The 57671-nt window shown below is 55.1% G+C and carries 46 protein-coding genes, 6 tRNA genes and 1 pseudogene (1 of these 53 cut by a window edge); 27 read left to right on the forward strand and 26 right to left on the reverse strand.

Annotation, left to right across the window (positions count from 1 at the left end):
• Positions 1-47: 47 nt before the first annotated feature.
• The 11 genes from L384_RS09340 to nagB form a co-directional block, all read right to left on the reverse strand.
• Positions 48-122: transfer RNA gene (locus L384_RS09340), tRNA-Gln, on the reverse strand.
• A gap of 34 nt (positions 123-156) precedes the next feature.
• Positions 157-231: transfer RNA gene (locus tag L384_RS09335), tRNA-Gln, on the reverse strand.
• A 41-nt stretch (positions 232-272) separates the two neighbouring features.
• Positions 273-349 (reverse strand) — tRNA-Met (locus L384_RS09330).
• Positions 350-366: 17 nt separating this feature from the next.
• Positions 367-441, reverse strand: a tRNA-Gln gene (locus tag L384_RS09325).
• 23 nt (positions 442-464) lie between these two features.
• Positions 465-549, reverse strand: a tRNA-Leu gene (locus tag L384_RS09320).
• 8 nt (positions 550-557) lie between these two features.
• Positions 558-634 (reverse strand) — tRNA-Met (locus tag L384_RS09315).
• 225 nt (positions 635-859) lie between these two features.
• On the reverse strand, positions 860-2524 hold the full coding sequence (asnB, locus tag L384_RS09310) for an asparagine synthase B (protein ID WP_003858669.1): 1665 nt from the start codon (positions 2522-2524) through the stop codon (positions 860-862).
• Between the two features lie 250 nt (positions 2525-2774).
• On the reverse strand, positions 2775-3527 hold the full coding sequence (gene nagD, locus L384_RS09305; protein WP_003858667.1) for a ribonucleotide monophosphatase NagD: 753 nt from the start codon (positions 3525-3527) through the stop codon (positions 2775-2777).
• Positions 3528-3572: 45 nt separating this feature from the next.
• Entirely contained in the window at positions 3573-4793 is a 1221-nt protein-coding gene (locus tag L384_RS09300) for a DNA-binding transcriptional regulator NagC (RefSeq protein WP_017694286.1), read from the reverse strand.
• A gap of 8 nt (positions 4794-4801) precedes the next feature.
• On the reverse strand, positions 4802-5950 hold the full coding sequence (nagA, locus tag L384_RS09295) for an N-acetylglucosamine-6-phosphate deacetylase (protein ID WP_023324319.1): 1149 nt from the start codon (positions 5948-5950) through the stop codon (positions 4802-4804).
• A gap of 55 nt (positions 5951-6005) precedes the next feature.
• Complete coding sequence (nagB, locus tag L384_RS09290) at positions 6006-6806, reverse strand: glucosamine-6-phosphate deaminase (RefSeq protein ID WP_003858663.1); 801 nt, start codon at positions 6804-6806, stop codon at positions 6006-6008.
• A 325-nt stretch (positions 6807-7131) separates the two neighbouring features.
• Between nagB and nagE the strand changes: the two genes are divergently transcribed.
• From nagE to chiQ, 4 genes are all read left to right on the forward strand, one after another.
• Positions 7132-9081: a PTS N-acetyl glucosamine transporter subunit IIABC gene (gene nagE / locus L384_RS09285; RefSeq protein WP_023324320.1), complete on the forward strand. Its 1950-nt coding sequence runs from the start codon at positions 7132-7134 to the stop codon at positions 9079-9081.
• Between the two features lie 169 nt (positions 9082-9250).
• Positions 9251-10918: a glutamine--tRNA ligase gene (gene glnS / locus L384_RS09280; protein WP_023324321.1), complete on the forward strand. Its 1668-nt coding sequence runs from the start codon at positions 9251-9253 to the stop codon at positions 10916-10918.
• Between the two features lie 447 nt (positions 10919-11365).
• Positions 11366-12763 carry a chitoporin ChiP gene (gene chiP / locus L384_RS09275; protein ID WP_003858660.1) on the forward strand — a complete coding sequence of 466 codons (1398 nt, stop codon included), beginning with the start codon at positions 11366-11368 and terminating at the stop codon, positions 12761-12763.
• A 47-nt stretch (positions 12764-12810) separates the two neighbouring features.
• On the forward strand, positions 12811-13137 hold the full coding sequence (gene chiQ / locus L384_RS09270; RefSeq protein ID WP_032628368.1) for a ChiQ/YbfN family lipoprotein: 327 nt from the start codon (positions 12811-12813) through the stop codon (positions 13135-13137).
• Positions 13138-13228: 91 nt separating this feature from the next.
• Here chiQ and fur read toward each other — a convergent pair whose 3' ends face one another.
• From fur to ybfF, 4 genes are all read right to left on the reverse strand, one after another.
• Positions 13229-13675 carry a ferric iron uptake transcriptional regulator gene (gene fur / locus L384_RS09265; RefSeq protein WP_003858655.1) on the reverse strand — a complete coding sequence of 149 codons (447 nt, stop codon included), beginning with the start codon at positions 13673-13675 and terminating at the stop codon, positions 13229-13231.
• A 291-nt stretch (positions 13676-13966) separates the two neighbouring features.
• Complete coding sequence (gene fldA / locus L384_RS09260) at positions 13967-14497, reverse strand: flavodoxin FldA (RefSeq protein WP_003858653.1); 531 nt, start codon at positions 14495-14497, stop codon at positions 13967-13969.
• Between the two features lie 155 nt (positions 14498-14652).
• Positions 14653-14940, reverse strand: coding sequence for a LexA regulated protein (gene ybfE, locus L384_RS09255; protein WP_003858652.1), 288 nt, complete (start codon positions 14938-14940; stop codon positions 14653-14655).
• Positions 14941-15068: 128 nt separating this feature from the next.
• Positions 15069-15842 carry an esterase gene (gene ybfF, locus L384_RS09250; RefSeq protein ID WP_023324323.1) on the reverse strand — a complete coding sequence of 258 codons (774 nt, stop codon included), beginning with the start codon at positions 15840-15842 and terminating at the stop codon, positions 15069-15071.
• A 183-nt stretch (positions 15843-16025) separates the two neighbouring features.
• Between ybfF and seqA the strand changes: the two genes are divergently transcribed.
• Together seqA and pgm are read left to right on the forward strand one after the other, a co-directional pair.
• Positions 16026-16571, forward strand: a complete 546-nt coding sequence (seqA, locus tag L384_RS09245) for a replication initiation negative regulator SeqA (RefSeq protein WP_003858650.1) — start codon at positions 16026-16028, stop codon at positions 16569-16571.
• 24 nt (positions 16572-16595) lie between these two features.
• Positions 16596-18236: a phosphoglucomutase (alpha-D-glucose-1,6-bisphosphate-dependent) gene (gene pgm / locus L384_RS09240; RefSeq protein ID WP_003858649.1), complete on the forward strand. Its 1641-nt coding sequence runs from the start codon at positions 16596-16598 to the stop codon at positions 18234-18236.
• A gap of 103 nt (positions 18237-18339) precedes the next feature.
• Here the strand turns inward: pgm and potE are convergent, their stop codons facing one another.
• From potE to kdpF, 9 genes are all read right to left on the reverse strand, one after another.
• The gene (gene potE / locus L384_RS09235; RefSeq protein ID WP_003858648.1) at positions 18340-19653 is read right to left on the reverse strand and encodes a putrescine-ornithine antiporter; all 1314 of its coding nucleotides are present in this window, start codon (positions 19651-19653) and stop codon (positions 18340-18342) included.
• Positions 19650-21848 (reverse strand): ornithine decarboxylase SpeF, encoded by a 2199-nt coding sequence (speF, locus tag L384_RS09230; protein WP_022650609.1) that lies wholly within the window; start codon positions 21846-21848, stop codon positions 19650-19652. The genes potE and speF overlap by 4 nt, the downstream gene beginning before the upstream one ends.
• A gap of 255 nt (positions 21849-22103) precedes the next feature.
• Entirely contained in the window at positions 22104-22208 is a 105-nt protein-coding gene (gene speFL / locus L384_RS22335) for a leader peptide SpeFL (protein ID WP_003858645.1), read from the reverse strand.
• A gap of 277 nt (positions 22209-22485) precedes the next feature.
• Positions 22486-23163 carry a two-component system response regulator KdpE gene (gene kdpE, locus L384_RS09225; RefSeq protein ID WP_003858643.1) on the reverse strand — a complete coding sequence of 226 codons (678 nt, stop codon included), beginning with the start codon at positions 23161-23163 and terminating at the stop codon, positions 22486-22488.
• A complete protein-coding gene (gene kdpD / locus L384_RS09220; RefSeq protein WP_023324324.1) occupies positions 23160-25847 on the reverse strand; it encodes a two-component system sensor histidine kinase KdpD in 2688 nt (895 codons plus the stop codon). The genes kdpE and kdpD overlap by 4 nt, the downstream gene beginning before the upstream one ends.
• Entirely contained in the window at positions 25848-26423 is a 576-nt protein-coding gene (gene kdpC, locus L384_RS09215; RefSeq protein WP_003858641.1) for a potassium-transporting ATPase subunit KdpC, read from the reverse strand. It lies immediately after the preceding gene.
• Positions 26424-26435: 12 nt separating this feature from the next.
• Positions 26436-28484 (reverse strand): potassium-transporting ATPase subunit KdpB, encoded by a 2049-nt coding sequence (gene kdpB / locus L384_RS09210; RefSeq protein ID WP_023324325.1) that lies wholly within the window; start codon positions 28482-28484, stop codon positions 26436-26438.
• A gap of 18 nt (positions 28485-28502) precedes the next feature.
• On the reverse strand, positions 28503-30182 hold the full coding sequence (kdpA, locus tag L384_RS09205) for a potassium-transporting ATPase subunit KdpA (RefSeq protein WP_023324326.1): 1680 nt from the start codon (positions 30180-30182) through the stop codon (positions 28503-28505).
• Positions 30182-30271, reverse strand: coding sequence for a K(+)-transporting ATPase subunit F (gene kdpF / locus L384_RS21960; RefSeq protein ID WP_003858638.1), 90 nt, complete (start codon positions 30269-30271; stop codon positions 30182-30184). The genes kdpA and kdpF overlap by 1 nt, the downstream gene beginning before the upstream one ends.
• Positions 30272-30581: 310 nt before the next feature.
• Between kdpF and L384_RS09200 the strand changes: the two genes are divergently transcribed.
• The 7 genes from L384_RS09200 (at position 30582) to nei (ending at position 36687) form a co-directional block, all read left to right on the forward strand.
• On the forward strand, positions 30582-30788 hold the full coding sequence (locus tag L384_RS09200) for a YbfA family protein (RefSeq protein ID WP_003858637.1): 207 nt from the start codon (positions 30582-30584) through the stop codon (positions 30786-30788).
• Between the two features lie 598 nt (positions 30789-31386).
• Positions 31387-32799, forward strand: a complete 1413-nt coding sequence (gene phrB / locus L384_RS09195) for a deoxyribodipyrimidine photo-lyase (protein ID WP_023324327.1) — start codon at positions 31387-31389, stop codon at positions 32797-32799.
• A 10-nt stretch (positions 32800-32809) separates the two neighbouring features.
• Entirely contained in the window at positions 32810-33553 is a 744-nt protein-coding gene (locus tag L384_RS09190) for a type 2 GTP cyclohydrolase I (protein ID WP_003858635.1), read from the forward strand.
• 14 nt (positions 33554-33567) lie between these two features.
• The gene (pxpB, locus tag L384_RS09185; protein WP_003858633.1) at positions 33568-34224 is read left to right on the forward strand and encodes a 5-oxoprolinase subunit PxpB; all 657 of its coding nucleotides are present in this window, start codon (positions 33568-33570) and stop codon (positions 34222-34224) included.
• Positions 34218-35150 (forward strand): 5-oxoprolinase subunit PxpC, encoded by a 933-nt coding sequence (gene pxpC / locus L384_RS09180; protein ID WP_023315643.1) that lies wholly within the window; start codon positions 34218-34220, stop codon positions 35148-35150. Before pxpB ends, pxpC begins: the two co-directional genes overlap by 7 nt.
• On the forward strand, positions 35137-35877 hold the full coding sequence (gene pxpA / locus L384_RS09175) for a 5-oxoprolinase subunit PxpA (protein ID WP_023324328.1): 741 nt from the start codon (positions 35137-35139) through the stop codon (positions 35875-35877). The genes pxpC and pxpA overlap by 14 nt, the downstream gene beginning before the upstream one ends.
• Positions 35878-35895: 18 nt before the next feature.
• Positions 35896-36687 (forward strand): endonuclease VIII, encoded by a 792-nt coding sequence (gene nei / locus L384_RS09170; protein WP_023324329.1) that lies wholly within the window; start codon positions 35896-35898, stop codon positions 36685-36687.
• Between the two features lie 85 nt (positions 36688-36772).
• Here nei and L384_RS09165 read toward each other — a convergent pair whose 3' ends face one another.
• Positions 36773-38056, reverse strand: a complete 1284-nt coding sequence (locus tag L384_RS09165) for a citrate synthase (protein WP_003858624.1) — start codon at positions 38054-38056, stop codon at positions 36773-36775.
• 639 nt (positions 38057-38695) lie between these two features.
• Between L384_RS09165 and sdhC the strand changes: the two genes are divergently transcribed.
• From sdhC to sucD, 8 genes are all read left to right on the forward strand, one after another.
• On the forward strand, positions 38696-39100 hold the full coding sequence (gene sdhC / locus L384_RS09160; RefSeq protein ID WP_026080740.1) for a succinate dehydrogenase cytochrome b556 subunit: 405 nt from the start codon (positions 38696-38698) through the stop codon (positions 39098-39100).
• Entirely contained in the window at positions 39094-39441 is a 348-nt protein-coding gene (sdhD, locus tag L384_RS09155; RefSeq protein WP_003858621.1) for a succinate dehydrogenase membrane anchor subunit, read from the forward strand. The genes sdhC and sdhD overlap by 7 nt, the downstream gene beginning before the upstream one ends.
• A complete protein-coding gene (gene sdhA / locus L384_RS09150; protein ID WP_003858619.1) occupies positions 39441-41207 on the forward strand; it encodes a succinate dehydrogenase flavoprotein subunit in 1767 nt (588 codons plus the stop codon). The genes sdhD and sdhA overlap by 1 nt, the downstream gene beginning before the upstream one ends.
• Positions 41208-41222: 15 nt before the next feature.
• Positions 41223-41939 (forward strand): succinate dehydrogenase iron-sulfur subunit SdhB, encoded by a 717-nt coding sequence (gene sdhB, locus L384_RS09145; protein WP_003858617.1) that lies wholly within the window; start codon positions 41223-41225, stop codon positions 41937-41939.
• A gap of 223 nt (positions 41940-42162) precedes the next feature.
• Positions 42163-44970 (forward strand): 2-oxoglutarate dehydrogenase E1 component, encoded by a 2808-nt coding sequence (gene sucA, locus L384_RS09140; protein WP_003858615.1) that lies wholly within the window; start codon positions 42163-42165, stop codon positions 44968-44970.
• 14 nt (positions 44971-44984) lie between these two features.
• The gene (gene odhB, locus L384_RS09135) at positions 44985-46211 is read left to right on the forward strand and encodes a 2-oxoglutarate dehydrogenase complex dihydrolipoyllysine-residue succinyltransferase (RefSeq protein ID WP_003858613.1); all 1227 of its coding nucleotides are present in this window, start codon (positions 44985-44987) and stop codon (positions 46209-46211) included.
• A gap of 85 nt (positions 46212-46296) precedes the next feature.
• On the forward strand, positions 46297-47463 hold the full coding sequence (sucC, locus tag L384_RS09130; RefSeq protein ID WP_003858611.1) for an ADP-forming succinate--CoA ligase subunit beta: 1167 nt from the start codon (positions 46297-46299) through the stop codon (positions 47461-47463).
• Positions 47463-48332, forward strand: a complete 870-nt coding sequence (sucD, locus tag L384_RS09125; RefSeq protein ID WP_003858609.1) for a succinate--CoA ligase subunit alpha — start codon at positions 47463-47465, stop codon at positions 48330-48332. The genes sucC and sucD overlap by 1 nt, the downstream gene beginning before the upstream one ends.
• An 86-nt stretch (positions 48333-48418) precedes the next feature.
• On the opposite strand, the gene L384_RS09120 is transcribed toward sucD, so the two are convergent.
• Positions 48419-49135: a GntR family transcriptional regulator gene (locus L384_RS09120; protein WP_003858607.1), complete on the reverse strand. Its 717-nt coding sequence runs from the start codon at positions 49133-49135 to the stop codon at positions 48419-48421.
• A 171-nt stretch (positions 49136-49306) separates the two neighbouring features.
• Between L384_RS09120 and mngA the strand changes: the two are divergent.
• The 6 genes and pseudogenes from mngA to ybgE all read left to right on the forward strand — a co-directional run.
• A pseudogene (gene mngA / locus L384_RS09115) lies at positions 49307-51223 on the forward strand (PTS 2-O-a-mannosyl-D-glycerate transporter subunit IIABC).
• Between the two features lie 23 nt (positions 51224-51246).
• Positions 51247-53883, forward strand: a complete 2637-nt coding sequence (mngB, locus tag L384_RS09110) for a mannosylglycerate hydrolase (RefSeq protein WP_023324331.1) — start codon at positions 51247-51249, stop codon at positions 53881-53883.
• 679 nt (positions 53884-54562) lie between these two features.
• Positions 54563-56131 (forward strand): cytochrome ubiquinol oxidase subunit I, encoded by a 1569-nt coding sequence (gene cydA / locus L384_RS09105; RefSeq protein WP_003858601.1) that lies wholly within the window; start codon positions 54563-54565, stop codon positions 56129-56131.
• Between the two features lie 15 nt (positions 56132-56146).
• Entirely contained in the window at positions 56147-57286 is a 1140-nt protein-coding gene (gene cydB, locus L384_RS09100; RefSeq protein WP_003858599.1) for a cytochrome d ubiquinol oxidase subunit II, read from the forward strand.
• Between the two features lie 14 nt (positions 57287-57300).
• The gene (gene cydX / locus L384_RS09095) at positions 57301-57414 is read left to right on the forward strand and encodes a cytochrome bd-I oxidase subunit CydX (RefSeq protein ID WP_003858598.1); all 114 of its coding nucleotides are present in this window, start codon (positions 57301-57303) and stop codon (positions 57412-57414) included.
• On the forward strand, positions 57414-57671 hold the 5' portion of the coding sequence (gene ybgE / locus L384_RS09090) for a cyd operon protein YbgE (RefSeq protein WP_003858596.1). Its footprint extends 33 nt past the window's final position; the window shows 258 of its 291 coding nt (coding positions 1-258); the start codon lies at positions 57414-57416; its stop codon lies beyond the right edge, outside the window. The genes cydX and ybgE overlap by 1 nt, the downstream gene beginning before the upstream one ends.

A 57671-nucleotide genomic window follows, 5' to 3' on the forward strand; every position in this document is an offset into this window, starting at 1 on the left:
AACAACAAAAACAAAAAAGCCCGCAGAGCGGGCTTGTTTGTTTAAAGTGGCTGGGGTGCAGGGATTCGAACCCCGGAATGCTGGTATCAGAAACCAGAGCCTTACCGCTTGGCGACACCCCAATTGCGTTAAACAAACTGCTTAACGACTTTAAAGTGGCTGGGGTACGAGGATTCGAACCTCGGAATGCCGGAATCAGAATCCGGTGCCTTACCGCTTGGCGATACCCCAACAATGTTCAGTTTACCGAATCGTATTCGATAACGTAAATATGGTGGCTACGACGGGATTCGAACCTGTGACCCCATCATTATGAGTGATGTGCTCTAACCAACTGAGCTACGTAGCCAGTACTGCAATCTTCGATGGCTGGGGTACCTGGATTCGAACCAGGGAATGCCGGTATCAAAAACCGGTGCCTTACCGCTTGGCGATACCCCATCCGTGCAACGCTTACCTGGGAATGGTGCGGGAGGCGAGACTTGAACTCGCACACCTTGCGGCGCCAGAACCTAAATCTGGTGCGTCTACCAATTTCGCCACTCCCGCAAAAAAGATGGTGGCTACGACGGGATTCGAACCTGTGACCCCATCATTATGAGTGATGTGCTCTAACCAACTGAGCTACGTAGCCATCTTTTTTTCGCGTTACCTTATCGGCGTTGCGGGGCGCATTATGCGTATAGACCCTTGCAGCGTCAACACCTTTTTCAATGAAAATAGCCGGAATGTGACTGTTTGGTTAGGTTGCGAACAGCGAGGCCGAATATTCGACAATTATTGGTTATTAATCGATTTTATGCAGGGAAAAGAGAGGCAAAAAAATCAGGCCCCGGAGGGCCTGATTATAGTCTGGACATTATTTATAAGCAGACTGGTGAACGCCCACCGCGCGTCCTGACGGATCGTTCATCGCTTTGAAGGATTCATCCCATTCAATGGCTTTAGCAGAAGAGCAGGCGACCGAAGGACCACCCGGTACGCACTCGGCTGCGCTTGGAACCGGGAACAGCTCCTCAAAGATCTCACGGTACAAATACGCCTCTTTCGAGGCTGGCGTGTTGTACGGGAAACGGAAGCTCGCAGTTTCCAGTTGTTGATCAGAAACCTGTTTCGCCGCCACCTCTTTCAGGGTGTCGATCCAGCTGTAGCCTACGCCATCGGAGAACTGCTCTTTCTGACGCCACGCCACGCTCGCCGGCAGGTAGGATTCAAAACATTCACGCAGGATATGTTTCTCCATTTTGCCGTTGCCGCACATTTTGTCCTGTGGGTTGATGCGCATCGCCACATCGAGGAATTTCTTATCGAGGAACGGCACGCGGGCTTCCACACCCCAGGCGGACATCGCTTTGTTGGCGCGCGCGCAGTCAAACATGTGCAGCGCCTGTAGCTTACGCACCGTTTCTTCATGCAGCTCTTTGGCGTTTGGCGCTTTGTGGAAATAGAGGTAACCGCCAAACACTTCGTCAGAACCCTCGCCGGAGAGCACCATCTTGATGCCCATCGCTTTGATCTTCCGCGACATCAAATACATCGGCGTGGAGGCGCGAATGGTGGTCACATCATAGGTTTCAATGTGATAGATCACATCGCGGATCGCATCCAGACCTTCCTGTACGGTGAAGTGAATTTCATGGTGCACCGTGCCAAGATGGTTCGCCACTTCCTGGGCGGCTTTCAGGTCAGGTGCCCCTTCCAGACCCACGGCAAAGGAGTGCAGTTGTGGCCACCAGGCTTCAGAGCGCTCCTGATCTTCCACGCGACGTGCGGCGAATTTCTTGGTGATCGCGGAGATCACGGAGGAGTCCAGACCGCCGGAGAGCAGTACACCGTAGGGGACATCTGACATCAGGTGGCTTTTCACTGACTCTTCCAGCGCCTGACGCAGTTCCGCTTTGTCCGTCACGTTGTCTTTCACCGCTTCATAATCAAACCAGTCGCGCTGGTAGTACGGGCGGATCTCGCCGTCCTGGCTCCACAGGTAGCTACCTGCCGGGAACTCTTTGATGGTGCGGCATACCGGTACCAGGGCTTTCATCTCTGAGGCAACGTAGAAGTTACCGTGTTCATCGTGTCCCATGTACAGCGGGATAATACCAATATGGTCGCGGCCAATCAGGTAAGCGTCTTTTTCGCTGTCGTACAGGGCGAAGGCGAACATACCTTGCAGGTCGTCGAGGAACTCCGGGCCTTTCTCCTGATACAGCGCCAGGATCACTTCGCAGTCTGAGCCGGTCTGAAACGCGTAGCGATCGCCGTACTCAGCGCGCAGCGCCTGATGGTTGTAAATTTCACCGTTAACAGCCAGCGCGTGCGTTTTTTTCTCGTTATACAGCGGCTGTGCGCCAGCGTTGACATCAACAATGGAGAGACGTTCGTGAGCCAGAATCGCTTTATCGCTGGCGTAAACGCCTGACCAGTCCGGACCGCGATGGCGCATCAGGCGGGACAATTCGAGTGCTTTTTTACGCAGTTCGCCCGCGTCAGTTTTAATATCCAGTACGCCAAAAATAGAACACATAACCTTCTCCGTTAACCCTGTTGCGTTGTGATGTTGCTTGCTTATGAAAATGCCGCAAAAAGGGGAGGGGGCGCAAGCGTTTTACCGATGAAAACGTAAAAAGTGCAATGGCAATTGCCGAATCTTAAAAAAAGTGTATGCCTTAAGCAATTATATTGATGATTTCTCAATGAAGAGCTGATTTCGTTAGATGAAGTGATGTTTTAAGACAGCAGAAATGAAAAACCACGCCCTGAGGCGTGGTTCTGAATCAAATAACGTCGATTTCGTCGACAGAGGGGTAAATCCAGCTTGGCCGGAACGGCATCGTATCAATGTCATCAAGCTGTGAAACGCCAGAAAGCACCAGGATGGTTTCAAGCCCCGCCTGGAAGCCAGCAAGAATATCGGTACGCAGGTTGTCGCCCACAATGACGGTTTCTTCTGAGTGTGCCTGCATCGTATTCAGTGCGGCGCGGATAATCCACGGGCTCGGTTTACCGACAACAAACGGCTTACGGCCCGAGATTTTTTCGATACCGGCACACAGCGCACCGCAGGCGGGATAAAAACCGCGACCGTGCGTGTCCGGGTTGGTGGCGATAAAACGCGCACCGTTGGCGACAAAGTAGGCTGCCTTATGCATCATCTCCCAGTTAAAGGAGCGCGTTTCGCCCACGATGACAAAGTCCGGGTTCACGTCGGTGATGGTGAAGCCCGCTTTATACAGCTCGTGGATCAGCGCACCTTCACCAACCACATAGGCTTTTTTGCCTTCCTGACGCTTCAGGAAATCCGCGGTCGCCATCGCAGAGGTATAGAACACGCTGTCCGGGACGTTGACGCCCGCAGTAGCAAAGCGATTTGCCAGATCCTGACCAGTCTGTGAAGGGTAGTTCGTGAGAAGAACCAGTGGCATTCCTTTGTCGATGATGCGGTGAAGAAACTCCGCAGCACCTGGCACGGCAACGTTGTCGTGCATCAGCACGCCGTCGATATCACAAATTACATTCTTAATGGTCATGGACAATCCGACATCAAAAAAAGAAGGCGTTACTATAAGATCCGATCAGGATTCCAGCAAATGTTGCAGCAGGATCCCGTTCAGCATGGCACGTTTTACCAGGGCGAATGCGCCAATTGCCGAGCGGTGATCGAGCGTAGATCGCACCACCGGCAAATTCTGGCGAAATGCCTTCAGCGCCTGGGTATTGATGCAGCCTTCAATGGCGGGCAGTAACACTTTTTCGGCTTCAACGATCTCGCCGGCAATCACCACCTTTTGCGGATTAAACAGGTTGATGGCAATGGCGATGGTCTTACCCAGGTGGCGTCCTACCTGTTCGATCACTTCGCAGGCCAGCGCATCGCCTTTGTTTGCCGCTTTGCAGATGGCGCCGATCTTACAATCGTCCAGCGTGACGCGGCTCTGGTAACCCTGCTCCAGCAGATGGCGAACGCGATGTTCAATGGCGGCGTTGGCGGCAACGGTTTCAAGACAGCCAAAATTACCGCAGTGGCAGCGCTCGCCAAGCGGTTCCACCTGGATATGACCAATCTCGCCTACGTTACCGTTACGACCAATAAAAATGCGGCCATTCGAGATGATGCCCGCACCTGTACCACGGTGAACGCGCACCAGAATAGAGTCTTCGCAGTCCTGGCTCGCACCAAAGTAGTGCTCCGCCAGCGCCAGCGAGCGAATATCGTGACCAACAAAGCAGGTCAGCTTGAAGCGCTTTTCCAGCGCCTCAACCAGCCCCCAGTTCTCTACCTTAATATGCGGCATGTAGCGAATAACGCCGCTTTCCGGGTCAACCAGGCCGGGCAAAATCACCGAGATGGCGATGAGTTCACGGATCTTGCGCTGACAGCTTTCGATAAACTGCGCAATGGTATTCAGTAACGCATGTTCAAGCGTCTCCTGCGTGCGCTCAGGAAGGGGGTAATGCTCTTCGGCAATGGCCTTGCTGCTCAGGTCGTAGAGCGTAAGCGTGGTGTCATGACGTCCTAAGCGAACGCCAATGGCCTGAAAATTGCGGGTTTCCGTGACGATGGAAATCGCGCGGCGGCCCCCGGTGGAGGCCTGCTGATCGACTTCTTTGATCAGGCCGCGCTCAATAAGCTGACGTGTAATTTTTGTCACGCTGGCGGGAGCAAGCTGGCTTTGTTCGGCTATCTGAATGCGTGAGATTGGCCCGTGCTGGTCAATCAGGCGATAAACTGCCGCGCTGTTAAGTTGTTTAACGAGATCGACATTACCGATTTGAGCTTGTCCGCCTGGTGTCATACTTTTACTTACTCAGTGACGACCTCGTTACCATTAACGATGGTCTTAATAATTTTATAATCGTGTGTGAACGCCGTCAGGTTTGCAACCATACCTGGCGCAATACCACCGAGCTGTTTATCGACGCCAATGGCGCGCGCCGGATAAAGCGTGGCCATGCGCAGCACTTCCTCAAGTGCGATGCCGCAATGTTCAACGAGGTTACGTACCCCTTCGATCATCGTCAGAGAAGAACCGCTCAGCGTGCCGTTCTCATCCACACACAGTCCATTCCGGTAGTATATTGTTTTACCAGCAAAAATGAACTGGTCAATATTCGCTCCTGCCGGAGCGGTAGCATCCGTCACCAGGCAGAGCCTGTCGCCTTTCAGGCGTTTGGCGTTGCGGATGTTGGTGTAATCGACATGCAAGCCGTCGGCGATAATGCCGCAGTAGACGTCTGGTTCATCCAGAATTGCGCCAACCAGTCCCGGTTCGCGGCCAGTAATATAGGGCATCGCGTTATAAAGGTGTGTGGCAAATGTAATGCCTGCGCGGAAACCGGCCTTCGCCTCTTTCAGCGTCGCGTTCGAATGGCCCGCAGATACTACAATCCCGGCGGCGGCCAGTTTGCTGATAACGTCCGTGCCGGTCATTTCCGGGGCCAGCGTCACTTTGGTGATCACATCGGCATTGGCGCACATGTAATCCACCAGCTCGGCATCCGGTTTGCGCACGTAGTTTGGGTTATGGGTGCCTTTCTTGACCATATTCAGCCAGGGCCCTTCCAGGTGCAGGCCCAGCGCCTGATTCGGATGTTTTGCCAGGTATTCGCGCATGACGCGGATACCCTGTTTCATCAGGTCATCGCTGCTGGTGATCAGCGTTGGCAGATAGCTGGTGCAGCCCGATTTCTCGTTGGCTTTCTGCATAATTTCCAGCGTTTCAACCGTCACCGCTTCTGCGGTATCGTTAAACTGGACACCGCCGCAGCCGTTAAGCTGTACGTCGATGAAACCGGGGGAGATTACAGCTCCATTGAGTGAACGCTGTTCGATCTCCGGCGGCAGTTCCGCCAGCGGGCAAACACGTTCAATCAGGCCATTGGCGATTACAATCGCATGGTCATCCAGAATTTCATGGCCGGTATAAATCCGACCGTGGGTTAAAGCGTACATATCGACCCCCGGTTAAAAAAAGCGACCGCCCCGGATAAAAGAGGCGGTTATTCAATTACAGACCTTTGATGTTCTCAGCTTCCAGCTCGTTGAAGTATTTCAGCGTTTTCACTTTCAGCTCCATGGTGGACGGTTCGTCACACACGACAACCGCTTTTGGATGCAGCTGTAAGCAGCTGATCGTCCACATATGGTTCACGTTGCCTTCAACGGCAGCCTGAAGCGCTTGCGCTTTCACCGCGCCCAGCACCAGAATCATCACTTCTTCGGCATCCAGCAGCGTGCCCACGCCCACGGTCAGCGCGTATTTAGGCACCTGATTGACGTCGCCGTCAAAGAAGCGGGAGTTAGCCACGCGCGTATCATGGGTCAGCGTTTTAATACGGGTACGGGAAGCCAGTGAAGATGCCGGTTCGTTGAACGCGATATGACCATCGTTGCCTACGCCGCCCATAAACAGGTGGATTTTACCGTAGGAACGGATTTTTTCTTCATACTGACGGCATTCTGCGTCAATATCAGGCGCGTTTCCATTCAGCAGGTTAATGTTTTCAGCCGGAATATCAACGTGATCGAAGAAATTACGGTGCATAAAGCTGTGGTAACTTTCCGGATGTTCCTTTGGCAGGCCGACATATTCGTCCATGTTGAAGGTCACAACGTGTTTAAAGCTAACCTGGCCCGCTTTGTGCATTTCAACCAGAGCTTTATAAGCGGTCAGGGGCGTGCCGCCGGTTGGAAGACCGAGAACGAAAGGACGATCGGCTGTTGGTTTGAACGCGTTGATGCGGTTAACGATATGACGAGCAGCCCATTTTCCGACTTGTTCAGCTGTTGCCAGGGGAATCAGTCTCATTATTCACCTCTAAAGTTTAAGTAAAAGTGGGCGGATGATTAGTGCAACCTGAACTAAGCGTAACCTGGAACCTTTCAGGCCGGATCAATCCGTCTTGATTTTTTGAATGATAAAATAAGTTTTCGTCGTTAGCCAGTGACAGGGAGGGTTTAATACGATATTTGGTGACAATAATCACAAAAAATAGGTGTTTAATTTGCGATACGAATTAATTTTTCACACACTCACACTGCCAGTGAATCATCAACTGTATCTATCGTTCGTGACACAATAAAAACATAGTTTATGCGCGAGTCTTAACAAAGGGTCTCGTAGGGGGAATAGGATGAATATTTTAGGTTTTTTCCAGCGCCTCGGTAGGGCTTTGCAGCTCCCTATCGCCGTGCTACCGGTTGCAGCATTGCTGCTGCGATTCGGGCAACCCGATCTTCTTAACGTGCCGTTTATTGCCCAGGCAGGCGGCGCAATTTTTGACAACCTGGCGCTGATTTTCGCCATCGGTGTGGCGTCAAGCTGGTCAAAAGACAGCGCGGGTGCCGCGGCACTGGCAGGGGCTGTCGGTTACTTCATCCTCACGAAAGCGATGGTAACCATCAATCCTGAAATCAACATGGGTGTGCTGGCAGGTATCATTACTGGCCTGGTGGGTGGCGCCGTGTACAACCGTTGGGCAGGTATCAAACTTCCTGACTTCCTGAGCTTCTTCGGCGGTAAACGTTTTGTGCCGATTGCGACGGGCTTTTTCTGTCTGATCCTCGCCGCCATCTTTGGCTACGTTTGGCCACCGGTGCAGCATGCTATCCATGCGGGTGGCGAGTGGATCGTGTCTGCGGGCGCAATGGGCGCGGGCATCTTCGGTTTCATTAACCGTCTGCTGATCCCAACCGGTCTGCATCAGGTACTGAACACCATCGCCTGGTTCCAGATTGGTGAGTTCACCAACGCGGCCGGCGCGGTATTCCACGGTGATATCAACCGCTTCTACGCAGGCGACGGCACCGCGGGCATGTTCATGTCTGGCTTCTTCCCAATCATGATGTTTGGTCTGCCTGGCGCGGCGCTGGCAATGTACCTGGCTGCGCCGAAAGCGCGTCGCCCAATGGTTGGCGGGATGCTGCTGTCCGTTGCGATCACCGCCTTCCTGACCGGCGTGACCGAGCCACTGGAATTCCTGTTCATGTTCCTGGCTCCGCTGCTGTATCTGATGCATGCGTTCCTGACCGGTATCAGCCTGTTCGTCGCCACCCTTCTGGGTATCCATGCTGGCTTCTCCTTCTCCGCAGGCGCCATCGACTATGTGTTGATGTACAACCTGCCGGCGGCAAGCAGCAACGTCTGGATCCTGATGGTGATGGGCCTGATCTTCTTCGTTATCTACTTCGTTCTGTTCAGCGCGGTTATTCGTATGTTTAACCTGAAGACGCCTGGTCGCGAAGATACGAAAGATGATGTTGTGACCAGTGAAGCCAACAGCAATACCGAAGAGGGTTTAACCCAACTGGCAACCAGCTACATTGCCGCTGTGGGTGGCACCGACAACCTGAAAGCGATCGATGCCTGTATTACCCGTCTGCGTCTGACCGTAGGCGACTCCGCGCGCGTGAGCGATGCAATGTGCAAACGCCTGGGTGCGTCTGGTGTGGTGAAACTGAACAAACAAACCATCCAGGTTATCGTGGGTGCGAAGGCCGAATCTATCGGCGATGAAATGAAAAAAGTGGTTGCCCGTGGGCCGGTCGCTGCCGCCTCAACGGATAACGCGCCAGTGGCTGACGCGCCGGTTGCAAAACCGCAGGCTGTGCCAAACGCGGTGACCATCGCTGCGCTGGTTTCTCCGGTGACAGGTGACGTTGTTGCGCTTGAACAGGTGCCTGACGAAGCGTTCGCCAGCAAAGCGGTCGGTGACGGCGTGGCGGTGAAACCAACGGACAAAACCGTGGTCTCTCCGGCTGCCGGTACTATCGTGAAAATCTTTAACACCAACCATGCGTTCTGCCTGGAAACGGAAAAAGGCGCGGAGATCGTTGTCCATATGGGTATCGATACCGTTGCGCTGAACGGCCAGGGCTTTACTCGCCTGGTGGAAGAGGGTGCTGAAGTGGCGGCAGGCCAGCCGATTCTGGAAATGGATCTGGACTTCCTGAATGCTAACGCGCGCTCCATGATAAGCCCGGTCGTGTGCAGCAACATCGACGACTTCAGCGGTCTGGTGATCCAGGCGCAGGGGCAGGTAGTTGCAGGCCAGACGCCACTGTATGAGATTAAAGGCAAGTAATCGCTCCTGAGTAGAGTTATGCCTTTAGCGGCGGGGGATATCCTCCGCCGCTTTTTTTTGCAGCAATTGCCCCCATTATTTTCTTCCGGGACGTTTTAAGGGTTGTCACTACGTCCGGCTTATAAGATCATATGCCGTTATACGTTGTTTACGCTTTGAGGAATCCACGATGAGTGAGGCAGAAGCCCGCCCGAGTAACTTTATTCGTCAGATCATCGATGAAGATCTGGCCAGTGGTAAGCACACCACAGTCCACACGCGTTTCCCGCCGGAGCCAAATGGCTACCTGCACATTGGTCACGCCAAATCGATCTGCCTGAACTTTGGTATTGCGCAAGATTACCAGGGGCAGTGCAACCTGCGTTTCGATGACACCAACCCAGTAAAAGAAGACATCGAATACGTTGAGTCGATAAAAAACGACGTGCAATGGCTGGGCTTCAACTGGTCTGGCGATATCTGCTACTCCTCAGACTATTTCGATCAGCTGTATACCTACGCGGTTGAACTGATTAACAAAGGTCTGGCATACGTCGACGAATTGTCAGCTGACGAAATCCGTGAATACCGCGGTACGCTGACTCAGCCTGGTAAAAACAGCCCGTTCCGCGATCGTAGCGTGGAAGAGAACCTGGCGCTGTTTGAAAAAATGCGTGCCGGTGGCTTCGAAGAAGGTAAAGCGTGTCTGCGTGCCAAAATCGATATGGCGTCTCCGTTCATCGTGATGCGCGATCCGGTGCTGTACCGCATTAAGTTCGCTGAACACCACCAGACCGGTAACAAGTGGTGCATCTACCCGATGTACGACTTCACCCACTGCATCAGCGATGCGCTGGAAGGCATTACGCACTCTCTGTGCACGCTGGAATTCCAGGACAACCGTCGTCTGTACGACTGGGTGCTGGATAACATCACCATTCCTGTGCATCCGCGTCAGTACGAGTTCTCTCGTCTGAACCTGGAATACACCGTGATGTCCAAGCGTAAGCTGAACCTGCTGGTCACCGACAAGCACGTTGAAGGCTGGGACGACCCGCGTATGCCGACCATCTCTGGCCTGCGTCGTCGTGGCTACACCTCGGCGTCCATTCGTGAGTTCTGCAAACGTATTGGCGTCACCAAGCAGGACAACACCATCGAAATGGCGTCTCTGGAATCCTGCATTCGTGAAGACCTGAACGAAAACGCGCCGCGCGCGATGGCAGTGATCGATCCAGTGAAACTGGTTATCGAAAACTATCCGCAGGGCGGAAGCGAACAGGTCTCGATGCCTAACCATCCGAACAAACCGGAAATGGGCACCCGCGACGTGCCGTTTAGCGGTGAAATCTGGATCGATCGTGCCGACTTCCGCGAAGAAGCGAACAAGCAGTACAAGCGTCTGGTGCTGGGCAAAGAAGTACGTCTGCGTAACGCCTATGTAATCAAAGCCGAGCGCGTAGAGAAAGATGCGGAAGGTAACATCACGACCATCTTCTGTACGTATGACGCAGAGACGCTGAGTAAAGATCCGGCGGATGGCCGTAAAGTAAAAGGTGTAATCCACTGGGTGAGCGCGCAGCATGCGCTGCCGGTTGAGATCCGTCTCTACGATCGTCTGTTCAGTGTGCCTAATCCAGGCGCTGCGGAGGACTTCCTGGCGGTCATTAACCCTGAGTCTCTGATTATCAAGCAGGGGTATGCCGAGCCGTCTCTGAAAGCCGCTGAAGCCGGTAAAGCGTTCCAGTTTGAACGTGAGGGTTACTTCTGCCTGGACAGCCGTTACAGCACGGCAGAAAAACCGGTATTTAACCGTACCGTCGGTCTGCGTGATACCTGGACTAAGATCGGCGAATAATAACGCTGCTCTGGTCAATGAGAAACAAACGCCGCGTAATGCGGCGTTTTTTTATTTAACGATCATGTCGTTAAGCATCGGGATAATCATTTAAACCCAACATTCCAGGTCAATGTGGTGCTACTTATTTTATTTAAAAAAAGTTTGTTGTTTTCCAAAAACAGAAACACTGAAAAATATATTCACAATATCAATGTTACTTACTGAAAATTAGCGCATTCCCCCGCCAGTACTCGCTTTCCGGTAAATGTTACAAAGCACTACGAAATATGTGCTCTTCGTCATAATCCTGACTTTTGCCTGATTAAAACCATTGATAATTCGCGTCGCGAAAAATAACCTAAAGACGGTAGTTAATTCGAGGGTATTTCTGACTACCCCTGACCATTTGGTCTTTTCTGTTTTTCGCCGTTTAGGGCGTTTTAATTCGTCAAAGAGGAATAATCTATGCGTACGTTTAGTGGCAAACGTAGTGCGCTGGCGCTAGCTATTGCCAGTGTGACAGCAATGTCGGGCCTGGTGATTGCGCCAGAGGCAAAAGCAGCAGGTTTCATTGAAGATTCCACCCTCACGGGCGGTATTTATTACTGGCAGCGTGAGCGTGACCGTAAAGACGTCACTGAAGATAAATACAAAACCAACCTTTCTCACTCGACATGGAACGCCAACCTGGATTTCCAGTCGGGATATGCCGCCGATATGTTCGGGATCGATATTGCCGCATTCACCGCAATTGAAATGGCCGAAAATGGCGACAGCGGCCATCCGAACGAAATTGCGTTCTCCTCCAGTAATAAAGCCTACGACGAAGACTGGTCCGGCGATAAAAGCGGTATCAGCCTGTATAAAGCGGCTGCAAAATTCAAATATGGCCCGGTCTGGGCGCGGGGTGGTTATATCCAGCCAACCGGCCAGACGTTGTTAGCGCCGCACTGGAGCTTTATGCCAGGCACCTATCAGGGGGCGGAAGCCGGTGCTAATTTTGACTACGGCGATGCGGGGGCGTTGAGCTTCTCCTATATGTGGACCAACGAGTACAAAGCGCCGTGGCACATTGAGATGGACAAGTTCTATCAGAACGATAAAAAAACCAAAGTTGATTATCTCCACTCGCTGGGAGCGAAGTACGACTTTAAAAACGATCTGGTGCTGGAAGCTGCATTTGGTCAGGCTGAAGGCTATATCGATCAGTACTTTGCTAAAGCCAGCTACAAATTTGATATCGCGGGTAGCCCGCTGAGCACCAGCTATCAGTTCTACGGTACGCGCGACAAGGTCAGTGATGGCAGCGTAAATGATATCTATGACGGCACCGCGTGGTTACAGGCGCTGACCTTCGGCTACAAGGTAGGTCAGGTTGATTTGCGTCTGGAGGGAACATGGGTCAAGGCAGAAGGGCAGCAGGGCTACTTCCTGCAACGTATGACCCCAACCTACGCCTCCTCTAACGGTCGTCTGGATATCTGGTGGGATAACCGCTCTGACTTTAACGCCGACGGCGAAAAGGCGGTCTTCTTCGGGGCAATGTATGACCTGAAAAACTGGAACCTGCCCGGCTGGGCAGTGGGCGCGTCCTACGCGTACGCCTGGGATGCGAAGCCAGCGGATATGGCTACGCCAGACGCGTACTACGATCCAAACTACCGTCTGAAAGAGTCTTCATACAGCCTGGATGCGATTTACACCCTTCAGGAGGGCCGTGCGAAAGGCACGATGTTCAAACTGCACTTCACCCAGTATGACAACCACTCCGATATCCCGAGCTACGCGGGCGGCTACGGCAACATCTTCCAGGATGAACGTGACGTGAAATTCATGGTCATTGCGCCATTTACCATCTTCTGATGAATGCTGCGGCGGGCGGTGTCCCGCCGTTATGGAGACTGAACATGATGAATAAAAGGGTAATCGTTGCGTTGCTGACCTTCGGGCTGGTGGCATGCGCGCAGGATCAGGCGCCGAAAGAGGACTCCCGTCTGAAAGAGGCCTACAGCGCGTGCATCAATACCGCACAGGGTTCACCTGAGAAGATTGAGGCCTGTCAAAGCGTGCTGAACGTGCTGAAAAAAGACAAAACCCATGAGCAATTCGCCACGCAGGAAAACGTTCGCGTAATGGATTACCAGGCCTGTATTCAGGCGCGTAAAACCGGTAACGATCAGGAAGTGGCGAAGCGTTGCGATAAGATCTGGAACGAGATACGCAATAACAATAAATAAGTTGCTTTACGCCCGGTGGCGCAGCGTCACCGGGCTTTTTTCAGGCAAAAAAAAGCCAACCTCACGGCTGGCTCAGAGTATGAACACTCACTTATTTTGCGTCGTGCGCATGTTCATTTTCGCGGCAATCACCTTCAGCACAGTGACCGTACAGGTACAGGCTGTGGTTGGTCAGGCGGATGCCATGACGGGCGGCGATTTCACGCTGGCGCGATTCAATGGAATCATCGCTAAATTCAATGACCTTGCCACAGTCGAGGCAGATCAGGTGATCGTGGTGGTGCTGCTGAGTCAGCTCGAACACGGATTTACCGCCTTCGAAATTATGACGAGTAACAATGCCCGCGTCATCAAACTGGTTCAGCACACGATAGACGGTTGCCAGCCCAATCTCTTCACCCATATCGATAAGACGCTTATAAAGGTCTTCCGCACTGACATGGTGATTGTCTGGCCCCTGAAGCACTTCAAGGATTTTTAACCGAGGAAGCGTTACTTTCAGGCCAGCTTTCTTTAATGCGGTATTGTTGTCAGTCATGCGGAATCTGTCCTGTTGCTAAACGATTCACTTCAAAAGAAGAAGTGACAGAAAATGCACTTGGGATAATGCGTCTCATTATAGAACTGCCATGGCTAAATGAAAACTGCAAGTCTCAAGCAAAGTATGCTTATAAAAACGTGGTATCACCAACAAACTTGTTCGATGGCACCCACTTTTTACCAGGGGGATATTGTACAGGTCTGGGCGAAAAAGTTAAAAGTTTGTAGCAATTAATTTAATCGGTTTTACCTGGAAAACGGGCGCAACCGGAGTTGCGCCGCAGGGATATCAGGCGTTAAGGATATCGTCCAGGTTCAACTCTTCCCGAACCTGCTTAACCCATTTTTCTACACGCTCAGCGGTCAGCTCTGGCTGACGGTCTTCATCAATGGCCAGGCCAACGAAGTGATCGTCATCTGCCAGACCTTTGGAAGCTTCGAAATGGTAACCCGCCGTTGGCCAGTGACCGACGATCGCCGCACCGCGTGGCTCAATGATGTCGCGAATAGTGCCCAGCGCATCACAGAAATACTCAGCATAGTCTTCCTGATCGCCACAGCCAAACAGGGCAACCAGCTTGCCGTTGAAGTCTACTTCTTCCAGCGTCGGGAAGAAATCGTCCCAGTCACACTGTGCTTCACCGTAGTACCAGGTGGGGATGCCCAGCAGCAGGATGTCATAGCCCTCGAGATCTTCTTTGCTGCTCTTGGCGATGTCATGCACATCAGCAACGTCTTTACCGAGCTGTTTTTGAATGTTTTTTGCGATATTTTCAGTATTGCCGGTATCACTGCCAAAGAAAATGCCGATGATTGCCATGAGTAAAATAACCTCTTGAAACTTAATGGTATGGTGGCGCAAATTGTCCACGGATAAGGGCAATAATAGCAGAACAGGCAACCCTGCGGAAACAGCTATCACGCAGGACTGCACTCTGTGCTACATGAAAAAGGTAATATTGGGGATTTTCTGACTCACGCCTTGCCGCGTAACGTCTCAAGCTGGGCGATCAGCATCTCTTCGATCAATTCGCTGCGGCTGATGTTGCGCGCGTCAGCTAATTCGTTAAGCGCATCGACGGCATCGGCATTCAGCTTCAGTTCGACACGCTTAAGCCCACGATTTTTATCGCGTTTAAGCTGGTTGCGTTTATTGATACGCAGCTGTTCATCGCGCGAAAGCGGATTCGTTTTCGGTCGTCCCGGTCGACGCTCATTCGCGAACAGATCTAGTGTCGTACGGTCCGTTTGTTCTTTGGCCATGATTCTGAGACTTCGGGGGAAACACGCCGCCCTGCTAATGCCCGGGCGATAAGCGCGCCATCATACATCACCCAAATCCACACGCCAACGACTGGAAGCCCGTCGTCTTCCGGTCGCTGGCTTTTTAATCAATTCGCTGTATCAGTAAGATAGCGGCGAATGGCGCGCAGGACGGCATCCGGTTTTTCCGCGTGTACCCAGTGCCCGGCACCCGCACTGACGTGAGCGCGAGCCTGCGGGAATTGCGCCAGCAGCGCGTCACGGTACGCGTCAGTGACGTAAGGGGAGTTGCCGCCGCGAATAAAAAGGGTAGGGTGCGGCCAGGCGGGGACGGCTTCCCAGCCCACAATATGCGAATACTGATCCCACAGCACCGGGACGTTAAAGCGCCATTGCCCGTCAACAAACGATTTCAGCAGGAACTGGACCACGCCTTCTTCATCAAGATGCTCGCGCATAACGGCAGCCGCCTGTTGGCGGGTTGCGACACCCGCTTCGGTGACCGCATTGATGGCGGCAAAAATCTCATCGTGACGGCGAACGTCGTAATTGACGGGCGCAACGTCGATGACCACCAGCCCGGAAATTCGCTCAGGTGCCAGCGCAGTGAGCGCCATCACCGCTTTACCGCCCATTGAATGCCCGATAAGCGTCGCTTTCTGAATATTATTCGCATCGAGGGTGTCCCGCAGATCCTGCGCCATGGCTGCGTACGTCATCTCCTCCGAGCGCCCTGAAAGACCGTGATTGCGCATATCAACCTGGAGGATCTCGTGATCGGTCACTAAATCGCGCGCCAGCACACCCAGATTATCCAGGCTACCAAACAGGCCGTGAACCAGTACGATGGGAGAATTATTGTTCGGCGATTGTGCAGTTTGCGCTCGGGTATTCAATTTCATGGCAAAGTTCTTTTTTTAGGTTTGTCAGGTTAGGGTATCATGTTGACCATTCTGCCGCCCGGGGGCAAGGATCCAGTTTAATCTGACTTTTGCCGCCAACCTGGTTTGACGCTATCCGCTGTTGGGATTTGACCTTATAATCTCAACGACTTGTATTCAGATAAGATATCGCACTGGATTAAGATGAAAACAATCGAAGTTGATGACGAACTCTATCAGTATATTGCCAGCCAGACGCGGCATATTGGGGAGAGCGCGTCCGACATTTTACGGCGCATGCTTAAAATTTCCGCCGCCTCACAGCCCACTCCTGTCACTAAAGATGTCGTGTCTCAGCCGAGCGTTGTTGCACAAGTAAAACCTGCCGTCATGCCGGCAAAGGACAAAGTGCGCGCGATGCGCGAGCTGCTGCTGTCCGATGAATATGCCGAGCAGAAAAAGGCCGTTAACCGCTTTATGCTGGTGCTGTCTACACTTTACTCACTGGATAACAACGCATTTGCAGAAGCGACAGAGTCGCTGCACGGTCGCACGCGCGTTTATTTCGCAGGCGACGAGCAGACCTTGCTGCAAAATGGCAACCAAACCAAACCCAAACACGTTCCCGGTACGCCATACTGGGTGATCACCAATACCAATACGGGCCGCAAGTGCAGCATGATCGAACATATCATGCAGTCCATGCAGTTCCCGGCGGAATTGATCGAAAAGGTTTGCGGTACAATTTAACCCTTGCATCAGAAGGACCAGGCAATGGCAAATCACAGCCGTGCAGGACAACCTGCGCAACAACGCGATTTGATTAACGTCGCTCAACTGACCGCGCAGTACTACGTGCTGAAACCGGTGGTGGGCAACGCAGAACACGCAGTGAAGTTTGGTACATCTGGCCACCGCGGCAGCGCGGCGCGCCACAGCTTTAACGAACCGCACATTCTGGCCATTGCTCAGGCCATCGCGGAAGAGCGCGCCAAAAATGGCGTCACCGGTCCGTGCTATGTAGGGAAAGATACCCACGCCCTGTCTGAACCTGCTTTTATCTCCGTGCTGGAAGTGCTGGCGGCGAACGGCGTAGACGTGATTGTTCAGGAGAACAACGGTTTCACGCCAACGCCTGCGGTGTCTAACGCTATTCTGGTACACAACAAAAAAGGTGGCGCGCAGGCTGACGGCATTGTGATCACCCCGTCCCACAACCCACCGGAAGATGGCGGCATCAAGTACAACCCACCAAACGGTGGCCCGGCGGATACCAACGTCACGAAAGTGGTGGAAGATCGCGCCAACGCGTTACTGGCTAACGGTCTGAACGGCGTGAAGCGTATCTCACTGGATGAAGCCATGGCCTCCGGCCACGTGAAAGAGCAGGATCTGGTTCAGCCGTTCGTGGAAGGGCTGGCGGATATCGTCGATATGGCCGCTATCCAGAAAGCCGGGCTGAAGCTGGGCGTGGATCCACTGGGCGGCTCCGGTATTGAATACTGGAAACGCATTGCCGAGCACTACAAGCTGGATCTGACCATCGTGAACGATCACGTCGATCAGACCTTCCGCTTTATGCACCTGGACAAAGACGGCGCGATCCGTATGGACTGCTCCTCCGAATGCGCAATGGCTGGCCTGCTGGCGCTGCGCGACAAGTTCGATCTGGCGTTTGCTAACGACCCGGACTACGACCGTCACGGTATCGTCACCCCGGCTGGGCTGATGAACCCGAACCACTACCTGGCTGTGGCCATTAATTATCTCTTCCAGCACCGTCCGCAGTGGGGCAAAGAGGTCGCGGTGGGTAAAACGCTGGTCTCTTCCGCCATGATTGACCGTGTGGTCGATGCGCTGGGCCGCAAGCTGGTGGAAGTGCCGGTGGGCTTCAAGTGGTTTGTTGACGGTCTGCACGACGGCAGCTTCGGCTTTGGCGGTGAAGAGAGCGCGGGGGCATCCTTCCTGCGCTTCGACGGCACCCCATGGTCAACCGATAAAGACGGCATCATCATGTGCCTGCTGGCGGCGGAAATCACCGCGGTCACCGGTAAGAACCCGCAGGAACATTACAACGAGCTGGCGGAACGTTTTGGTGCGCCAAGCTATAACCGTATCCAGGCTGGCGCCACGTCTGCGCAAAAAGCAGCTCTGTCAAAACTCTCTCCGGAGATGGTCAGCGCCAGCACCCTGGCAGGTGACCCGATCACCGCGCGTCTGACGGCGGCACCGGGTAACGGCGCATCGATCGGCGGCCTGAAAGTGATGACCGAAAACGGCTGGTTCGCCGCGCGTCCATCCGGTACGGAAGATGCGTACAAAATCTATTGCGAAAGCTTCCTCGGCGCTGAGCATCGTCAGCAGATTGAGAAAGAAGCGGTAGAGATTGTCAGCGAAGTGCTGAAAAACGCGTAAGTGGTGTTTGGTGCGGGCTGATGCCCTCACCCCGGCCCTCTCGCACGGGGAGAGAGAGAAAACACTAAAAACGGCAACCTCAGGGTTGCCGTTTTGCTTTTACCTAACTGTGCTTGTTCTTCAATTCAAATCTCGGCGACACCAGACCGTACAGCGTCCAGCCCATAAAGGTCACCATCGCACCATACAGCATCGCTTCCTGGCCGGAGGAATAGAGCGCATAGAAGCTGTAAATTGCGCCAATCAGCGCCACAATATTGGCCGCACGGGCTTTGCGCGGATCAACCTTCGCCACCTTCTGAATAATCACCAGCGCCGCCATCGACAAAATGTACGGAATGATGTTCGTCACCACCGCCAGGTTGACCAGCACGTTAAACTGGCTGTTCAGTGACGGGCTGATGGTCATCAGCGACAAACCACTCTGGAAGATGACAATCGCCAGCATCCCTTGCACTGGCGCATCCGCTTTGGTCACGCGGGAGAAGATTTTCGGGAAATAGCCTTCGTCAGCCGAGGATTTAAACACCTGAGCGATGGTGAACTGCCAGCCCAGCAGCGAGCCGCAGCAGGACATCACCATCAGTCCCATGATCACTTTCCCTACCTCCGGCGTAAACATCTGCGCAAACGCCAGCCCGAACGGCGCCGTGGAGTTGGCCAGATCCATGTTGGGCACAATTCCCGCAATCACGTTGGTCGAGACGATATAGATCACCGCCGCCCCCAGCGTCCCGCCGAGTACCGCGATCGGCACATTTTTCTCCGGGTTTTCCACCACTTCCGCATTCGCACAGGCTGACTCCAGCCCGAGGAAGGCCCATAGCGTCATGGCGATGGACGATCCCACGGCAGTGAAGAACGGTACGTGATGCGGATTCCAGGAGTTGGCGTACAGGGTCGGGCTGAACCAGAACCAGCCGATGATGCACAGGCCGACAACCGGGATGATCACGCCCCAGACGGTAATGCTGCTAAGTTGTCCGGTGATGCGCGCGCCGCCAAAGTTGGCGACGGTACAGATCCACAGCACGCCGATGGTTGCCAGCCCAATCTGCACCGGGGTCAGCGTCGCCCCAAACAGCTCCGTGCCGTAACCGACAGCGGAAATGGCAATCGCCACGTTGGCGATCAGCAGCGACACGCCGTAGGTATAGTTCGCCATAAAGTTACCGGACTTACCGAACGCATATTCGGCATAGCCACCCATCCCGCCGGACTTGCGGCTGAACATTCCGCACTTGGCAAAGGCCCATGCCAGCGCCATCGAACCCACGGCGGTAACAAGCCAGGAGATAATCGAAATCGTCCCCACTTCAGCGAGCTTGGTGGGCAGCATGATGATCCCCGAACCCATCATATTCACCATGGTGAGAATAGTGAGTTGCACCACGCCCATCTTGTTGGCCTTACTCATAATTTTTCTCCTTTCAGCAGCGATGGCTGAGCGGCAGGTTGTTTGATGACGTAGCAGCGCACCTGTTTGCGACCGTCACACTCCTCGACGTAAACCCCCTGTAACTCCGGCGCAAAGCCCGGCAGCAGATTGATCCCGTCTTCCAGCGCGGCGAAGTAGCGCAGCACGGAACCGCCCCAGACTTCCCCCGGAACCACGCACAACACCCCCGGTGGGTAAGGCAGCGCGCCTTCCGCGGCGATACGGCCTTCCGCGTCGCGCAGGGACACCAGCTCGACCTCACCGCGCAGATAGGCATAGTTCGCCTCCTGCGGGTTCATCATGACGCGCGGGAAGTGAGACCTGCGGAACATCTCTTTTTGCAGCTGCTTCACGTTATGGCGGGCATAGAGGTCGTGCATCTCCTGACAAATCTGACGCAGGGTATAATCCGCATAACGTTCCGGATGTTGCTTATAAAGAGAGGGCAGAACCTCTTTCAGCGGCACATCGCTCTGGAGCAGTTTTTCGAAGCGCACCAGCTGGGCGACGAGCTGCTGCAATTTGCCCATGTCCTCCGCCGGGGTGAGCAGGAAGAGAATGGAGTTGAGGTCGCATTTTTCAGGCACGATGCCGTTTTCACGCAGGAAGTTGGCGAGGATGGTGGCGGGCACGCCGAAATCATCGTACTCGCCGGTGCGGGCGTTGATGCCTGGCGTGGTCAGCAGCAGTTTGCAGGGATCGATAAAATACTGATGCTCGGCATATCCCTCAAAGGCGTGCCAGCGTTCGCCCGGAACAAAATGGAAGAAGCGCAGATCGGTTGCAATCTCTGCCGTATCCCAGCTTTCCCATGGACGGCCATCCACCGTCTCTGGCACGAACGGACGAATAAACTGACAGTTCTGAAGGATCAGTTTCCGTGCTTCGATACCGGTCACCACGCAGTCCATCCACATGTTGCGCCCACTTTGCCCCTCGTGCATGCGGGCGTTGATATCCAGGGCGGCAAACAGCGGATAGAACGGGCTGGTGGAGGCGTGCATCATAAAGGCGTTGTTGAGGCGCTTATGCGGGACATAGCGCGCCTGGCCTTTTATATGGCTGTCCTTCTTATGGATTTGCGAGGTTTGCGAGAAGCCCGCCTGCTGCTTATGCACCGACTGGGTAACCAGAATGCCCGGATCGTTTTCGTTCAGCTCCAGCAGCAGCGGCGAGCAGTCGGCCATCATCGGGATAAACTGCTCGTAACCCACCCAGGCGGAGTCAAACAGGATGTAATCGCACAGGTGACCAATCTTATCCACCACCTGACGGGCGTTATAAATGGTACCGTCGTAGGTGCCCAGCTGGATCACCGCCAGACGGAACGGACGTTCATCCCGCGCGCGACCAGGCGCGACCTCTGACACCAGCTCCCGCAGGTAGCTCTCGTCGAAACAGTGTGCGTCGATACCGCCGATAAACCCGTACGGGTTGCGCGCCGTTTCCAGATACACCGGCGTCGCGCCCGCCTGTAACAGTGCTCCGTGGTGATTAGATTTATGGTTATTGCGATCGAACAGCACCAGATCGCCTGGCGTGAGGAGGGCATTGAGCACCACCTTGTTGGAAGAGGAGGTGCCGTTCAGCACGAAGTAGGTTTTATCCGCATTAAAGACTTTTGCCGCATGCTGTTGGGCGATGCATGGCGCGCCTTCATGGATCAGCAGATCGCCCATTGCCACGTCGGCATTGCACAGATCGGCGCGGAAAAGCGTTTCGCCAAAGAAATCGACAAACTGGTTTCCGGCCGGATGGCGGCGGAAGAACTGGCCTCCCTGATGTCCGGGGCAGTCAAACGCACTGTTCCCCTGCTGGACGTAATCGACCAGCGCGCGGAAGAACGGCGGGCGGAGCTGGGTTTCGTACTTCTGCGCAGCCGCTTCAAGCTGGCGTCCGTAGTACGCATTGCTGGTGTCGGAGTACTCAAAAACGCCGTGAATACGCGACAGAAATTCAGCCGGAACCCTTTCTTCTTTATGCGTGGCAATAAACACCGGAATACCGAATCCCGTGGCTTCTATTTCTTCTATGGCGCCATTGAAAATATCGCTCACGGCCAGAACCACGGCTGCCACATCAATATAATCCGATGCGGTGATATCCACAATGTCGCGCGAAGTGGTAAAGCATTCAGGGCAGGCACGGCTGACGGCAATTTTTAACGTTTTCATCTTTATCTCTTTATTTCAGGCAATATGGGGCCCTCGACTTCTTGCGGTAAAGAAATCGATTATTTCCGGAAAAAAAAGCAAAGCGTGTCCGCTGATACGAAATCAGTTAATTGCTTTTTTGCTGAGTAGAATTCAGTCCGCCCGGTTGCGGAGAATCTGAATCACAAGGAATGAGCGCAGGTGTTCACAGGCAACAGCCTGTAAAATAGCGTGTTTCAGGATAACCTGTAAGCAGATTCGCCAGAAGTCGAAGGACTACCGGGCGTTAAAGAGATGAAAGTCAAAACAGTTTCGGTGGGCAAACATCATGATATGTGTTGTCCGCCTTATATGGGGCATTAAACGATTATTGTTTTCCATGTTCAGTTTCCTTTCAGTAATTGAAAGCATGGTCATTTTATCCAGGAAAAAGGGATTAACTGTGAAACAGATCACCAATAACCGATCATTTCAGAAATAATTAGTCGTTTTGAGTGAATAACACAGATCAAAATGCTGTTTTGTTGGTTCGGTGTTAAATTGATGTTTTAATTGTGTTTAAAGAGGGCGAATATAGCCATGTAAATAATCTCATCGTTATTTTCATGGCTATATTCAGGCTGGTAAGTTTTTATTTAAAATGAAGGTGAATACTTATTCAGATCATAAACCGATATCCGATACCGGTTTCTGTTAATAAATGACGAGGACGCGCGGGATCGGCTTCAAGCTTCTGGCGAAGGTGTCCCATATAAATGCGTAAATAGTGACTATGCTCGACAGCATTCGGCCCCCAGACCTGGCTTAACAGCTGTCGCTGCGTTAACACTTTACCATGGTTATTGAGCAGCACGGCCAGCAGACGAAACTCAATAGGCGTAAGGTGGATCTCTTCTTCTCCTCTTACAATGCGGCGTGCAGCAAGATCGACGCGGATATCGCCAAAGGCGTACACCGGGTCGGAAGGGGAGGTGGCACTGTGTCGACGCAGCGCCACACGAAGCCGGGCCTGTAACTCGCCAATGCCAAACGGTTTGATCAGATAATCATCCGCTCCGGCATCCAGCGCGGCGATTTTATCCGTCTCTTCGGTGCGGGCAGAGAGCACCAGAATAGGCATCTGGCTCCACTGACGCACCTCACGAATAAAATCGATGCCGTCGCCATCCGGAAGTCCCAGATCCAGGATCACCAGATCTGGCTTGCGGGTCGCGGCTTCAATCAACCCTCGTTGAAGCGTTCCGGCTTCATGAACGCGCAAACCGTCGCCTTCCAGCGCGGTACGCAGAAATCGGCTGATAGCGAGCTCATCTTCAACAATCAGAACGTTAATCACAAATCCTCTGGTAATTCATCAAGTTCTGGTGGGCTTTCCAGAGGAAGTGTAACACAAAAGCGTGCCCCACCTTCCGGGCGGTTCTCTGCGGAAATGGTGCCGCCATGCACGTCGACAATCGCCTGGCAGATCGCCAGCCCCAGCCCAACGCCAGGAATGGCGGATTCCTTATTACCGCGCGCAAATTTTTCGAATATGGCGCGCTCCTGACCGGCCGGAATACCCGGCCCGTTATCCCAGACGTCGAGCCGCAGCACACGTTTATCCACCCTGGCAGCAATCCCCAGCCGGGCCTTTGCCCCGGCGTATTTAGCGGCATTTTCCAGAAGATTAATCAGCACGCGCTCAAACAGCGGGCCATCCACATGGATTAACGTCAGGGGTTCCGGCATGTCCAGCTCAATATGGCGCCCGCCGAGACCCGGCTCCAGCATCTTCAGCGCACTGCCGACAACCTCCTCAAGGGTGAGCCACTCTTTTTTGAGGTTAAACCCGCCGGACTGAATGCGCGCCATGTCCAGCAGGTTGTTCACCAGGCGCGTGGTATTCAGCACGTGCTGGCGAATTTCGCTGGCCTGCATCGCGTGCTTTGATCCTTCCGCCGCCAGATCCAGCGTCAGAATTTCGGACTGGCCAAACAGCACGGTAAGCGGCGTGCGCAAATCGTGAGACAGCGCTGCCAGCAGCGAGTTGCGAATACTTTCGCGCTCGCTTGCCAGCCGCGCCTGCTCTTCGCTGGCGGTGAGCGCCAGCCGTTCAAGGGCGCTGGCGACCAGCAGGGTGAAGGTTTCAAGCAGGCGCTGCTGCTCGGGGATCATCAGCTGACGCAGGTTAGACGGCTCGACGATGACCAGCCCGTGATTTTTATCCGCGCTGCGCAGCGGCAGGATCTGGTAAGGCACGCCGGGCAGCGTGTCGGTGCCGGCGCCGGCAGGTAAACCCTTATCGAAACTCCAGCGGGCAATCGCTTCATCCCAGGGCGTCATCCCCGAAGGGGAGGTCAGCGGGCGAAGGCGCCCTTGTTCGTCGGGGAGCAAAATCAGGTTACTGGCATGAAAGGTCGAACGGATAAACTGCTCGCTGGTCTGCACGATATCTCGCTGCGTGCGGCCAACCGCCAGCGATTTTGACATTTCATACAGATGGCGCGTGCGCTGCTCGCGATAGCGGGCAATGCGTGCCTGGTAGCGCACGCCTGCCGTCAGATTCCCGATCACCAGCCCGACGGTAAGCATCACGGCAAAGGTCAGAATGTACTGCACGTCCGAGACAGCAAGCGTCCCGCGCGGAGCAATAAAGAAGAGATCGAAGCTGATGACGTTGATCACCGTCGCCAGCACCGACGGCCAGCGGCCATAAAAGAGCGCGACCACAACGACGCCGAGCAGATAAATCATGACCAGATTGGCGGCGTCGAAGGCGATGAGCCACTGGCTGGCAATCACCGTAATCAGGGCGCAGAGGACCACGGCCACCATGCAGCCCCGGATCTGAATGCGCCATTTATCGCCAAAGGTGCGAGCGTCCGGCGTACGGTTGGGCAGGGGGGCGGGCTTGTCATCCAGCGCGACGATGACTAAATCAAGATCCGGCGCGCGGCGGGCCAGCCTGTCGGCAAAAGATTCGCGGCTAAACCAGCGGCGGTGCTGGCGACGTCCAATGACAATCTTGCCCAGGTTGTGCTCCCGCGCGTAGCGCAGAATGGCTTTATCTTCCTGCGGATCGGAAAGGGTTGCGGTTTCGGCGCCCAGCTCCTGCGCCAGCCGCAGCGCGCTCAAAATGGCGCGGCGCTGATTTTCCGGCAGGCCATGCAGCTGCGGCGTTTCGACGTAGACCGCGTGCCAGACGCTGCCAAACTTCGCTGCAAGCCGGGCGGCGGTGCGAACCAGTTTTTCGTTGCCGCTGCCGTGACCAATGCATAACAGAATGGCGTCCCGCGTGTGCCAGACGCGCTCTTGTCCCTGTAGGTCTCGCCAGGCGCGCATCTGGTCATCAACGCGATCGGCGGTGCGGCGCAGGGCCAGCTCGCGCAGGGCAATCAGGTTTCCTTTGCGGAAAAAATGTTCGATGGCGCGTTCGGCCTGGCCGGCAATATACACTTTGCCTTCATGCAGGCGCTGGCGCAGATCGTCCGGCGGCAGGTCAACCAGTACGACTTCATCGGCAGAATCAAAAAACGGATCGGGGACGGTTTCACGCACCTGGATACCGGTTACACCGCTCACCACGTCGTTCAGGCTTTCCAGATGCTGAACATTCACCGTGGTGAAGACGTCAATGCCTGCCTCAAGCAGCTCCTCAACATCCTGCCAGCGCTTCGGATGGCGGGAGCCTGGCGCATTGCTGTGCGCCAGTTCGTCCATCAGGATCAGGGCAGGGCGGCGGGCGAGGGCGGCATCAAGATCAAACTCCGTGACCAGCCGCCCGCGATGGCTGATACGCTGGGGCGGCTGCGTCGCCAGCCCCGTCAGCAGCGCAGCCGTCTCTTTGCGACCGTGGGTTTCCACCACGCCGATGAGAATATCAAGCCCCTGCGCCCGAAGCCGCTGGGCTTCCATCAGCATGGCGAAGGTTTTCCCGACACCCGCGCAGGCGCCGAAAAAAATTTTCAGCTTGCCACGGTGGGCTTCAGCCGTCTGTTCAAGCAGCCTGTCCGGATCCGGTCGCATGGGCTCGTCGGTCATTTAGTTCTTCCTTAGCGCATCCAGCGCCAGATTCAGCTCAACAATGTTCACTACCGGCATGCCGATGAAGCTGACCAGCGGCTTTTGCGTATGTTCTGCAACCAGCTGGCTCACCTGCTCGACGGTCAGCTGACGGGCGGCGGCCACGCGTGGGATCTGCCAGACCACCGCGTCCGGCGTCAGGCTGTAATCCAGCCCGCTCGCGGAGGCGGTGACCAGCTCAACCGGCACCTCACGGCTGGCCTGCGGATTCGCAGCGCGCAGGGCGGCAACGCGTTCAGCAATGGCTTTGTCCAGGTCAGGGTTACTGCCCGCCAGATTGCTGCCGCCGGAGGCCATTGGATTATACGGGCTTTCCGCAGTGGCGGAAGGGCGTCCCTGGAAGTAGCGTGGGTCCGTAAAGTTCTGCCCAATCAGACGCGAGCCGCGGTTTTCACCGTTCTGGATAATCAGCGAGCCGTTGGCCTGATCCTGAAACCACCACTGGCCCAGCGCGGTAGTCATCAGCGGGTAAAGCCCGCCGGTAATCAGAGACAGCAGAATAAACAACAGTATAGCGGGACGTAACATCGTCATTGGATCCACCTTTTAAACCAGCCCGAACAGCGTTAGCAACATGTCGATAACCTTGATCCCAATAAAGGGCACCACCAGCCCACCCAGACCGTAAATCCACAGGTTACGGCGCAGCATGGCGGCGGCCGTCAGCGGCTTATAGCTCACCCCTTTCAGCGCCAGCGGAATAAGAAAGACAATAATCAGCGCGTTGAAGATCACCGCGCTCAGAATGGCCGAGGCCGGAGAGTGCAGGTGCATCACGTTCAGGGCATTTAGCTGCGGGTAGGTTGCCGCAAACGCCGCCGGAATGATGGCGAAATACTTTGCCACGTCGTTGGCGATACTGAACGTGGTCAGCGAGCCGCGCGTCATCAGCATCTGCTTCCCGATGTGCACCACCTCGATCAGCTTGGTCGGGTTCGAGTCGAGATCCACCATGTTGCCCGCCTCTTTTGCCGCCTGGGTACCGGAGTTCATTGCCACCGCCACGTCGGCCTGCGCCAGCGCCGGGGCGTCGTTGGTGCCGTCGCCGGTCATCGCCACCAGACGACCTTCCGCCTGATACTGGCGAATGAGCGCCAGCTTCGCTTCCGGCGTCGCTTCGGAAAGGAAATCATCCACGCCCGCTTCGGCGGCAATGGCCGCCGCAGTCAGACGGTTATCCCCGGTGATCATCACCGTTTTAATGCCCATCTTACGCATCTGGGCGAAACGCTCTTTTATACCGCCTTTAACGATATCCTTCAGAGCGATCACCCCCAGAACGCTTGCACCTTCCGCCACCACCAGCGGGGTTGCCCCCTGACGCGCCACGCTTTCCACCAGATGGTCGACTTCCGGGGGGAAGTGTCCATTATTGGCTTCAATATGACGGCGAATGGCATCAACGGACCCTTTACGGATCATCCGGTCCTGAATGTTAATGCCGCTCATGCGGGTTTGCGCCGTGAAGGGAACGAACGTGGCGTGCAGGCTTTGTACGTCGCGCTGACGCAGGTTAAAGCGCTGCTTGGCGAGGATCACGATACTGCGGCCTTCCGGCGTTTCATCAGCCAGCGAGGAAAGCTGCGCCGCGTTAGCCAGCGTTTTTTCATCCACGCCGGGAGCAGGTAAAAAGTCAGAGGCCTGACGATTGCCCAGGGTGATGGTCCCGGTTTTATCCAGCAGCAGAACGTCTACGTCCCCCGCCGCTTCAACGGCGCGTCCGCTGGTGGCGATGACGTTCGCGCCCAGCATCCGGCTCATCCCCGCCACGCCAATCGCGGAAAGCAGGCCACCAATAGTGGTGGGGATCAGACAGACCAGCAGGGCGATCAGTACGGTGATGCTGACCGCTGTACCGCCGTAGGCGGAGAAGGGCCACAGGGTCGCCGTTGCCAGCAGGAAGACAATGGTGAGCGCCACCAGCAGAATGGTCAGGGCGATCTCGTTCGGCGTTTTACGACGCTGTGCGCCTTCCACCATGGCGATCATCCGGTCGAGAAAGGTTTCGCCCGGGTTAACGCTGCACTGGATCACCAGCCAGTCGGAAAGAATGCGCGTTCCGCCGGTAACTGAGGCGAAATCTCCGCCCGACTCACGGATCACCGGTGCGGATTCCCCGGTAATGGCGCTTTCGTCTACCGACGCGCCGCCCTCAATCACTTCCCCGTCGCAGGGGATGATGTCGCCGGCTTCCACCAGCACCACGTCACCTTTACGCAGTTCATCCGCCGGTACGTGGTCCATCTGCGCGCCGTATTTAGGTTCGCGTAATTTGCGCGCAAAGGCGGTTTTTTTGACCCCTTTCAGACTGTTGGCCTGCGCTTTACTGCGGCCTTCCGCCAGCGCTTCGGCGAAGTTGGCGAACAGCACGGTAAACCACAGCCACAGGCTGATGGCGCCGGTAAAGGTTGCATTCCCCAAAAGGTGTCCCGTTCCCATGGCAATCGCCAGTACGGTGGTGAGTAAACTTCCAGTCCAGACAATAAACATCACCGGGTTGCGCCACTGGACGCGCGGGCTCAGTTTTTTTACCGCATCCATGAGGGCCTGACGAACTAAGGTCGGTTCGAGCAGGGCCAGTTGTTTACGACTCATGACAAATTCTCCGCAAAATCAGCGTAAAGAGAGATATTCCGCAACCGGGCCTAACGCGAGGGCGGGGATAAAGGTCAGGGCACCTACCAGCAGAACGGTGCCAATCAGCAGGCCGACGAACAGCGCGCCGTGAGTCGGTAACGTACCGGTGGTGGTCGGCTGGATCTTCTTATTCACCAGTGTTCCGGCGATCGCCATGACGGGAATAATCACGCCGAAACGACCGACGAACATGCAGAACGCCAGCAGACAGTTCCAGAACGGTGAGTTGGCGCTTAACCCTGCAAAGGCGCTGCCGTTGTTGTTTGCGGCAGACGAAACGGCGTAAAGCACTTCGCTAAAGCCGTGAATGCCCGGGTTAAAGATGCCGCTGCGCCCGGCGTCGGTCATCAGCGCCAGCGCGGTACCGAGCAGCACAAGGGCGGGGGTGACCAGGATCGCCAGCGCGGTTAATTTCATTTCGCGGACGTCGATTTTTTTGCCGAGATATTCCGGCGTGCGGCCGATCATCAGCCCGGCGATAAACACGGCGAGCAGGACGAACAACAGCATGCCGTACAGCCCCGAACCGACCCCACCGAAAACTACCTCGCCAATCTGCATCAGCCACATCGGGATCATGCCGCCGAGCGCGGTGAAAGAGTCATGCATGGCGTTCACCGCCCCGCAGGAGGCCGCCGTGGTGACCACCGCATAGAGGCTGCTGGCAAGAATGCCGAAGCGGCTCTCTTTGCCTTCCAGGTTGATATTGCTGTTAGCCCCCAGCTGCATGAAGTGGCTGTTGCCGTTCCATTCGGCCCACATCACCAGTGCTACGCAGACCACGAAGATTAACGACATGGCCCACAGCAGCGTACGGCCCTGGCGGCGATCGTTAACTACATCGCCAAAGGCGAAGCAGAGCGCGGTGGGGATCAGGAAGATTGCCAGCATCTGTACAAAATTGGTTAACGCCGTTGGGTTTTCAAACGGATGCGATGAATTGGCGTTGAAGAAGCCGCCCCCATTGGTGCCCAGCATCTTGATTGCTTCCTGCGACGCCACCGGCCCCATTGGCAGGAGTTCCCTGGCCCCTTCAAGCGAGGTGAAAGGGGTATAAGGCAGCAGGTTTTGCAGAGTGCCTTGCTGAATAAAGAACAGGGCAATAATCAGCGCAACAGGCACCAGGATCCAAAGGGTGATGCGTGTGACATCAACCCAGGCGTTGCCGAGAGTGCTGACATTCTGACGGGCAAACGCGCGCGTCAGGGCGAAGATCACCGCGATACCGCTGGCCGCAGAAAGAAAGTTCTGCACGGTTAACCCGGCCATCTGGCTGAAGTAGCTGAGCGTGGTTTCACCGGCGTAAGACTGCCAGTTGGTGTTGGTGACAAAGCTGACCGCCGTGTTCAGTGCCAGATGCCAGGATAACCCCGGTAACTGCTGCGGGTTCAACGGCAGACTGCCCTGGAGTATTAGCAGCGTAAAGAGGGCAATAAGCCCCACGATATTCAGAAGCAGTATCGCCATCAGGTATTGGCGCCAGTTCATTTCCCGGTCGCTGATACCTGAAATGCGCCAGAGCACATTTTCAATATTACGCGTGCCCGGCAATGACACGTTGTTTATCAGCCGCGCCAGCGCTGTTCCCAGCGGCCTGGCGAGCACAAACAGTACCAGTAAAAAGCTGGCAATAAGCAAAAACCCCTGAGCAGCCATCAGAATGCCTCCGCATTAATCAGGGCATAAATCAGATAACCCAATAACAGGAACACCAGCACGATGCCGGCAATCAGACCTGCACTCACACTCCACCTCCGGGTGACTTTTGTTGTTGTACAAACGGTAGGATTTGTGGCGCAAAGATTTCGCAAAAATCAGAAGGGCAGGTGTAAAAAAAGTATAAAAAAGGGAAAAGCCACAATTTAACTATTGGTAAGTAAATCGTTAACTTTTTTGTAACTTAATTACAGGCATGAATGTAAATATTCACGAAATGGATGAAAATAAGTGGTCGGATGAGTAGTAAAATTACAAACAAAGCGGTATTATTTTAACCAGGTCACAGATTTCACATTTTCCGGAGACGGTTTCCGGCCAACTACAGGGGAGAAAAATATGGATCTTTATAAAGAGTTTCCGGCTCATATCATTTTCATGCGTCGCACTTTCGCCGTTGTGGCTGGCGTGCTGGCCCTGCCGGTGATGTTGTTCTGGAAAGATCGCGCACGTTTCTACAGTTACCTGCATCGCGTCTGGGCGAAAACCAGCGAGAAGCCGGTGTGGATGGATCAGGCCGAGAAAGCAACCTGCGATTTCTACTGATACGGTGTGACATCTTAGCCATAAAAAAACCGCCTACAGCAAAGTGGCGGTTTTTTTGTCCCTCGGGATTCGCGGTCCGTTGGGTAATCTTGCAGCCCCTACCCGGGATTTTTATCATACCCTTCTTTAAAAAGTTCGCAATCCACTTCACCTTTATAAATTCCTAATTTTACTGAAATAACTTACTTTTGGCGTTGGTGTTAATTATGATGCCACGTCCCTTTCCGCCATCTCGCAAATGGGCATCGGTCCTGGGAAAGGTGTATCCATAGCCGTAAAGCAGCCCGCCTACCCGGGCTTGTGTCCACCGATTTATCACCGGTGGTGATAGGTGGAGCGGTTAGCAGCAGGGACCGCATAGTGAAACGCTATTTATGCATTGCGTTCACTGTCGCCAGCGCACTCGTTGTAAAGAGTGATAAACCGGATGTGTTTATTGCCTTTACCCCGATAGTGCAGGACAAGTAGCGTTAAGGCCGCCTCGGGCGGCCTTTTTTATTTCATCCCGTCTACACTTCATGGCAAAGTAGTTCAATGCATGCCTTTTTCCTTTTACGGCATGCCCTTACGGACATAATGGACAATTGCCAGGAGTTTTATGCCCACCCATCTGGTTTGGTTTCGCGCGGATTTACGCATTCACGACAACTTCGCTCTCGCGGCGGCCTGCCGCGCTAAAGACGCGAATGTGCTGGCCCTGTTTATCGCCACGCCTGAACAGTGGCGGCAGCATGACATGGCGCCCCGGCAAGCGGCACTGCTCAGCGCGTATCTGAATGACCTGCAACATTCACTGGCCGAAAAAGGCATTCCGCTGATCTATAAAGAGGCCCATGATTTTGCCGCTCAGCGTCAGACGGTGCAGGCAATCTGCCAGCAGTACGCAGTAACGCATCTTTATTACAACTATCAGTATGAATTCAACGAGCAGCAGCGGGATCGTCAGCTGGAGAAATCCCTTGCGGGCGTGGTCTGTGAAGGCTTTGATGACAGCGTGATGCTCGCGCCTGGCAGCGTAATGACCGGCAGTCACGAGATGTATAAAGTTTTCACGCCGTTTAAAAATGCCTTTATCAAACGCCTGATAGAGGGACTACCTGAGTGCGTTACCGCCCCGTCCGTGAGAGGGGAAACGATAACGGATCTGCCGGCGATCAGGCTGAATTATCCCCAGCAGTCGTTCGATGAAACAGTATTCCCCGCCAGCGAGAAAGCGGCTATCGCCCGGTTGCGTCAGTTCTGCGCGCAGGGGGCGGTTGAGTACGAGGCGCGTCGGGATTTTCCAGCGATTGAAGGCACCAGCCGCTTGTCGGCCTGTCTAGCGCTGGGCGCGCTCTCTCCGCGCCAGTGTTTACATCGCCTGCTGGCGGAACAGCCTCAGGCGTTAGACGGGGGGGCGGGCGCAGTGTGGCTGAACGAACTGATCTGGCGTGAGTTCTATCGCCATCTGATGACGTATCATCCTGATTTGTGTAAACATCGGCCCTTTATTCGTTGGACCGAACAGGTACAGTGGCAGTCGAATGAGAATCTGCTTAAGGCATGGCAGCATGGGCTTACCGGCTTTCCGATTGTTGATGCGGCTATGCGGCAGCTCAATGAAACCGGGTGGATGCATAACCGTCTGCGTATGATTACCGCCAGCTTCCTGGTGAAGGATCTGCTTATCGACTGGCGAACCGGAGAGCGTTATTTTATCTCTCAGCTGATCGATGGCGATCTGGCGGCGAATAACGGCGGCTGGCAGTGGGCGGCCTCCACCGGAACGGATGCGGCTCCCTATTTTCGGATCTTCAATCCGACCACGCAGGGACAACGATTTGACGCCGACGGCGAGTTTATCCGCCGCTGGCTGCCTGAGCTTAAGGATGTCCCGGCCAAAGCCATTCATGAACCCTGGGTATGGGCGGATAAACAGCGTGTTACCCTGAACTATCCCCGTCCCATTGTCGACCATAAACAGGCGCGCGTCGCCACGCTGGCGGCGTACGAAGCCGCCCGAAAAGTTTGAGAGAATGATGATGAAAAACAGTGAACTGGAACGCCTGATTAACGAAAAACTCAACACGGCTTCGTTTAGCGACTACGGCCCGAATGGCTTGCAGGTGGAGGGGCGCGAGACGGTGCAAAAAATCATCACCGGCGTGACGGCAAGCCAGGCGCTGCTGGATGAGGCGGTGCGTCAGGAAGCCGATGCGGTGATTGTCCACCACGGTTATTTCTGGAAAAACGAATCACCGATTATTCGCGGCATGAAGCGCAACCGACTCAAAACGCTGCTGGCGAATGACATCAACCTGTACGGCTATCACCTGCCGCTCGATGCGCATCCTGAGCTGGGGAACAACGTTCAGCTTGCGCAACTGTTGGGGATTACCGTGATGGGTGAAATTGAACCCCTGGTGCCGTGGGGCGAACTGTCGATGCCGGTTCCGGGTCTGGAGCTGGCCTCGTGGATCGAAGCGCGCCTGGGGCGTCGTCCGCTGTGGTGCGGCGACACCGGGCCGGATACCGTGAAGCGCGTGGCATGGTGCACCGGCGGCGGCCAGGGCTTTATTGACAGCGCGGCGCGTTTTGGTGTCGACGCCTTCATTACCGGCGAAGTCTCCGAGCAGACTATCCACTCAGCCCGTGAACAAGGCCTGCATTTTTACGCGGCGGGCCATCACGCCACCGAGCGTGGCGGCATCCGCGCCCTCAGCGAGTGGCTGACGGAAAATACCGATCTGGATGTGACGTTTATTGATATCCCTAATCCGGCCTGATGAGAGGTAGTTAAGTGCAGCGAGCGCGTTGTTATCTTCTGGGTGAAACCGCAGTGGTTCTGGAACTTGAGCCTCCGGTGACGCTTGCCACGCAAAAGCGTATCTGGCGTCTGGCTCAGCGACTGCCCGAGCTACCCGGCGTGGTTGAAGCTATTCCGGGTATGAATAATATCACCGTGGTGCTGCGTGATCCGCACACGGGGGCGCTGGATGCCATTGAGCGTCTGCAACGCTGGTGGGAGGAGAGCGAGGCGCTGGAGCCGGAATCGCGGACGATTGAGATCCCGGTTGTCTATGGCGGCAAGGGAGGCCCCGACCTTGGCGTGGTGGCCGAGCACTGTGGATTAACGGAGAAGCAGGTTGTGGAGCTGCATAGCTCAGTCGACTATGTTGTCTGGTTTTTGGGATTTCAGCCGGGTTTCCCCTATCTGGGCGGGTTATCGCCCCAGCTGCATACGCCGCGCCGGGCTGAGCCACGCCTGAGCGTACCGGCGGGCAGCGTGGCGATTGGTGGCGAGCAAACGGGAATTTATCCGCTCGCTTCACCGGGAGGCTGGCAGCTGATTGGGCACACGTCCACGCCGTTATTTGAACCAGGCCAGGACGCGCCCATACTCCTGCGTCCGGGGGATACGCTGCGCTTTATCCCGCAGAAGGAGGGAGTATGTTAACGCTTATTCGCGCAGGGCTTTACACCTCGGTACAGGATGCCGGGCGTTTTGGGCTGCGTCAGTCGGGCGTGAGCTACTGCGGTGCGCTTGATCGTCCCTCGCTGGAGATTGCCAACCTGCTGGTAGGTAACGCAGGCAGCACGGCGGCGTTAGAAATTACGCTGGGTCAGTGCGTGATTGAGTTTGGTCAGGAAACCTGGTTTGCCTTAACCGGCGCGGGCTGTGACGCAACGCTGGACGGCAAAGCGGTGTGGACCGGCTGGCGCCTGCGGGCGAAGGCCGGGCAGCGTCTGACGCTCAAGCGTCCTCTGCACGGCGTGCGCAGCTATCTTGCGGTAGCGGGGGGGATCGACGTGCCGGAGGTGCTGGGCTCATCCAGCACCGACCAGAAAGCGGGAATGGGCGGCCATGAAGGACGGCTGCTGCGCGACGGCGATCGTCTGCGAATAAAGACCTCAACGCGCCATTTCACCACCACGCAGGGCGTGAAACAGCTGCTGTGGGGGAACGTGATCCGCGCCTTACCAGGACCGGAATACCAGGAGTTTGATGAAGCCGCGAAAGAGTCTTTCTGGCGCTCGCCGTGGAAGATCAGCCCGCAGAGTAACCGCATGGGTTACCGGCTTCAGGGCCAGCCGCTGACCCGCACAACTGACCGGGAGCTGCTTTCCCATGGTCTGTTGCCGGGGGTGATTCAGGTGCCAGGCAACGGACAGCCCATTGTACTGATGAACGATGCGCAAACCACGGGAGGATATCCGCGTATTGCCTGCATTATCGAAGCGGATCGCTACCATCTGGCGCAAATTCCTCTCGGTCAGCCAATTCATTTTGTGCAGTGTTCGCTGGAGGAGGCACTGAAAGCCCGGCAGGATCAGCAGCGTTATCTCGAACAGCTTGCGTGGAGGCTCGATGGTAAAGATTGATTTAAACGCCGATCTGGGAGAGGGCAGCAGCGCCGATGCGGCGCTGATGACGCTGGTTTCCTCGGTGAATATCGCCTGCGGGTTTCATGCCGGCGATGCGCAGACTATGCTGGCGAGCGTGCGCAATGCCATGAAAAACGGCGTGGCGATAGGCGCTCACCCCAGCTTTCCGGACCGGGAAAACTTTGGCCGCACGGCGATGGATCTGCCGCCTGAGACGGTTTACGCGCAAATGCTCTACCAGATCGGCGCGCTGGAGGCGATAGTGCGCGCTGAGAATGGCGTGTTGCGCCACGTCAAGCCGCACGGCATGCTCTATAACCAGGCGGCGAAAGATCCGGTGCTGGCGGATGCCATTGCCCGCGCGGTGCGGGACTGCAATCCGCGTCTGGTGCTGGTGGGCCTGGCGGGCAGCGAGCTTATTCGTGCCGGCGAACGGCTGGGGCTGAGTACGCGGCAGGAAGTGTTTGCCGATCGGGGATACCTGCCGGACGGCAGCCTGGTTCCGCGCACGCAGGCCGGTGCGCTGATCACCGACGAAGGTAAAGCGCTGGCGCAGACGCTGGAGATGGTGCGCTTCGGGCGAGTAACTTCAACGGAGGGTACAACGGCAAACGTTCAGGCTGATACGGTGTGCTTACACGGTGACGGCGAGCATGCGCTCCAGTTTGCGCGACGTCTGCGAGCGGCGTTCTCGGAAGAGGGCATTGTTGTCAGCGCAGAATAATCATGAAAGGACAATAACATGCCAGAAGGTCCGGAGATCCGCCGCGCGGCGGATAGCCTGGAGGCGGCGATAAAGGGCAAACCTCTGACACACGTCTGGTTTGCCTTTCCTCAACTCAAACCGTTTGAAGCGCAGCTGGTGGGACAGACGGTGACCCATATTGAAACGCGCGGCAAAGCGTTACTCACCCACTTTTCCCATAACCTGACGTTATACAGCCATAATCAGCTTTACGGCGTCTGGCGGGTGGTGGAGGCGGACGAGCAGCCGCAAACGACCCGCGTGCTGCGCGTGCGGCTACAAACGGCGGATAAGGCGATCCTGCTCTACAGCGCTTCTGATATCGAAATGTTAACGCCGGAGCAGTTGCTCACGCACTCGTTCTTACAGCGGGTTGGGCCGGACGTGCTGGATATGCGCCTGACGGCGAGCGATGTGAAGGCCCGGCTGCTATCGCCCACATTCCGCAACCGGCAGTTTTCCGGCCTGTTCCTTGACCAGGCCTTTCTCGCCGGGCTTGGCAACTACCTGCGGGTGGAGATCCTCTGGGAAGTCGGGCTGGCACCGCAGCACAAAGCTTCTCAGCTGAGCGATGAACAGCTGGAGGCGCTGTCCCACGCGCTGCTGGACATCCCGCGGCTGTCGTACAACACGCGTGGCATCGTAGATGAAAACAAGCACCACGGGGCGCTGTTCCGGTTCAAGGTGTTTCATCGGGCGGGGAAGAAGTGCGAGCGGTGCGGCGGGATTATCGACAGGATTATGCTCTCTTCGAGACCCTTTTACTGGTGTCCACATTGTCAAAAATAAACAAGCCGGGTGGCGGCTACGCCTTACCCGGCCTACGTTTCGCATTTGTAGGCCCGGTAAGCGGTAGCGCCACCGGGCTTAACTTTTAGCGCTTCAGGTCAGACTTAAAATCACGCTGCTCGTAGCCGGTATACAGCTGACGAGGACGGGCGATTTTCATGCCTTCGCTGTGCATTTCGTTCCAGTGCGCAATCCAGCCCACGGTACGCGCCATGGCGAAGATCACGGTGAACATGGAAGACGGAATGCCCATCGCTTTCAGAATAATGCCAGAGTAGAAATCGACGTTCGGGTAGAGTTTCTTCTCGATGAAGTACGGGTCGTTCAGCGCGATGTGTTCCAGCTCCATCGCCACTTCCAGCAGATCATCTTTGGTGCCCAGCTCTTTCAGCACTTCGTGGCAGGTCTCACGCATGACGGTCGCGCGAGGGTCGTAGTTTTTGTAAACACGATGACCGAAGCCCATCAGACGGAAGGAGTCATTCTTGTCTTTCGCGCGGCGCACGAACTCAGGAATATGCTCAACGGAGCTGATCTCTTCCAGCATCTTCAGTGCTGCTTCGTTCGCGCCGCCGTGCGCCGGTCCCCACAGGGAGGCGATACCCGCAGCGATACAGGCGAACGGGTTCGCGCCGGAAGAGCCTGCGGTACGGACGGTAGAGGTCGAGGCGTTCTGTTCGTGGTCAGCGTGCAGGATCAGAATACGGTCCATTGCGCGTTCCAGCACCGGGTTCACTTCATACTCTTCGCACGGCGTGGAGAACATCATGCGCAGGAAGTTACCCGCGTAGGAGAGGTCGTTGCGTGGATACACAAACGGCTGACCGATAGAGTATTTGTAACACATCGCCGCCATGGTAGGCATTTTGGAGAGCAGACGGAACGCCGCGATATCACGGTGACGTGGGTTATTCACGTCCAGAGAATCGTGGTAGAACGCCGCCAGCGCACCGGTAATACCGCACATAACCGCCATCGGATGAGAGTCACGACGGAACGCATGGAACAGACGGGTAATCTGCTCATGGATCATGGTGTGACGGGTCACGGTGGTTTTAAATTCATCGTATTGAGCCTGCGTCGGTTTTTCGCCGTTCAGCAGGATGTAGCACACTTCCAGATAGTTGGATTCGGTGGCTAACTGATCGATGGGGAAGCCGCGATGGAGCAGGATACCTTCGTCACCGTCAATGTAGGTGATCTTGGATTCGCAAGATGCGGTGGAGGTGAATCCAGGGTCAAAGGTGAATACCCCTTTGGAACCCAGCGTACGGATATCAATAACATCCTGACCGAGCGTGCCTTTTAGCACATCCAGTTCAATAGCATCATCACCATTTAGGGTGAGTTTTGCCTTTGTATCAGCCATTTACGGTCTCCTTAGCGCCTTATGCTTAAGACTGCGCTTTACCGGATTTGCTTTCAGCTGTTAATCATCGTTACCAGATTGTTATTTGGCTTACCGCTCAGCTCACGAGGAGAAACCAGGGTACAGAGCTATGGCGCCTTGCAGGTAAACGAATGAAATATCAGTGAAACAACAGCAAATCAGCGTTTTTGCAGTCCGAATTATTCAAACCTGTATATCACTAATAACTGTCCTGATAACTTCGGTCAATACCATCACACTGTTACATAACTATTTGTCAGGTGAAAGAGAGACCTCATAACTTTTGCGCATTATATGCCTTTTCTGATGACGTTTGTAACAATATTGTTTAACATTTGTCAAATCAGATGATTAAAATTTAAAAAGATGTTGTTATCGTGACCCCGATCACTGTTCCAGAGAAAACCCAACAAACTGTATGTAGGTTAATTGTAATGATTTTGTGAACGGCCTATACTGCCGCCAGGTCTCCGGAACACCCTGCAATCCCGAGCCACCCAGCGTTGTAACGTGTCGTTTTAGCATTTGGAAGCAATGTTTTGCATGACGCGCAGTTATAGAAAAGGAACGCTGTCTGACCCGCATCGCAGTCCGGAGGAAGGAAACAATAAGAACAGCATGTGGGCGTTATTCATGATAAGAAATGTGAAAAAACAAAGACCTGTCAATCTGGATCTCAAAACGATCCGATTCCCTGTAACAGCAATAGCGTCCATTCTGCACCGTGTTTCTGGTGTGATTACGTTTGTGGCGGTCGGTATCTTGCTGTGGTTACTGGGAACCAGCCTCTCATCCCCTGAAGGATTCCTCCAGGCCTCAGCCATCATGAACAGCTTCTTCGTGAAATTTATCATGTGGGGCATTCTGACCGCGCTGGCCTATCACGTGGTTGGTGGCGTTCGCCATATGCTGATGGACTTTGGCTACCTGGAAGAGACGTTCGAGGCCGGTAAACGTACCGCTAACATTTCATTTGTGATCACTGTCGTGCTTTCACTTCTCGCAGGAGTTCTCGTATGGTAAGCAACGCCTCCGCATTAGGACGCAACGGCGTACATGACTTCATCCTGGTCCGTGCTACCGCCATCGTTCTCACCCTTTACATCATCTATATGATCGGTTTCTTCGCGACCAGCGGGACGCTGACGTGGGAAATCTGGAGTGGTTTCTTCGGATCGGCCTTCACCAAAGTGTTCACCCTGCTGGCCCTGTTCTCCATCCTTATTCATGCCTGGATTGGCATGTGGCAGGTGTTGACCGATTACGTTAAACCGCTGGCGATTCGCCTTCCGCTGCAACTGATTATTGTTGTTGCTCTGCTGGTTTACGTCATTTATGGATTTGTTGTGGTGTGGGGTGTGTAATGAAACTGCCAGTCAGAGAATTTGATGCTGTTGTGATTGGTGCGGGTGGCGCAGGTATGCGCGCCGCACTGCAAATTTCCCAGAGCGGCCAGACCTGTGCGCTGCTCTCTAAAGTATTCCCGACCCGTTCCCACACAGTGTCTGCGCAGGGCGGTATCACCGTTGCGCTGGGTAATTCCCATGAAGATAACTGGGAATGGCACATGTACGATACGGTAAAAGGTTCCGATTACATCGGTGACCAGGATGCCATCGAATATATGTGTAAAACCGGCCCGGAAGCGATTCTGGAGCTGGACCACATGGGTCTGCCGTTCTCCCGTCTGGAAAATGGCACCATCTATCAGCGTCCGTTTGGCGGCCAGTCGAAAAACTTCGGCGGCGAGCAGGCGGCACGTACCGCAGCGGCGGCTGACCGTACCGGCCACGCGCTGCTGCACACGTTATATCAGCAGAACCTGAAAAACCACACCACCATCTTCTCCGAGTGGTATGCGCTGGATCTGGTGAAAAACGCCGATGGCGCCGTGGTGGGTTGTACCGCCCTGTGCATCGAAACTGGTGAAGTGGTCTACTTCAAAGCCCGCGCTACGGTGCTGGCGACCGGCGGTGCAGGCCGTATTTACCAGTCCACCACCAACGCCCACATCAACACCGGTGATGGTGTCGGTATGGCTATCCGCGCGGGCGTGCCGGTCCAGGACATGGAGATGTGGCAGTTCCACCCAACCGGTATCGCCGGGGCGGGCGTACTGGTGACAGAAGGCTGCCGTGGTGAAGGTGGCTACCTGCTGAACAAACATGGCGAGCGCTTCATGGAGCGTTATGCGCCAAACGCGAAAGACCTGGCGGGCCGTGACGTGGTGGCGCGTTCCATCATGATCGAAATTCGTGAAGGCCGCGGCTGTGACGGCCCTTGGGGTCCACACGCGAAGCTGAAACTCGACCATCTGGGTAAAGAAGTGCTGGAATCCCGTCTGCCGGGCATTCTGGAGCTGTCCCGCACCTTCGCGCACGTCGACCCGGTGAAAGAGCCAATTCCGGTTATCCCAACCTGTCACTACATGATGGGCGGTATTCCGACCAAAGTGACCGGTCAGGCGCTGACCGTGAACGAGCAGGGCGAAGACGTGGTCATCCCTGGCCTGTTCGCGGTAGGCGAAATCGCCTGCGTATCCGTGCACGGCGCAAACCGTCTGGGCGGCAACTCCCTGCTGGACCTGGTGGTATTTGGTCGTGCGGTGGGGCTGCATCTCCAGGAATCTATTGCCGAGCAGGGCGCGCTGCGTGATGCGACCGACGACGAAATCGATGCCTCTCTTGAGCGCCTCAACCGCTGGAACGGCAACCGTAACGGCGAAGATCCGGTGGAAATTCGTAAAGCGCTGCAAGAGTGTATGCAGCACAACTTCTCGGTATTCCGTGAAGGTGACGCGATGGCCAAAGGGCTTGAGCAGCTGAAAGCGATTCGCGAGCGTCTGAAGAATGCCCGTCTGGACGATACCTCCAGCGAGTTCAACACCCAGCGCGTTGAGTGCCTTGAGCTGGATAACCTGATGGAAACCGCGTTCGCGACCGCGATGTCGGCAAACTTCCGTACCGAAAGCCGTGGCGCCCATAGCCGCTTCGACTTCCCGGATCGTGATGACGAAAACTGGCTGTGCCATTCCCTGTATCTGCCAGAGTCGGAAACCATGACGCGTCGTAGCGTTAATATGGAACCGAAACTGCGTCCGGCGTTCCCGCCGAAGATTCGTACTTACTAATGCGGAGACAGGATAATGAAACTCGAATTCTCAGTTTATCGTTATAACCCGGATGTAGACGATGCTCCGCGTATGCAGGATTACACCCTCGAAGCGGAAGAAGGTCGCGACATGATGCTGCTGGATGCCTTAATCCAGCTGAAAGAGAAAGATCCTACGCTGTCGTTCCGTCGCTCCTGCCGTGAAGGGGTGTGTGGTTCTGACGGTGTGAACATGAACGGCAAAAATGGCCTGGCCTGCATCACGCCAATTTCTGCGCTAAACCGCCCTGGCCAGAAAATTGTTATCCGTCCTCTGCCTGGCCTGCCGGTCGTGCGTGATTTGGTGGTGGACATGGGGCAATTCTATGCACAATATGAGAAGATTAAGCCTTACTTATTGAATAATGGGCAAAATCCACCCGCTCGCGAGCACTTACAGTCTCCTGAGCAGCGTGAAAAACTCGATGGGTTGTACGAGTGTATTCTCTGTGCATGCTGTTCAACGTCATGCCCGTCGTTCTGGTGGAATCCGGATAAATTTATCGGCCCTGCGGGTCTGCTGGCTGCCTATCGCTTCCTGATCGACAGCCGCGATACCGAAACCGAGAATCGTCTGGAAGGGCTAAGTGACGCTTTCAGCGTATTCCGCTGCCATAGCATCATGAACTGCGTCAGTGTGTGTCCTAAGGGGCTGAACCCAACGCGCGCCATCGGCCATATTAAGTCGATGTTGTTGCAGCGCAGTGCATAAGTAGTGAGAGGGGAGCGCTGTTCCCCTCACCCTAACCCTCTCCCAAAGGGAGAGGGGACAGATTGCAGAAACCTTTAAAAACTGCCCTGAAGTTTAGACAGTTTCTAAAGGTTCCTTCGCGGGCCAAATGAAAAGAGCTCGCAGGTGAACCCCGGCACGTACACGTGGTGTGCGTGGTAGTTTCTACGGCGAAAGTAAGCATAAAAATGCTTAAGGGATCACGATGCAGAACGGCGCAATGAAAGCCTGGCTGGACTCTTCTTACCTCTCTGGTTCAAACCAGAGCTGGATAGAACAGCTCTATGAAGACTTCTTAACCGATCCTGACTCAGTGGACGCAAACTGGCGTTCCATGTTCCAGCAGTTGCCTGGTACAGGGGTCAAACCGGATCAATTCCATTCAAAAACACGTGATTATTTCCGTCGTCTGGCGAAGGATGCCTCACGTTACTCTTCTGCGATTTCCGACCCTGACACCAATGCGAAGCAGGTAAAAGTCCTGCAACTTATCAACGCTTATCGCTTCCGTGGTCACCAGCATGCGAATCTCGATCCGCTGGGACTGTGGCAGCAGGAACGTGTAGCGGATCTCGATCCGGCTTATCACGATCTGACCGAGGCCGATTTCCAGGAAAGCTTTAACGTAGGTTCTTTTGCCATCGGCAAAGACACGATGAAGCTGGGCGATCTGATTGACGCGCTCAAGCAAACCTACTGCGGCTCCATCGGCGCGGAATATATGCACATTACCTCCACCGAAGAGAAACGCTGGATCCAGCAGCGTATCGAATCCGTGGCAGGCCACGCGAATTTCTCAGCAGAAGAGAAAAAACGTTTCCTCAGCGAACTGACCGCAGCGGAAGGCCTTGAGCGCTATCTGGGCGCGAAATTCCCTGGCGCAAAACGCTTCTCACTGGAGGGCGGCGATGCGTTAGTCCCGATGCTGAAAGAGCTGATTCGTCATGCCGGTAAGAGCGGTACGCGCGAAGTGGTGCTGGGCATGGCGCACCGTGGACGCCTGAACGTGCTGGTTAACGTGCTGGGTAAAAAGCCGCAGGATCTGTTCGATGAATTTGCGGGTAAACATAAAGAGCACCTCGGCACCGGTGACGTGAAGTACCACATGGGCTTCTCGTCGGATATCGAAACCGAGGGCGGTCAGGTTCACCTGGCGCTGGCATTTAACCCGTCGCACCTGGAAATCGTTAGCCCGGTGGTTATCGGTTCCGTGCGTGCGCGTCTGGATCGTCTGGACGAGCCGAGCAGCAATAAAGTGCTGCCAATCACCATTCACGGTGATGCGGCGGTCACAGGGCAGGGCGTGGTTCAGGAAACCCTGAACATGTCGAAAGCGCGTGGTTATGAAGTGGGCGGTACCGTTCGCATCGTAATCAACAACCAGGTGGGCTTCACCACCTCTAACCCGCTGGATGCGCGTTCCACCCCGTACTGCACCGACATCGGTAAAATGGTTCAGGCGCCAATTTTCCACGTTAACGCGGATGATCCTGAAGCCGTTGCTTTCGTTACCCGTCTGGCGCTGGACTTCCGTAACACCTTCAAGCGCGACGTGTTCATTGACCTCTTCTGCTACCGCCGTCACGGCCACAACGAAGCGGATGAGCCAAGTGCAACCCAGCCGCTGATGTACCAGAAAATCAAAAAACATCCGACGCCGCGTAAAATCTATGCTGACAAGCTGGAAAGCGAAAAAGTGGCGACGCTGGAAGATGCGACCGAAATGGTCAATCTTTATCGCGACGCGCTGGACGCGGGTGAATGCGTGGTCAAAGAGCTGCGTCCAATGAACATGCACTCCTTTACCTGGTCGCCGTACCTCAACCACGAGTGGGACGAGAGCTATCCGAACAAGGTTGAGATGAAGCGTTTGCAGGAGCTGGCTAAACGCATCAGCACCGTGCCGGAAGCGATCGAGATGCAGTCCCGCGTGGCCAAGATCTATGGCGATCGCCAGGCAATGGCGGCGGGTGAGAAGCTGTTCGACTGGGGCGGCGCGGAAACGCTGGCCTATGCGACGCTGGTTGACGAAGGTATTCCGGTTCGTCTGTCCGGTGAAGATGCGGGTCGTGGCACCTTCTTCCACCGTCACGCGGTTGTACACAACCAGTCTAACGGTTCAACGTATACTCCGCTTCAGCACGTGCATAACGGTCAGGGCCAGTTCAAGGTCTGGGACTCCGTGCTGTCAGAAGAAGCGGTTCTGGCCTTCGAATACGGCTATGCCACCGCAGAACCCCGCACCCTGACTATCTGGGAAGCGCAGTTCGGTGACTTCGCCAACGGTGCGCAGGTGGTTATCGACCAGTTCATCTCCTCCGGTGAGCAGAAGTGGGGCCGTATGTGCGGTCTGGTGATGCTGCTGCCGCACGGCTATGAAGGACAAGGGCCGGAGCACTCCTCCGCGCGTCTGGAGCGTTATCTGCAACTCTGCGCCGAGCAGAACATGCAGGTTTGCGTGCCGTCCACTCCGGCTCAGGTTTACCACATGCTGCGTCGTCAGGCGCTGCGCGGTATGCGCCGTCCGCTGGTAGTCATGTCGCCAAAATCCCTGCTGCGCCATCCACTGGCGGTCTCCAGCCTGGAAGAGCTGGCAAACGGCACCTTCCTGCCGGCCATCGGTGAAATTGACGAGCTGGATCCGCAGGCCGTTAAGCGTGTCGTAATGTGTTCTGGTAAGGTTTATTACGACCTGCTGGAACAGCGCCGTAAGAACGATCAGAAAGATGTCGCCATCGTGCGTATCGAACAGCTTTATCCGTTCCCGCATCAGGCGATGCAGGAAGTGCTGAAACAGTACGCTCACGTTCATGATTTTGTCTGGTGCCAGGAAGAGCCGCTCAACCAGGGCGCATGGTATTGCAGCCAGCATCATTTCCGTGAAGTGATTCCATTTGGGTCTGCCCTGCGTTATGCAGGTCGCCCGGCCTCCGCCTCTCCGGCGGTAGGGTATATGTCCGTTCACCAGAAGCAGCAACAAGATCTGGTCAATGACGCGCTGAACGTCGATTAATTAAAGGATACATAATGAGTAGCGTAGATATTCTTGTTCCCGACCTGCCTGAGTCCGTAGCAGATGCAACCGTCGCCACCTGGCACAAAAAACCAGGCGACGCGGTAACCCGTGACGAAGTGCTGGTAGAAATCGAAACTGACAAAGTGGTACTGGAAGTACCGGCTTCAGCGGATGGCATTCTGGATGCAGTCCTGGAAGATGAAGGTACGACCGTCACTTCTCGCCAGATCCTGGGTCGCCTGCGTGAAGGTAACAGCGCGGGCAAAGAGTCCAGCGCCAAATCTGAAGAAAAAGCGTCAACCCCGGCCCAGCGCCAGCAGGCGTCTCTGTCCGATCAGACCAACGACGCGCTCAGCCCGGCGATCCGTCGCCTGCTGGCTGAGCACAGCCTCGATCCGGCAGCCATCAAAGGCACCGGCGTGGGTGGCCGTCTGACGCGCGAAGACATCGACAAGCATCTGGCAAAAGCGCCTTCTGAGGCGAAAGCGGAAGCGAAAGCCCCTGCGGCAGCACCAGCGGCACAGCCCGCTCTGGGCGCACGTAGCGAAAAACGCGTGCCAATGACCCGCCTGCGTAAGCGCGTGGCCGAGCGTCTGCTGGAAGCGAAAAATTCCACCGCGATGCTGACTACCTTCAACGAAGTCAACATGAAACCAATCATGGACCTGCGCAAGCAGTACGGTGACGCGTTTGAAAAACGTCACGGTATCCGTCTGGGCTTCATGTCCTTCTACGTGAAAGCGGTAGTTGAAGCGCTGAAACGCTACCCGGAAGTGAACGCGTCTATCGATGGCGATGACGTGGTTTACCACAACTACTTCGATGTCAGCATGGCGGTTTCTACTCCACGCGGCCTGGTGACCCCGGTTCTGCGTGACGTAGATACCCTGGGTATGGCTGACATTGAGAAGAAAATCAAAGAGCTGGCCGTGAAAGGCCGCGACGGCAAGCTGACCGTTGAGGACCTGACCGGCGGTAACTTCACCATTACCAACGGCGGTGTGTTCGGCTCGCTGATGTCTACCCCGATCATCAACCCGCCGCAGAGCGCGATCCTGGGTATGCACGCCATTAAAGATCGTCCAATGGCGGTAGACGGTAAAGTGGAGATCCTGCCGATGATGTACCTGGCGCTCTCTTACGATCACCGCCTGATCGACGGCCGCGAGTCCGTAGGCTTCCTGGTTGCCATTAAAGAGCTGCTGGAAGATCCAACGCGTCTGCTGCTGGACGTCTAGTTTTTGCAATCTTGCCCGGCGGCGCGTTGCTTGCCGGGCTTACAAAAGCACTACCTAACGATTACCTGAAGGATGGATAGAACACATGAACTTACATGAATATCAGGCCAAACAGCTGTTTGCCCGGTATGGCTTACCGGCTCCGGTGGGTTATGCCTGTACTACCCCGCGTGAAGCAGAAGAAGCCGCGTCTAAAATCGGTGCCGGCCCGTGGGTAGTTAAATGTCAGGTTCACGCTGGTGGCCGTGGTAAAGCGGGCGGTGTGAAGGTTGTTAAGAGCAAAGAAGAGATCCGTGCGTTTGCTGAACATTGGCTCGGCAAGCGTCTGGTAACCTACCAGACAGATGCGAACGGCCAGCCGGTTAACCAGATCCTGGTTGAAGCGGCGACCGACATCGCGAAAGAACTGTACCTCGGCGCAGTCGTAGACCGTAGCTCCCGTCGCGTGGTGTTCATGGCGTCTACCGAAGGCGGTGTGGAAATCGAAAAAGTGGCGGAAGAGACCCCGCACCTGATCCACAAAGTGGCTATCGATCCGCTGGCGGGCCCAATGCCTTACCAGGGTCGTGAGCTGGCGTTCAAACTAGGTCTGGAAGGCAAGCTGGTTCAGCAGTTCACCAAGATCTTCATGGGTCTGGCGACCATCTTCCTGGAGCGCGATCTGGCGCTGATCGAGATCAACCCGCTGGTGATCACCACCCAGGGCGACCTGATCTGCCTCGACGGCAAGCTGGGCGCTGACGGCAACGCGCTGTTCCGCCAGTCCGATCTGCGCGAAATGCGCGACCAGTCTCAGGAAGATCCGCGTGAAGCGCAGGCTGCACAGTGGGAACTGAACTACGTGGCGCTGGATGGCAACATCGGCTGCATGGTTAACGGTGCGGGCCTGGCAATGGGCACCATGGACATCGTTAAGCTGCACGGCGGTGAGCCAGCGAACTTCCTCGACGTGGGCGGTGGCGCAACCAAAGAGCGCGTAACCGAAGCGTTCAAAATCATTCTCTCTGACAGCAACGTGAAAGCGGTTCTGGTGAACATCTTCGGCGGTATCGTACGTTGCGACCTGATCGCCGACGGTATCATCGGCGCGGTAGAAGAAGTGGGCGTTAACGTTCCGGTTGTTGTACGTCTGGAAGGGAACAACGCTGAACTCGGCGCGAAAAAACTGGCTGACAGCGGCCTGAATATTATTGCAGCGAAAAGTCTGACGGATGCAGCTCAGCAGGTTGTTGCCGCAGTGGAGGGGAAATAATGTCCGTTTTAATTAATAAAGATACCAAGGTTATCTGCCAGGGCTTCACCGGTAGCCAGGGGACTTTCCACTCCGAACAGGCGATTGCCTACGGCACGCAGATGGTTGGCGGCGTAACGCCAGGTAAAGGCGGCACCACCCACCTGGGCCTGCCGGTGTTCAACACCGTGCGTGAAGCCGTAGAAGCGACGGGCGCAACCGCGACCGTGATCTACGTTCCGGCGCCGTTCTGCAAAGACTCCATTCTGGAAGCGATCGACGCAGGCATTAAGCTGATCATCACCATCACCGAAGGTATCCCGACGCTGGATATGCTGACCGTGAAGGTGAAGCTGGACGAAGCAGGCGTGCGCATGATCGGCCCGAACTGCCCAGGCGTTATCACCCCGGGCGAATGCAAAATCGGCATCATGCCGGGCCACATTCATCGCCCAGGCAAAGTGGGCATTGTGTCCCGTTCCGGTACCCTGACCTATGAAGCGGTTAAGCAGACCACCGACTACGGTTTCGGCCAGTCCACCTGCGTGGGCATCGGCGGTGACCCGATCCCGGGCTCTAACTTCATCGACATCCTGAAGCTGTTCCAGGAAGATCCACAGACCGAAGCGATCGTGATGATCGGTGAGATCGGTGGTAGCGCGGAAGAAGAAGCGGCTGCTTACATCAAAGATCATGTGACCAAGCCGGTGGTGGGTTACATCGCGGGTGTGACCGCGCCGAAAGGCAAACGTATGGGTCACGCGGGCGCGATTATCGCAGGCGGTAAAGGTACGGCTGATGAGAAATTCGCAGCACTGGAAGCCGCAGGCGTGAAAACCGTTCGCAGCCTGGCGGATATCGGTGAAGCACTGAAATCCATCATTAAGTAAGTCCTCTCTGCTCCCCGTATGGGGCGCGTTGAAGTATAAAAAAATGTCCGTTTCGACATGGTTGGCCGCTGTAAAGCGGCCTTTTTTTATTGTCTGCGTTTAGCCACCAGAGTGAATTTATAGTCGTCGGAGTTAAACACGTTGCGACTGTACTCAAATACCCGGCCGTCTTTCAGAAAGCCGCGGGAGACTTTTTCCAGAATCGGTTTTGCCGGATCGAGCGCCAGGGCGGCAATCGCCTCGTCCGATGGCATGACTGGCACCAGCTCCTGCTCGCTGCGATCGATAACCATCTTTTTGATCTGCTCAATGTAATGGTATTTCGACTGTTCCATCACTTCCCAGGTGAGGTCGGGGAACATCGCCAGCGGCATCCATGTCTCTTCCAGATTCACCGGCTTTTCCCTGATGAAGCGTACGCGCTTGACGTGCCAGACCTTATCATCCGGATTGAGCGCCAGTTTTGTCGCGAGCCGCTCATCGGCTTTCACCACTTCGAAGACGCTGACGTCGCTGTGCGTATCGACGTTGCGATCCGCTAACTTTTCGTAAAAGCCGGTGAGCTGATAAATATCGTAATTCACCCGCTCCTCTTTTACATACGAGCCGCTGCCCTGAATACTTTCGATGATCTGCTCGTCGGCGAGCAGCTTCAACGCCTGCCGCACGGTGACACGGCTGACGCTAAACGCCTCCTGAAGGCTGGATTCTGTCGGCAGCGCATCGCCAGGTTTTAACTCACCGGCATTAATTTTCTCGCGGAACGCATCGGCGATCTGCCGGTACATCGGTTTATTGCCCATTGGGTCACGCCTATTTAATACCTTTTCAGGGAATTATGCCTTCAGTGTCGGATTTGTAAATAATACAAATAAGATACAAATTTTGATGTTAGTGAAAATGATCACATAAATGTCTTATTGGCTCTGCCACAATCCTCCCCAGACAAAAACTTTGGATAGGTGAGGATCTTTATGAACCTGACGACTCTGACCGACCCCCGTGCTGTCTGCGTGTAGGCGCAGTTTACCAGCCGTGATGAGGCAATCCGCCAGCTTGCGACGCGGCTGGTGGCGTTGGGCAAAATAGCCGACGCCGATACGTTTCTGGCAGAGGTTTTCCATCGCGAATCGCTTGGCCCGACGGCGCTGGGCGAGGGACTGGCCGTACCCCATGGTAAATCAGCGGCAGTAAAGGAAGCGGCTTTTGCCGTGGCCACACTGCGCGAGCCGCTGGCCTGGGAAGGCGTGGACGGACCGGAGGAGGTCGAGCTGATTTTTCTGCTCGCCATTCCTCCCGCACAAGCGGGGTCAACGCATATTCAGGTCCTGACGGAACTGACGTCTCGCCTGGCGGATGACGATCTCAGGGCGCGCGTGATGACGGCGACCAGCGCGGAAGCGGTGCTTGCAGCGCTGGAAACGGCGCCTGAGGCGCAAGAAACCGCCGTCGCAGAGAATGCCCCGACGATCGTCTGCGTTACCGCCTGTCCGGCCGGGATCGCCCATACCTACATGGCAGCGGAATATCTCGAAAAAGCGGGACGTAAGCTCGGCGTCAATGTAGTGGTCGAAAAGCAGGGGGCAAACGGTATTGAGGGGCGCATCACCGCGCAGCAGTTGCAGGAGGCAAAAGCGTGTATCTTCGCGGCGGAAGTGGCGATTAAAGAGCGCGAGCGTTTTCAGGGGATCCCTGCCATTTCCGTGCCCGTCGCGGAACCCTTGCGCCATGCGGAAGCGCTCATTGAGCGTGCGCTGGCGCTACAGCCTGTATCCGATGCGCGTCCTGCGCACGTCGACACGGACGCGAAAAAGTGCGTTAAAACCGAACTCAAGCAGGCGCTGCTCAGCGGTATCTCCTTTGCGGTGCCGCTGATTGTCGCTGGCGGCACGGTGCTGGCCGTGTCGGTACTGCTGGCGCAAATCCTGGGCTTGCAGCATCTGTTCGATCAGGAAAATTCGTGGCTGTGGATGTACCGCAAACTGGGCGGCGGGATGCTCGGTATTCTGATGGTGCCTGTTCTGGCGGCCTACACCGCTTACTCGCTGGCGGATAAACCTGCGCTAACGCCAGGCTTTGCGGCGGGTCTTGCCGCCAATATGATCGGCTCCGGCTTTCTGGGGGCCATCGTCGGCGGGCTGATTGCGGGCTACCTGATGCGCTGGGTGAAAAACCACATCCGGCTGAGTAGCCGCTACAACGGCTTTCTGACCTTTTATCTTTATCCGGTGATTGGCGTGCTGGGCGCAGGCAGCCTGATGCTGTTTGTGATCGGCGAACCGGTGGCCTGGATCAATAACGCCCTCACCGCCTGGCTTAACGGTCTGTCCGGCGCGAACGCGCTGCTGCTGGGGGCGATCCTGGGCTTTATGTGCTCGTTCGATCTGGGCGGTCCGGTCAACAAAGCCTCTTACGCGTTCTGTCTGGGGGCGATGGCCAATGGCGTATACGGGCCTTATGCGATTTTTGCCTCCGTCAAAATGGTATCGGCCTTTACCGTGACGGCATCAACGATGCTGGCTCCGAACCTGTTCAAACAGTTCGAAATTGAAACCGGCAAGTCCACCTGGCTGCTGGGGCTGGCGGGCATCACCGAAGGAGCAATTCCGATGGCTATCGAGGATCCGTTGCGGGTCATCGGCTCATTTGTTCTGGGGTCAATGGCGACCGGAGCGATTGTCGGGGCGATGGGGATTGGGCTATCCACCCCGGGCGCGGGCATTTTCTCTCTCTTCTTACTGCATGATGCCGGGCTGGGTGGCGTGATGGCCGCTGCCGGCTGGTTTGGCGCCGCGCTGATTGGCGCCGCAATCTCTACGCTCATTTTACTCCTCTGGCGACGCCAGGCCGTGAAGAGCGGCACCTACGTGACTGAAGACATAACATCCTAAACACGCACTGACAGGAAACGAAGATGAAAGCTGTATCTCGCGTTCATATCACGCCACATATGCACTGGGACCGGGAGTGGTACTTCACCACCGAAGCGTCACGTATTCTTCTGGTCAATAATATGGAAGAGATCCTTACCCGTCTTGAGCAGGACGCAGAGTATAAATACTACGTTCTCGACGGCCAGACGGCGGTGCTGGAAGATTATTTTGCCGTGAAACCGGAAAACAGGCCACGCGTGAAGGCGCTGGTGGCGGCCGGGAAGCTGATTATCGGGCCGTGGTATACCCAGACGGACACCACCCTTGTCTCCGGCGAGTCGATTGTCCGAAATCTGATGTACGGCATTCGCGACTGTCTGGCCTTTGGCGAGCCGATGAAAATTGGCTATCTGCCGGACTCCTTCGGCATGTCTTCCCAGCTGCCACACATTTACAACGGTTTTGGCATCACGCGCACCATGTTCTGGCGCGGGTGTTCCGAGCGGCATGGTACCGATAAAACCGAATTTCTCTGGCAAAGTCAGGACGGCAGTGAAGTGACGGCACAGGTGCTACCGCTGGGCTACGCGATTGGTAAGTACTTACCGGAGGATGAGGCCGGGCTGCGCAAACGGCTCGACACGTACTTCGAGGTGCTGGAAAAAGCCTCCGTGACGAAAGAAATTTTGCTGCCTAACGGCCATGATCAGATGCCGCTCCAGCAGAACATCTTTGCGGTGATGGATAAGCTGCGCGAAATCTATCCGCAGCGTCAGTTTGTGATGAGCCGCTTCGAGGAGGTGTTTGACCACATTGACGAGCACCGCGATGAACTGGCGACGCTGAAAGGAGAGTTTATTGACGGTAAATATATGCGGGTGCACCGGACAATAGGCTCCACGCGAATGGACATCAAAATCGCCCACGCCCGGATAGAGCATAAAATCGTCAATGTCCTTGAGCCGCTGGCCACGCTTGCCTGGACGCTGGGCTTTGAGTATCACCACGGCTTGCTGGAAAAAATGTGGAAAGAGATCCTCAAGAATCACGCCCATGACAGTATCGGCTGCTGCTGTAGTGACAAAGTGCATCGTGAGGTGATGTCACGCTTCGAGCTGGCGGAAGACATGGCCGATAACCTGACATGCTTCTATATGCGCAAGATTGTCGACAACATGCCGCAGTGCGAGGAAGACAAACTGGTGATGTTTAACCTCACGCCCTGGCCGCGTGAGGAAGTGATTAACACTACGATACGTCTGCGCGCCAGCCAGTTCCGCCTGCTGGACGATAGGGGGAATGAAATCCCTTACTGCCTGCGCAGCGCGCGTGAAATCGACCCCGGCTTAATAGACCGGCAGATTGTGCATTACGGCAACTACGATCCCTTTATGGAGTTTGATATCCAGCTCAACCAGATCCTGCCATCAATGGGTTACCGCACGCTCTATATCGAGCCGCACGTGGCTGGCAAGCTGCTGGCGCCAGAAACAACGTCGGAGGCATTACTGGAAAATGCTTTCTGGGAAATAACGTTAAACGACGACGGCACCCTGCGTCTGTTCGATAAAGCGTCCGGGCTTATCTATGACCGCGCGCTGGAAATAGAAGAGAGCTCGGATGATGGCGATGAGTACGACTACTCGCCTTCACGGGAAGAGTGGAGACTCACTTCCGCTCAGGGCGAGCATGAGGTTGAGGTGAGCCACGAGGCCTGGCAGAGCAGGGCGGTGATCCGCCACCGCATGGCGGTGCCGGCGGATCTCGCTGAACGTTCTGCGCGTCAGCAGACGGGAACGCTTGAGGCAGAACTCACGGTCACGCTCAGCCATAACAGCCGACGTATCGACATTGAGGCGCGTCTCGGAAATCACGCGGATGACCACCGTGTTCGGGTGTTGATCCCGACGCCCTTCACCGCAGACACGGTGTTAGCTGATACCCAGTTCGGTTCGCTGACGCGACCTGTACAGGATGAAGCGATGGCGAACTGGCAGGAGGAGGGCTGGAAGGAAGCGCCGCTGCCGGTGTGGAATCTGCTTAACTACGCGGTGCTCCAGGAACGGCGTAACGGGATGGCGCTGTTTACCGAAGGGTTACGCGAATTTGAAGTGACTGGCGAGCGTCAAAAAACGTTTGCCCTGACGTTGCTTCGCGGCGTGGGGGTACTTGGGAAGGAAGATTTACTGCTGCGCCCCGGCAGACCGTCCGGGATCAAAATGCCGGTGCCTGATTCGCAGATGCGGGGCCAGTTAACCTGTCGCTTTAGCCTGTTCAGTTTTAATGGTACGCCCGTCAGTGCTGGTGTTGCGCAGCAGGCGAAGTCGTGGTTAACGCCAGTGCACTGTTATAACAAAATTCCGTGGGATGCGATGAAGCTTAACCGCGCCTCTTTCACCACCCCCTGTAGCTATAGCCTGCTAACGCTGGCGCCTAACGGATGCGTACTCAGTGCGCTGAAAAAAGCGGAGGATCGTGACGAGATGATTCTTCGTCTGTACAACCCTTCGGAGACCCGCTCCTGTGACGTGGCTTTGTCTGTGAACCGTGAGGTCCAGGCCTGTTGCGAAACGGACATGAATGAGGTGAACAAGGCGCAAGGGGAAGAGGGCTCAGCCATTACGGGGTCTTTCCGGCCAGGCCAGTCACGTACCTTCAGCATAAAAATTGAAAGGTAATCCTCAAAATAAAATAAAGGCCGCATTCCTGCGGCCTTTATTTCATCAAATAGTCACGAAAGGGTGTTAATTTTAAGATTATTAAAAGTGAATAAAATGTAATCGTTTCGGCAGGTAGCAAAGCGAAAGAAAAATACTGTGAAGCAGATAACATTATATGTTTATCTTCCGGCAAAATGCGTTTTTTCACGCGCGTTAATAAAAATCACAACTGTTTATATTATCCTCTGGCTTTTATAACCATCAACGCCTTTAAATGTACATATCATTAACAAGGTTTTTACTATCCGCACCACAAAGAAACATCATTAACAGCTCTGGCCGTTTTTGATTTAAATCAATGTTTAATCCTTGGAAAAAGGCTCCAAAAGGCGTTAAATTGTTCCCGATCAAAATGGCCGAAAAGTGGTAATTTTGCTATAAATTGATCGCCGTCGAAAAACGTAAATCTGTTCGAATAAAAACCTGTTTATTGTAAGGGTTTTGCAGCGTATTATATTTACGGGATCAATTTGGTTTTTTCTTAACGTATTTGTAACCTTTCATCATTGCTTTTTCCTCATGTAGAGAATAAGCAACGAAGAAGGGAAGCAGATAACTTTGTATTGGGGCATGCGTGTGGATCCTTATCTAACGGGGTTCACTCTCGGAGTCTTCATGCGATGAGCAAGGAGTCATAATGTTAGACGTAGTCGAACTGTCGCGCTTACAGTTTGCCTTGACCGCGATGTACCACTTCCTGTTTGTGCCGCTGACGCTCGGTATGGCGTTCCTGCTGGCCATCATGGAAACGGTTTACGTCCTCTCCGGCAAACAGATTTATAAAGATATGACCAAGTTCTGGGGCAAGTTGTTTGGTATCAACTTTGCGCTGGGCGTGGCAACCGGTCTGACCATGGAGTTCCAGTTCGGGACAAACTGGTCTTACTATTCCCACTATGTGGGGGATATTTTCGGTGCGCCGCTGGCCATTGAAGGTCTGATGGCCTTCTTCCTCGAATCCACCTTTGTAGGTCTGTTCTTCTTCGGTTGGGACCGTCTGGGTAAAGTCCAGCATATGGCGGTAACCTGGCTGGTGGCATTAGGCTCCAACTTGTCCGCACTGTGGATCCTGGTGGCGAACGGCTGGATGCAAAACCCAATCGCATCTGATTTCAACTTCGAAACCATGCGTATGGAGATGGTCAGCTTCGCTGAGCTGGTCCTGAACCCGGTTGCCCAGGTTAAATTCGTTCACACCGTGGCGTCTGGCTATGTGTGCGGCGCGATGTTCGTGCTGGGCATCAGCTCCTACTATATGCTGCGCGGCCGTGACTTCGCGTTCGCCAAGCGTTCTTTTGCTATTGCAGCAAGCTTCGGTATGGCCGCGATTCTGTCCGTTATTGTTCTGGGTGATGAATCCGGTTACGAAATGGGCGACGTGCAGAAAACCAAGCTCGCCGCAATTGAAGCTGAATGGGAAACCCAGCCGGCACCGGCAGCGTTTACCCTGTTCGGCGTGCCTGACCAGGAAGCGCAGGAAAACCGCTTCGCCATTCAAATTCCTTACGCTCTGGGTATTATCGCCACGCGCTCCGTCGACAAACAGGTTACTGGCCTGAAAGATCTGATGGTGCAGCATGAAGAGCGTATCCGTAACGGGATGAAAGCTTACTCGCTGCTGGAACAGCTGCGCGCCGGCTCTACCGACCAGGCCGTTCGCGATCAATTTAACGACGTGAAGAAAGACCTCGGTTACGGTCTGCTGCTGAAACGCTATACCCCGAACGTCTCTGACGCGACGGAAGCGCAGATTCAGATGGCAACCAAAGACTCTATTCCACGCGTTGCGCCGCTGTACTTCGCGTTCCGCATCATGGTGGGTTGCGGCATTATCATGCTGCTGATTATCGCGGCCTCGTTCTGGTCAGTCATTCGTAACCGTATCGGTGAGAAAAAATGGCTGCTGCGCACCGCGCTTTACGGTATCCCACTGCCATGGATTGCTATCGAGTCCGGCTGGTTTGTTGCGGAATATGGCCGTCAGCCGTGGGCGATCGGTGAGGTGCTGCCAACAGCGGTAGCGAACTCCTCCCTGACCGCAGGCGACCTGATCTTCTCCATGCTGCTCATTTGCGGTCTGTACACCCTGTTCCTGGTGGCTGAACTGTTCCTGATGTTCAAGTTCGCGCGCCTTGGCCCAAGCAGCCTGAAAACCGGTCGCTATCACTACGAGCAGTCTGTTGCGACTACTCAGCCGGCACGCTAAGACAGGAGTCATCAAATGATCGATTATGAAGTATTGCGTTTTATCTGGTGGCTGCTGATCGGTGTTCTGCTGATTGGTTTCGCGGTCACCGATGGTTTCGACATGGGCGTGGGCATGCTCACCCGTTTCCTCGGTCGTAATGACACCGAGCGTCGAATCATGATCAACTCCATCGCCCCGCACTGGGACGGTAACCAGGTGTGGCTGATCACCGCAGGCGGCGCGCTGTTCGCTGCCTGGCCGATGGTCTACGCGGCTGCGTTCTCCGGCTTCTATGTGGCGATGATTCTGGTGCTGGCCTCTTTATTCTTCCGTCCGGTGGGTTTCGACTACCGTTCCAAGATTGAAGACACCCGCTGGCGTAACATGTGGGACTGGGGCATCTTCATCGGTAGCTTCGTTCCACCGCTGGTCATTGGTGTGGCGTTCGGTAACCTGTTGCAGGGCGTACCGTTCCACGTCGACGAATATATGCGTCTGTTCTACACCGGTAACTTCTTCCAGTTGCTGAATCCGTTTGGTCTGCTGGCGGGCGTGGTGAGCGTGGCGATGATCATCACCCAGGGCGCAACCTATCTCCAGATGCGTACCGTAGGTGAACTGCACCTGCGTTCCCGCGCTACCGCTCAGGTGGCGGCGCTGGTGACGCTGGTCTGCTTCGCGCTGGCTGGCGTGTGGGTGGTGTACGGTATTGATGGTTACGTGGTGACCTCCGCGATCAACCATACTGCACCGTCTAACCCGCTGACCAAAGAAGTGGCGCGTCAGGCCGGTGCATGGCTGGTGAACTTCAACAATACTCCTGCGCTGTGGGCTATCCCGGCTCTGGGTGTGCTGCTGCCGCTGCTGACCGTGCTGACGTCTCGTCTGGAGAAAGGCGCTCTGGCGTTCGTATTCTCTTCACTGACGCTGGCGTGCATCATCCTGACGGCGGGGATTGCGATGTTCCCGTTCGTGATGCCATCCAGCACCATGATGAATGCCAGCCTGACCATGTGGGATGCAACGTCCAGTCAGTTGACGCTGAACTTAATGACCTATGTTGCTTGCGTGTTCGTACCGATTATCCTGCTCTACACCACCTGGTGTTACTGGAAAATGTTCGGTCGCATCACTAAAGAACATATCGAAAGCAACACCCACTCTATGTACTAAGTAAGGAGCTGAATATGTGGTATTTCGCATGGATTTTAGGGACGCTTCTTGCCTGTGCGTTTGGTGTCATCACTGCCCTGGCGCTTGAGCATGTAGAAGCGACCAAAGCAGGTGAAGAAAAGCACTAATGAATATTATCGCAACCTTATATGCGGTAATGGATAAGCGCCCCCTGAGGGCGCTTTCCCTCATTATGGCATTACTGCTGGCAGGCTGTATCTTCTGGGACCCGTCGCGCTTCGCGGCGAAAACCAGCGAGCTTGAAATCTGGCACGGCTTCCTGATTATGTGGGCGGTGTGCGCAGGCGTGATTCACGGTGTCGGCTTTCGTCCGAAAGCGCTACACTGGCAGGGCATCTTCTGCCCACTGATTGCCGATCTGGTT

Source organism: Enterobacter sp. MGH 38 (genome assembly GCF_000492855.1).
GTDB lineage: Bacteria > Pseudomonadota > Gammaproteobacteria > Enterobacterales > Enterobacteriaceae > Enterobacter > Enterobacter hormaechei_C.

Coding starts and splice junctions, on each gene's coding strand:
- asnB (WP_003858669.1), bottom strand. CDS start 2,524: ATGTGTTCTATTTTTGGCGTACTGGATATTAAAACTGACGCGGGCGAA.
- nagD (WP_003858667.1), bottom strand. CDS start 3,527: ATGACCATTAAGAATGTAATTTGTGATATCGACGGCGTGCTGATGCAC.
- L384_RS09300 (WP_017694286.1), bottom strand. CDS start 4,793: ATGACACCAGGCGGACAAGCTCAAATCGGTAATGTCGATCTCGTTAAA.
- nagA (WP_023324319.1), bottom strand. CDS start 5,950: ATGTACGCTTTAACCCACGGTCGGATTTATACCGGCCATGAAATTCTG.
- nagB (WP_003858663.1), bottom strand. CDS start 6,806: ATGAGACTGATTCCCCTGGCAACAGCTGAACAAGTCGGAAAATGGGCT.
- nagE (WP_023324320.1), top strand. CDS start 7,132: ATGAATATTTTAGGTTTTTTCCAGCGCCTCGGTAGGGCTTTGCAGCTC.
- glnS (WP_023324321.1), top strand. CDS start 9,251: ATGAGTGAGGCAGAAGCCCGCCCGAGTAACTTTATTCGTCAGATCATC.
- chiP (WP_003858660.1), top strand. CDS start 11,366: ATGCGTACGTTTAGTGGCAAACGTAGTGCGCTGGCGCTAGCTATTGCC.
- chiQ (WP_032628368.1), top strand. CDS start 12,811: ATGAATAAAAGGGTAATCGTTGCGTTGCTGACCTTCGGGCTGGTGGCA.
- fur (WP_003858655.1), bottom strand. CDS start 13,675: ATGACTGACAACAATACCGCATTAAAGAAAGCTGGCCTGAAAGTAACG.
- fldA (WP_003858653.1), bottom strand. CDS start 14,497: ATGGCAATCATCGGCATTTTCTTTGGCAGTGATACCGGCAATACTGAA.
- ybfE (WP_003858652.1), bottom strand. CDS start 14,940: ATGGCCAAAGAACAAACGGACCGTACGACACTAGATCTGTTCGCGAAT.
- ybfF (WP_023324323.1), bottom strand. CDS start 15,842: ATGAAATTGAATACCCGAGCGCAAACTGCACAATCGCCGAACAATAAT.
- seqA (WP_003858650.1), top strand. CDS start 16,026: ATGAAAACAATCGAAGTTGATGACGAACTCTATCAGTATATTGCCAGC.
- pgm (WP_003858649.1), top strand. CDS start 16,596: ATGGCAAATCACAGCCGTGCAGGACAACCTGCGCAACAACGCGATTTG.
- potE (WP_003858648.1), bottom strand. CDS start 19,653: ATGAGTAAGGCCAACAAGATGGGCGTGGTGCAACTCACTATTCTCACC.
- speF (WP_022650609.1), bottom strand. CDS start 21,848: ATGAAAACGTTAAAAATTGCCGTCAGCCGTGCCTGCCCTGAATGCTTT.
- speFL (WP_003858645.1), bottom strand. CDS start 22,208: ATGGAAAACAATAATCGTTTAATGCCCCATATAAGGCGGACAACACAT.
- kdpD (WP_023324324.1), bottom strand. CDS start 25,847: ATGACCGACGAGCCCATGCGACCGGATCCGGACAGGCTGCTTGAACAG.
- kdpC (WP_003858641.1), bottom strand. CDS start 26,423: ATGACGATGTTACGTCCCGCTATACTGTTGTTTATTCTGCTGTCTCTG.
- kdpB (WP_023324325.1), bottom strand. CDS start 28,484: ATGAGTCGTAAACAACTGGCCCTGCTCGAACCGACCTTAGTTCGTCAG.
- kdpA (WP_023324326.1), bottom strand. CDS start 30,182: ATGGCTGCTCAGGGGTTTTTGCTTATTGCCAGCTTTTTACTGGTACTG.
- L384_RS09200 (WP_003858637.1), top strand. CDS start 30,582: ATGGATCTTTATAAAGAGTTTCCGGCTCATATCATTTTCATGCGTCGC.
- phrB (WP_023324327.1), top strand. CDS start 31,387: ATGCCCACCCATCTGGTTTGGTTTCGCGCGGATTTACGCATTCACGAC.
- L384_RS09190 (WP_003858635.1), top strand. CDS start 32,810: ATGAAAAACAGTGAACTGGAACGCCTGATTAACGAAAAACTCAACACG.
- pxpC (WP_023315643.1), top strand. CDS start 34,218: ATGTTAACGCTTATTCGCGCAGGGCTTTACACCTCGGTACAGGATGCC.
- pxpA (WP_023324328.1), top strand. CDS start 35,137: ATGGTAAAGATTGATTTAAACGCCGATCTGGGAGAGGGCAGCAGCGCC.
- nei (WP_023324329.1), top strand. CDS start 35,896: ATGCCAGAAGGTCCGGAGATCCGCCGCGCGGCGGATAGCCTGGAGGCG.
- L384_RS09165 (WP_003858624.1), bottom strand. CDS start 38,056: ATGGCTGATACAAAGGCAAAACTCACCCTAAATGGTGATGATGCTATT.
- sdhC (WP_026080740.1), top strand. CDS start 38,696: ATGTGGGCGTTATTCATGATAAGAAATGTGAAAAAACAAAGACCTGTC.
- sdhD (WP_003858621.1), top strand. CDS start 39,094: ATGGTAAGCAACGCCTCCGCATTAGGACGCAACGGCGTACATGACTTC.
- sdhA (WP_003858619.1), top strand. CDS start 39,441: ATGAAACTGCCAGTCAGAGAATTTGATGCTGTTGTGATTGGTGCGGGT.
- sdhB (WP_003858617.1), top strand. CDS start 41,223: ATGAAACTCGAATTCTCAGTTTATCGTTATAACCCGGATGTAGACGAT.
- sucA (WP_003858615.1), top strand. CDS start 42,163: ATGCAGAACGGCGCAATGAAAGCCTGGCTGGACTCTTCTTACCTCTCT.
- odhB (WP_003858613.1), top strand. CDS start 44,985: ATGAGTAGCGTAGATATTCTTGTTCCCGACCTGCCTGAGTCCGTAGCA.
- sucC (WP_003858611.1), top strand. CDS start 46,297: ATGAACTTACATGAATATCAGGCCAAACAGCTGTTTGCCCGGTATGGC.
- sucD (WP_003858609.1), top strand. CDS start 47,463: ATGTCCGTTTTAATTAATAAAGATACCAAGGTTATCTGCCAGGGCTTC.
- L384_RS09120 (WP_003858607.1), bottom strand. CDS start 49,135: ATGGGCAATAAACCGATGTACCGGCAGATCGCCGATGCGTTCCGCGAG.
- mngB (WP_023324331.1), top strand. CDS start 51,247: ATGAAAGCTGTATCTCGCGTTCATATCACGCCACATATGCACTGGGAC.
- cydA (WP_003858601.1), top strand. CDS start 54,563: ATGTTAGACGTAGTCGAACTGTCGCGCTTACAGTTTGCCTTGACCGCG.
- cydB (WP_003858599.1), top strand. CDS start 56,147: ATGATCGATTATGAAGTATTGCGTTTTATCTGGTGGCTGCTGATCGGT.
- cydX (WP_003858598.1), top strand. CDS start 57,301: ATGTGGTATTTCGCATGGATTTTAGGGACGCTTCTTGCCTGTGCGTTT.